General features: G+C 62.1%; 61 protein-coding genes, 1 tRNA gene and 2 pseudogenes (1 of these 64 cut by a window edge). 30 read left to right on the plus strand and 34 right to left on the minus strand.

Features of this window, described 5'->3' with window-relative positions; genetic code table 11:
• Together FJV77_RS17375 and FJV77_RS17380 are read left to right on the plus strand one after the other, a co-directional pair.
• On the plus strand, positions 1-962 hold a 962-nt coding region (locus FJV77_RS17375), incomplete at its 5' end, for a beta-ketoacyl-ACP synthase III (protein ID WP_246691295.1).
• A 103-nt stretch (positions 963-1,065) separates the two neighbouring features.
• Positions 1,066-1,389 carry an integration host factor subunit alpha gene (locus FJV77_RS17380; protein WP_006201891.1) on the plus strand — a complete coding sequence of 108 codons (324 nt, stop codon included), beginning with the start codon at positions 1,066-1,068 and terminating at the stop codon, positions 1,387-1,389.
• Positions 1,390-1,465: 76 nt separating this feature from the next.
• Here FJV77_RS17380 and FJV77_RS32420 read toward each other — a convergent pair whose 3' ends face one another.
• On the minus strand, positions 1,466-1,603 hold the full coding sequence (locus tag FJV77_RS32420) for a hypothetical protein (RefSeq protein ID WP_185970357.1): 138 nt from the start codon (positions 1,601-1,603) through the stop codon (positions 1,466-1,468).
• Here FJV77_RS32420 and FJV77_RS17385 point away from each other — a divergent pair.
• Together FJV77_RS17385 and FJV77_RS17390 are read left to right on the plus strand one after the other, a co-directional pair.
• On the plus strand, positions 1,602-2,144 hold the full coding sequence (locus tag FJV77_RS17385) for a MerR family transcriptional regulator (protein ID WP_142868005.1): 543 nt from the start codon (positions 1,602-1,604) through the stop codon (positions 2,142-2,144). The genes FJV77_RS32420 and FJV77_RS17385 overlap by 2 nt on opposite strands.
• Before the next feature lie 89 nt (positions 2,145-2,233).
• A complete protein-coding gene (locus FJV77_RS17390) occupies positions 2,234-2,536 on the plus strand; it encodes a DUF883 family protein (protein WP_142868006.1) in 303 nt (100 codons plus the stop codon).
• Between the two features lie 123 nt (positions 2,537-2,659).
• Here the strand turns inward: FJV77_RS17390 and FJV77_RS17395 are convergent, their stop codons facing one another.
• On the minus strand, positions 2,660-2,929 hold the full coding sequence (locus FJV77_RS17395; protein WP_142868007.1) for a hypothetical protein: 270 nt from the start codon (positions 2,927-2,929) through the stop codon (positions 2,660-2,662).
• Between the two features lie 419 nt (positions 2,930-3,348).
• Between FJV77_RS17395 and FJV77_RS17400 the strand changes: the two genes are divergently transcribed.
• Positions 3,349-3,552 carry a hypothetical protein gene (locus FJV77_RS17400; protein WP_142868008.1) on the plus strand — a complete coding sequence of 68 codons (204 nt, stop codon included), beginning with the start codon at positions 3,349-3,351 and terminating at the stop codon, positions 3,550-3,552.
• 229 nt (positions 3,553-3,781) lie between these two features.
• Here FJV77_RS17400 and FJV77_RS32425 read toward each other — a convergent pair whose 3' ends face one another.
• Together FJV77_RS32425 and FJV77_RS17410 are read right to left on the minus strand one after the other, a co-directional pair.
• The gene (locus tag FJV77_RS32425; RefSeq protein WP_185970358.1) at positions 3,782-3,988 is read right to left on the minus strand and encodes a hypothetical protein; all 207 of its coding nucleotides are present in this window, start codon (positions 3,986-3,988) and stop codon (positions 3,782-3,784) included.
• Positions 3,989-4,158: 170 nt separating this feature from the next.
• Complete coding sequence (locus tag FJV77_RS17410; protein ID WP_142868009.1) at positions 4,159-4,773, minus strand: hypothetical protein; 615 nt, start codon at positions 4,771-4,773, stop codon at positions 4,159-4,161.
• A gap of 297 nt (positions 4,774-5,070) precedes the next feature.
• On the opposite strand from FJV77_RS17410, the gene FJV77_RS17415 reads away from it, so the two are divergent.
• The 4 genes from FJV77_RS17415 (at position 5,071) to FJV77_RS33280 (ending at position 7,335) form a co-directional block, all read left to right on the plus strand.
• Positions 5,071-5,352, plus strand: coding sequence for a helix-turn-helix transcriptional regulator (locus FJV77_RS17415; protein WP_142868010.1), 282 nt, complete (start codon positions 5,071-5,073; stop codon positions 5,350-5,352).
• 114 nt (positions 5,353-5,466) lie between these two features.
• On the plus strand, positions 5,467-5,925 hold the full coding sequence (locus FJV77_RS17420; RefSeq protein ID WP_142868011.1) for a YbaK/EbsC family protein: 459 nt from the start codon (positions 5,467-5,469) through the stop codon (positions 5,923-5,925).
• 49 nt (positions 5,926-5,974) lie between these two features.
• Complete coding sequence (locus FJV77_RS17425) at positions 5,975-6,763, plus strand: hypothetical protein (protein WP_142868012.1); 789 nt, start codon at positions 5,975-5,977, stop codon at positions 6,761-6,763.
• Positions 6,764-6,948: 185 nt separating this feature from the next.
• Positions 6,949-7,335, plus strand: a complete 387-nt coding sequence (locus tag FJV77_RS33280) for a CatB-related O-acetyltransferase (RefSeq protein WP_246692529.1) — start codon at positions 6,949-6,951, stop codon at positions 7,333-7,335.
• Positions 7,336-7,418: 83 nt separating this feature from the next.
• On the opposite strand, the gene FJV77_RS17435 is transcribed toward FJV77_RS33280, so the two are convergent.
• Positions 7,419-7,495, minus strand: a tRNA-Pro gene (locus FJV77_RS17435).
• Between the two features lie 144 nt (positions 7,496-7,639).
• On the opposite strand from FJV77_RS17435, the gene FJV77_RS17440 reads away from it, so the two are divergent.
• On the plus strand, positions 7,640-8,608 hold the full coding sequence (locus FJV77_RS17440; protein ID WP_185970359.1) for a glycosyltransferase: 969 nt from the start codon (positions 7,640-7,642) through the stop codon (positions 8,606-8,608).
• A 48-nt stretch (positions 8,609-8,656) separates the two neighbouring features.
• Positions 8,657-9,640, plus strand: a complete 984-nt coding sequence (locus FJV77_RS17445) for a glycosyltransferase (RefSeq protein WP_348643826.1) — start codon at positions 8,657-8,659, stop codon at positions 9,638-9,640.
• Positions 9,641-9,675: 35 nt separating this feature from the next.
• Here the strand turns inward: FJV77_RS17445 and FJV77_RS17450 are convergent, their stop codons facing one another.
• From FJV77_RS17450 to FJV77_RS17465, 4 genes are all read right to left on the minus strand, one after another.
• Positions 9,676-10,923 (minus strand): O-antigen ligase family protein, encoded by a 1,248-nt coding sequence (locus FJV77_RS17450; protein WP_185970367.1) that lies wholly within the window; start codon positions 10,921-10,923, stop codon positions 9,676-9,678.
• 65 nt (positions 10,924-10,988) lie between these two features.
• Positions 10,989-12,524 (minus strand): undecaprenyl-phosphate glucose phosphotransferase, encoded by a 1,536-nt coding sequence (locus FJV77_RS17455; protein ID WP_142868015.1) that lies wholly within the window; start codon positions 12,522-12,524, stop codon positions 10,989-10,991.
• An 84-nt stretch (positions 12,525-12,608) separates the two neighbouring features.
• Positions 12,609-13,739, minus strand: coding sequence for a glycosyltransferase (locus tag FJV77_RS17460; RefSeq protein ID WP_142868016.1), 1,131 nt, complete (start codon positions 13,737-13,739; stop codon positions 12,609-12,611).
• 7 nt (positions 13,740-13,746) lie between these two features.
• Positions 13,747-14,310 carry a polysaccharide biosynthesis/export family protein gene (locus tag FJV77_RS17465; RefSeq protein WP_112561792.1) on the minus strand — a complete coding sequence of 188 codons (564 nt, stop codon included), beginning with the start codon at positions 14,308-14,310 and terminating at the stop codon, positions 13,747-13,749.
• A gap of 264 nt (positions 14,311-14,574) precedes the next feature.
• Between FJV77_RS17465 and FJV77_RS17470 the strand changes: the two genes are divergently transcribed.
• Complete coding sequence (locus FJV77_RS17470) at positions 14,575-16,794, plus strand: exopolysaccharide transport family protein (RefSeq protein WP_142868017.1); 2,220 nt, start codon at positions 14,575-14,577, stop codon at positions 16,792-16,794.
• A gap of 165 nt (positions 16,795-16,959) precedes the next feature.
• Here the strand turns inward: FJV77_RS17470 and FJV77_RS17475 are convergent, their stop codons facing one another.
• The 6 genes from FJV77_RS17475 to FJV77_RS17500 all read right to left on the minus strand — a co-directional run bounded on the left by FJV77_RS17475 (position 16,960) and on the right by FJV77_RS17500 (position 22,904).
• On the minus strand, positions 16,960-17,796 hold the full coding sequence (locus tag FJV77_RS17475) for a GNAT family N-acetyltransferase (RefSeq protein ID WP_142868018.1): 837 nt from the start codon (positions 17,794-17,796) through the stop codon (positions 16,960-16,962).
• Positions 17,797-17,799: 3 nt separating this feature from the next.
• A complete protein-coding gene (locus tag FJV77_RS17480) occupies positions 17,800-18,546 on the minus strand; it encodes an aspartate/glutamate racemase family protein (protein ID WP_185970368.1) in 747 nt (248 codons plus the stop codon).
• A gap of 2 nt (positions 18,547-18,548) precedes the next feature.
• Entirely contained in the window at positions 18,549-19,367 is an 819-nt protein-coding gene (locus FJV77_RS17485; protein ID WP_142868020.1) for an ABC transporter permease, read from the minus strand.
• Between the two features lies 1 nt (position 19,368).
• A complete protein-coding gene (locus FJV77_RS17490; RefSeq protein WP_142868021.1) occupies positions 19,369-20,280 on the minus strand; it encodes an ABC transporter permease in 912 nt (303 codons plus the stop codon).
• Positions 20,281-20,491: 211 nt separating this feature from the next.
• Positions 20,492-21,781 (minus strand): PotD/PotF family extracellular solute-binding protein, encoded by a 1,290-nt coding sequence (locus FJV77_RS17495; protein ID WP_142868022.1) that lies wholly within the window; start codon positions 21,779-21,781, stop codon positions 20,492-20,494.
• Between the two features lie 34 nt (positions 21,782-21,815).
• Positions 21,816-22,904 (minus strand): ABC transporter ATP-binding protein, encoded by a 1,089-nt coding sequence (locus FJV77_RS17500; RefSeq protein WP_142868023.1) that lies wholly within the window; start codon positions 22,902-22,904, stop codon positions 21,816-21,818.
• 264 nt (positions 22,905-23,168) lie between these two features.
• On the opposite strand from FJV77_RS17500, the gene FJV77_RS17505 reads away from it, so the two are divergent.
• A complete protein-coding gene (locus FJV77_RS17505) occupies positions 23,169-23,882 on the plus strand; it encodes a GntR family transcriptional regulator (RefSeq protein WP_142868024.1) in 714 nt (237 codons plus the stop codon).
• Positions 23,883-23,884: 2 nt separating this feature from the next.
• On the opposite strand, the gene FJV77_RS17510 is transcribed toward FJV77_RS17505, so the two are convergent.
• Positions 23,885-25,114: a GNAT family N-acetyltransferase gene (locus tag FJV77_RS17510; RefSeq protein ID WP_142868025.1), complete on the minus strand. Its 1,230-nt coding sequence runs from the start codon at positions 25,112-25,114 to the stop codon at positions 23,885-23,887.
• A 92-nt stretch (positions 25,115-25,206) separates the two neighbouring features.
• Between FJV77_RS17510 and FJV77_RS17515 the strand changes: the two genes are divergently transcribed.
• Positions 25,207-26,265 (plus strand): polysaccharide deacetylase family protein, encoded by a 1,059-nt coding sequence (locus FJV77_RS17515; protein ID WP_142868026.1) that lies wholly within the window; start codon positions 25,207-25,209, stop codon positions 26,263-26,265.
• 12 nt (positions 26,266-26,277) lie between these two features.
• On the opposite strand, the gene FJV77_RS17520 is transcribed toward FJV77_RS17515, so the two are convergent.
• The gene (locus FJV77_RS17520) at positions 26,278-26,493 is read right to left on the minus strand and encodes a DUF2842 domain-containing protein (RefSeq protein ID WP_142868027.1); all 216 of its coding nucleotides are present in this window, start codon (positions 26,491-26,493) and stop codon (positions 26,278-26,280) included.
• Between the two features lie 152 nt (positions 26,494-26,645).
• Between FJV77_RS17520 and FJV77_RS17525 the strand changes: the two genes are divergently transcribed.
• Positions 26,646-27,737, plus strand: a complete 1,092-nt coding sequence (locus FJV77_RS17525; RefSeq protein WP_142868028.1) for a COX15/CtaA family protein — start codon at positions 26,646-26,648, stop codon at positions 27,735-27,737.
• On the opposite strand, the pseudogene FJV77_RS32940 reads toward FJV77_RS17525, so the two are convergent.
• From FJV77_RS32940 to speB, 3 genes and pseudogenes are all read right to left on the minus strand, one after another.
• Positions 27,727-27,855: pseudogene (locus FJV77_RS32940) on the minus strand (3'-kinase); the annotation flags it as partial. The gene FJV77_RS17525 and the pseudogene FJV77_RS32940 overlap by 11 nt on opposite strands.
• Positions 27,856-27,945: 90 nt before the next feature.
• Positions 27,946-28,872 (minus strand): N-acetyl-gamma-glutamyl-phosphate reductase, encoded by a 927-nt coding sequence (argC, locus tag FJV77_RS17535; RefSeq protein WP_142868029.1) that lies wholly within the window; start codon positions 28,870-28,872, stop codon positions 27,946-27,948.
• A 30-nt stretch (positions 28,873-28,902) separates the two neighbouring features.
• Entirely contained in the window at positions 28,903-29,904 is a 1,002-nt protein-coding gene (gene speB, locus FJV77_RS17540) for an agmatinase (protein WP_142868030.1), read from the minus strand.
• A 277-nt stretch (positions 29,905-30,181) separates the two neighbouring features.
• Here speB and FJV77_RS17545 point away from each other — a divergent pair, with 277 nt between their 5' ends.
• Positions 30,182-31,234: a glycerophosphodiester phosphodiesterase family protein gene (locus FJV77_RS17545; RefSeq protein ID WP_142868031.1), complete on the plus strand. Its 1,053-nt coding sequence runs from the start codon at positions 30,182-30,184 to the stop codon at positions 31,232-31,234.
• 219 nt (positions 31,235-31,453) lie between these two features.
• On the opposite strand, the gene FJV77_RS17550 is transcribed toward FJV77_RS17545, so the two are convergent.
• Positions 31,454-32,326 carry an aldo/keto reductase family oxidoreductase gene (locus FJV77_RS17550; RefSeq protein WP_142868032.1) on the minus strand — a complete coding sequence of 291 codons (873 nt, stop codon included), beginning with the start codon at positions 32,324-32,326 and terminating at the stop codon, positions 31,454-31,456.
• 94 nt (positions 32,327-32,420) lie between these two features.
• Between FJV77_RS17550 and FJV77_RS17555 the strand changes: the two genes are divergently transcribed.
• A complete protein-coding gene (locus FJV77_RS17555; protein ID WP_142868033.1) occupies positions 32,421-33,380 on the plus strand; it encodes a LysR family transcriptional regulator in 960 nt (319 codons plus the stop codon).
• A 200-nt stretch (positions 33,381-33,580) separates the two neighbouring features.
• On the opposite strand, the gene rpsI is transcribed toward FJV77_RS17555, so the two are convergent.
• The 5 genes from rpsI to FJV77_RS17580 all read right to left on the minus strand — a co-directional run bounded on the left by rpsI (position 33,581) and on the right by FJV77_RS17580 (position 35,902).
• A complete protein-coding gene (gene rpsI, locus FJV77_RS17560; RefSeq protein WP_142868034.1) occupies positions 33,581-34,063 on the minus strand; it encodes a 30S ribosomal protein S9 in 483 nt (160 codons plus the stop codon).
• Position 34,064: 1 nt separating this feature from the next.
• A complete protein-coding gene (gene rplM / locus FJV77_RS17565) occupies positions 34,065-34,529 on the minus strand; it encodes a 50S ribosomal protein L13 (protein WP_142868035.1) in 465 nt (154 codons plus the stop codon).
• A 256-nt stretch (positions 34,530-34,785) separates the two neighbouring features.
• Positions 34,786-35,184 carry a type II toxin-antitoxin system HicB family antitoxin gene (locus FJV77_RS17570; protein WP_142868036.1) on the minus strand — a complete coding sequence of 133 codons (399 nt, stop codon included), beginning with the start codon at positions 35,182-35,184 and terminating at the stop codon, positions 34,786-34,788.
• Between the two features lie 20 nt (positions 35,185-35,204).
• Positions 35,205-35,396, minus strand: a complete 192-nt coding sequence (locus tag FJV77_RS17575) for a type II toxin-antitoxin system HicA family toxin (RefSeq protein ID WP_142868037.1) — start codon at positions 35,394-35,396, stop codon at positions 35,205-35,207.
• Positions 35,397-35,446: 50 nt separating this feature from the next.
• A complete protein-coding gene (locus tag FJV77_RS17580; RefSeq protein ID WP_142868038.1) occupies positions 35,447-35,902 on the minus strand; it encodes a PaaI family thioesterase in 456 nt (151 codons plus the stop codon).
• A 176-nt stretch (positions 35,903-36,078) separates the two neighbouring features.
• Between FJV77_RS17580 and FJV77_RS17585 the strand changes: the two genes are divergently transcribed.
• Positions 36,079-36,894: an enoyl-CoA hydratase gene (locus tag FJV77_RS17585; RefSeq protein WP_142868039.1), complete on the plus strand. Its 816-nt coding sequence runs from the start codon at positions 36,079-36,081 to the stop codon at positions 36,892-36,894.
• Between the two features lie 3 nt (positions 36,895-36,897).
• Positions 36,898-37,320, plus strand: a complete 423-nt coding sequence (locus FJV77_RS17590) for a VOC family protein (RefSeq protein ID WP_142868040.1) — start codon at positions 36,898-36,900, stop codon at positions 37,318-37,320.
• 27 nt (positions 37,321-37,347) lie between these two features.
• Here the strand turns inward: FJV77_RS17590 and FJV77_RS17595 are convergent.
• Both FJV77_RS17595 and FJV77_RS17600 read right to left on the minus strand, forming a co-directional pair.
• Positions 37,348-37,559, minus strand: a pseudogene (locus tag FJV77_RS17595) (IS630 family transposase); the annotation flags it as partial.
• Positions 37,560-37,580: 21 nt separating this feature from the next.
• Positions 37,581-37,889, minus strand: a complete 309-nt coding sequence (locus tag FJV77_RS17600) for a hypothetical protein (protein WP_142868041.1) — start codon at positions 37,887-37,889, stop codon at positions 37,581-37,583.
• A gap of 429 nt (positions 37,890-38,318) precedes the next feature.
• Here FJV77_RS17600 and FJV77_RS17610 point away from each other — a divergent pair, with 429 nt between their 5' ends.
• From FJV77_RS17610 to FJV77_RS17620, 3 genes are all read left to right on the plus strand, one after another.
• On the plus strand, positions 38,319-38,840 hold the full coding sequence (locus tag FJV77_RS17610; RefSeq protein WP_142868042.1) for a CoA-binding protein: 522 nt from the start codon (positions 38,319-38,321) through the stop codon (positions 38,838-38,840).
• Between the two features lie 182 nt (positions 38,841-39,022).
• Positions 39,023-40,303, plus strand: a complete 1,281-nt coding sequence (locus FJV77_RS17615; protein WP_142868043.1) for an O-acetylhomoserine aminocarboxypropyltransferase — start codon at positions 39,023-39,025, stop codon at positions 40,301-40,303.
• A 2-nt stretch (positions 40,304-40,305) separates the two neighbouring features.
• A complete protein-coding gene (locus tag FJV77_RS17620) occupies positions 40,306-40,656 on the plus strand; it encodes a cupin domain-containing protein (protein WP_142868044.1) in 351 nt (116 codons plus the stop codon).
• A 182-nt stretch (positions 40,657-40,838) separates the two neighbouring features.
• Here the strand turns inward: FJV77_RS17620 and FJV77_RS17625 are convergent, their stop codons facing one another.
• Together FJV77_RS17625 and FJV77_RS17630 are read right to left on the minus strand one after the other, a co-directional pair.
• Complete coding sequence (locus FJV77_RS17625) at positions 40,839-42,086, minus strand: cytochrome P450 (protein ID WP_142868045.1); 1,248 nt, start codon at positions 42,084-42,086, stop codon at positions 40,839-40,841.
• A gap of 107 nt (positions 42,087-42,193) precedes the next feature.
• Positions 42,194-42,784 (minus strand): hypothetical protein, encoded by a 591-nt coding sequence (locus tag FJV77_RS17630; protein ID WP_142868046.1) that lies wholly within the window; start codon positions 42,782-42,784, stop codon positions 42,194-42,196.
• Between the two features lie 316 nt (positions 42,785-43,100).
• Between FJV77_RS17630 and clpP the strand changes: the two genes are divergently transcribed.
• Together clpP and clpX are read left to right on the plus strand one after the other, a co-directional pair.
• Positions 43,101-43,730: an ATP-dependent Clp endopeptidase proteolytic subunit ClpP gene (gene clpP, locus FJV77_RS17635; RefSeq protein WP_142868047.1), complete on the plus strand. Its 630-nt coding sequence runs from the start codon at positions 43,101-43,103 to the stop codon at positions 43,728-43,730.
• A gap of 294 nt (positions 43,731-44,024) precedes the next feature.
• A complete protein-coding gene (gene clpX, locus FJV77_RS17640; protein WP_023682305.1) occupies positions 44,025-45,299 on the plus strand; it encodes an ATP-dependent Clp protease ATP-binding subunit ClpX in 1,275 nt (424 codons plus the stop codon).
• A gap of 123 nt (positions 45,300-45,422) precedes the next feature.
• Here clpX and FJV77_RS17645 read toward each other — a convergent pair whose 3' ends face one another.
• Positions 45,423-45,650 carry a hypothetical protein gene (locus tag FJV77_RS17645; protein ID WP_142868048.1) on the minus strand — a complete coding sequence of 76 codons (228 nt, stop codon included), beginning with the start codon at positions 45,648-45,650 and terminating at the stop codon, positions 45,423-45,425.
• Between the two features lie 221 nt (positions 45,651-45,871).
• Between FJV77_RS17645 and FJV77_RS17650 the strand changes: the two genes are divergently transcribed.
• The 3 genes from FJV77_RS17650 to FJV77_RS17660 all read left to right on the plus strand — a co-directional run bounded on the left by FJV77_RS17650 (position 45,872) and on the right by FJV77_RS17660 (position 49,446).
• Positions 45,872-46,315, plus strand: coding sequence for a hypothetical protein (locus tag FJV77_RS17650; protein ID WP_142868049.1), 444 nt, complete (start codon positions 45,872-45,874; stop codon positions 46,313-46,315).
• 248 nt (positions 46,316-46,563) lie between these two features.
• Positions 46,564-48,975 carry an endopeptidase La gene (gene lon, locus FJV77_RS17655; protein WP_142868050.1) on the plus strand — a complete coding sequence of 804 codons (2,412 nt, stop codon included), beginning with the start codon at positions 46,564-46,566 and terminating at the stop codon, positions 48,973-48,975.
• A gap of 198 nt (positions 48,976-49,173) precedes the next feature.
• Entirely contained in the window at positions 49,174-49,446 is a 273-nt protein-coding gene (locus FJV77_RS17660; protein WP_112392385.1) for an HU family DNA-binding protein, read from the plus strand.
• A 108-nt stretch (positions 49,447-49,554) separates the two neighbouring features.
• On the opposite strand, the gene FJV77_RS17665 is transcribed toward FJV77_RS17660, so the two are convergent.
• Complete coding sequence (locus FJV77_RS17665; RefSeq protein ID WP_142868157.1) at positions 49,555-50,577, minus strand: aldo/keto reductase; 1,023 nt, start codon at positions 50,575-50,577, stop codon at positions 49,555-49,557.
• Between the two features lie 176 nt (positions 50,578-50,753).
• Between FJV77_RS17665 and FJV77_RS17670 the strand changes: the two genes are divergently transcribed.
• The 3 genes from FJV77_RS17670 (at position 50,754) to FJV77_RS17680 (ending at position 52,621) form a co-directional block, all read left to right on the plus strand.
• Positions 50,754-51,320, plus strand: coding sequence for an SIS domain-containing protein (locus FJV77_RS17670; RefSeq protein ID WP_142868051.1), 567 nt, complete (start codon positions 50,754-50,756; stop codon positions 51,318-51,320).
• Positions 51,321-51,325: 5 nt separating this feature from the next.
• Positions 51,326-52,069 (plus strand): creatininase family protein, encoded by a 744-nt coding sequence (locus FJV77_RS17675; RefSeq protein WP_142868052.1) that lies wholly within the window; start codon positions 51,326-51,328, stop codon positions 52,067-52,069.
• Positions 52,070-52,138: 69 nt separating this feature from the next.
• A complete protein-coding gene (locus FJV77_RS17680; RefSeq protein WP_142868053.1) occupies positions 52,139-52,621 on the plus strand; it encodes a hypothetical protein in 483 nt (160 codons plus the stop codon).
• A 31-nt stretch (positions 52,622-52,652) separates the two neighbouring features.
• Here FJV77_RS17680 and FJV77_RS17685 read toward each other — a convergent pair whose 3' ends face one another.
• Together FJV77_RS17685 and FJV77_RS17690 are read right to left on the minus strand one after the other, a co-directional pair.
• Positions 52,653-53,570 (minus strand): carbohydrate ABC transporter permease, encoded by a 918-nt coding sequence (locus FJV77_RS17685; protein ID WP_142868054.1) that lies wholly within the window; start codon positions 53,568-53,570, stop codon positions 52,653-52,655.
• Between the two features lie 9 nt (positions 53,571-53,579).
• Positions 53,580-54,556: the 3' portion of a sugar ABC transporter permease gene (locus FJV77_RS17690; RefSeq protein WP_142868055.1), read on the minus strand. 139 nt of this gene lie beyond the right edge of the window; the window shows 977 of its 1,116 coding nt (coding positions 140-1,116); the start codon falls outside the window, past its right edge; it ends in the stop codon at positions 53,580-53,582.

Genomic DNA, 54,556 nt, shown 5'->3' on the forward strand with positions numbered 1-54,556 from the left:
GGCGTGGGCGGGGCCCCGGGGCCGCGCTGCCCCGCCGCATCATGAAGAATGCCGATTTCGAAGGCATGGTCGAGACCTCCGACGAGTGGATCGCCCAGCGCACCGGCATCCGCCAGCGCCATATCGCGGCTGACGACGAGACGACGGCGTCGCTGGGTGAGGCGGCCGCACGCGCCGCCCTCGACAGCGCCGGGCTGACGCCGGCCGACATCGATATCATCGTGCTGGCGACCTCGACGCCCAACAACACCTTTCCGGCAACCGCCGTCGAGATCCAGAACCGGCTCGGCATGCATCACGGCTTTGCTTTCGACATGCAGGCGGTGTGCTCGGGCTTCGTCTATGGCGTGACCACCGCCGACCTCTACATCAGAGGCGGCTTGGCGAAGCGCGTGCTGGTGATCGGCGCCGAGACGTTTTCGCGCATCCTCGACTGGAGCGACCGCTCGACCTGCGTCCTGTTCGGCGACGGCGCCGGTGCGTTGGTGCTGGAAGCGGATGAAGGCACCGGCGGCATTGCCGACCGTGGCGTGCTGGCGATGAGCCTGCGTTCCGACGGCGCCCACAAGGACAAGCTTTTCGTCGATGGCGGCCCCTCGACCACCGGCACGGTCGGCCACCTCAGGATGGAAGGCCGCGAAGTATTCAAGCATGCCGTCGGCATGATCACCGACGTCATCGAGGCGACGTTCTCGCAGGCTGGCATCACAGCCGACGATCTCGACTGGTTCGTGCCGCATCAGGCCAATAAACGCATTATTGACGCTTCGGCCAAGAAGCTCGGGATTGCCGAACAAAAGGTAGTGGTCACCGTCGATTTGCACGGTAACACCTCGGCTGCCTCCGTGCCGCTGGCGCTTTCGGTGGCCGTCGCCGACGGCCGTATCAAGAAGGGCGACCTCGTGCTCCTGGAAGCAATGGGCGGCGGCTTCACCTGGGGCGCGGTTCTCGTTCGCTGGTAAGTGCCGAACGGTCCGGTTCGGTCCTTGACCTTGCCGGATCAATTACTTAGGCTCTGCCTTTGCTTGTATCGATTTATGTTTTTAGAGCTGATGGGACGGTCGCATGGGGGGAAAGACACTTACGCGCGCCGACCTTGCCGAAGCTGTTTACCGCAAGGTCGGCTTGTCGCGCACTGAATCGGCGGAACTCGTCGAAGCGGTGCTGGACGAAATCTGCGAAGCCATCGTACGCGGCGAGACGGTAAAGCTGTCGTCCTTCGCCACCTTCCATGTTCGTTCCAAGAACGAACGCATCGGCCGCAATCCCAAGACCGGCGAGGAGGTGCCGATCCTGCCACGCCGGGTGATGACCTTCAAGTCGTCGAACGTGCTGAAGAGCCGTATCCTGCGCTCGCACCAGAACAGCAAGGCCAAGGGCGGCAAATAGGTTTCTGCAGCAATTCCAGGAAAAGTGTGAAGCGGTTTTCCCGGGAAAGCGTGTAGCGCTTCCCAAGGGAATTGCGTCAAGGACACACAAAGCTTCGGTTGAAAACGGTCGCCGGTTTGACGCCGGGCTTGAATGTTGTTTCATAAACCGCTGAAATAATACCCGATTCGGCAAACTCGGCCGGATCGCCGTCCAGCGTGAGGATTTCGCCCATGGACAAGAGCCCCGACGCTTTCCGCACCATCAGTGAGGTCGCGGAGGATCTCGATCTGCCGCAGCACGTGCTGCGCTTCTGGGAAACCCGTTTCAACCAGATCAAGCCGATGAAGCGTGGCGGCGGACGCCGCTACTACCGACCGCAGGATGTCGAACTGATCAAGGGCATCCGCCACATGCTCTATGACCAGGGTTACACGATCAAGGGCGTGCAGAAGCTGTTGCGCGAGAACGGCAACCATTTCCTGGTCGCGATCGGCAATGGCGACATGGCTGCCGTCGAGGCGATCTCGCAGCGCAAGCAGGCCGATCAGGTGCCGCTGACGCCGGCGGCGCAGCCGCGCGGCATGGATGACGAGATGCTGGTCGGCCAGCCCAAGGTAAAGCCCAGCCGCCGGTTTTTCGGCCTGGGCAAGACCGAGGAGGAAGGTCCGGTTCAGCCCGGCGCGTCGAAACTGTCGCGCGACAACCGCGCCTTGCTGCAGGAGGCGCTGTTCGACCTCCTCGAATGCAAGCGTCTGCTCGATCAGGTGCGCTAGACCTCTCGGTCAATTGCCAGAGGCAAGCAAAATCGGAACCGGCTCTGCGGCCATGCGTTTGGCCTTCTCTGAAAAGAAGGAAAACAATCATGGTATCGCTTTCGACCCTCTCCGATCTCGATCTCGAAAAGCAGGTCGCGACCCTTTCCAAGGAGCTTGCCGCCGTACGGAAAGCCATGGCCAAACGCGGCGGCGGTTACTACGAGGACGGGCGCGATGCTGCCTCCGACTACTATGCGCAGCTTGCCGACCGCATCAGCGATGCCATGCCCGCAATCAGGAAGCAGGGCAGGGCGATTGAAAAGACGGCGCGCGATCATCCGGCGACGGCGGCTGCCGTGGGTCTGGTCGTAGTCGGCCTAGTCGCCAGTCTGTTGCTCAGCCGGCGCTAAAGCAATTCCAGGAAAAGTGTGAACGGTTTTCCGTCCGGAATTGCGTAAAAACAAAGAGGCCTCGCACAAAAGAAAATGGCGGCCGTCCCGCGGACGGCCGCCATTTGCTTGATCAGGGGCCGATTACTTGGCGAGCTTGATCTTGCCCTGCGGCGAAACCTGCGCGGTCTGGCTGCACTTGCCATAGACCGTGCCATTCTTGTCAGTGGCATCGGTATAGGTGCCCTTGCACTCGATCGAGAGCACCAGGCAATGGCCGGAGCCCTTGCAAACCGCGCCGCCGTCGCCCGTGGGATGCGTGCCGTTGGCGAAAGCCGAGGTCGAAACCGAGGCTGAACCGAAAGCCGCGACGACGAAAGCCGCGGCGAGCGCGATGCGCTTGAAGTTGGTCATTTGAGCATTTCCTTCTCTGGATCGAGGATCGCCATCGTGGCGTCCTTCTGGGTTGGGATCGCCTTCTTGGCGTCCATGCCGGGTTAGTGCGGCTCCCAGAGGAAAGGTTCATGCGTGGTTCGAATTTTCTTCGTGTTTTTTCGCTAAGGTGATTTTTAGCCTTCATTAACAGCCGGCGCCTGGCGGGAACGGCCGGCATCGATCATGCATTTGGCGGGAAGCGCGCTGGCATGGACGCGCGGCATGCCATGCGAAGGTCGCACGGTGGTGTGCCGAAAATGGCCGGCCAAGACCGAGTCCGCCCCGGCTCATGTCAGGTGGCGGCAGCAGTCGTTGTCGCCATCTTGGCACCACGCTTTTTGCCCCGCCCGGCTGCGGCTATAACGCCAATCCAAAGATACCGGCGGAGGAGGCGGGGCGTGGTCGCAAATTACATCGACGAGTTCATCATGTTCTGCGTTGGGCTGTGGGCGACAGGCGTTGGCTTTGGACTGCTCCAAAGTCCTTTTCAGGCTCGGTCAGGTCAGCAGCCGTGGTTGCTGCAGGTCGCGAAGCATTTCAAATGGATGGGACCGCTGTTGATTTTGATCGCGATAGTGCTCGCATTCGCGGCGCCATCCTAGCGGGTTTTCGGCAACGCACCGAGACGCTCGCGGTGTCCTGCAGCATGCCTCGCAACCGCTGTGCTCCTCGGCCTTGTGCCTGACACCTTCGTTGGTTGCTCGCCTTCGGGCGCTTGGGCGCCATCGAATCCTGTCTTCATCTCGCCACGGCTCGCCGGCAAAAACCAATGGGAAGGCGGCCTTGGCGAGGACTCCAAAGCCAGCCTTCCCATCGGGCAAGTCAGCCGGCTCAGGCCTTCTTGGCTTCCACCTTCTTGTGGTGATGGTGATGGTGGTGATGATGGCGGTGATGCTTCTTGTGGTGCTTGTGGTGATGATGATGGTGGTGATGCTTCTTCGCCACCGGAGCTGCGTCCGCGCTGCTGGCGCCGATGATCGGCAGCGAGACAGCAAGGGCGAAAGCCAGCCCGAGAGCCGACAGGAGGGACTTCTTCATGACTTCGTTTCCTTTTCTGCGCGGGCTGAATTTGACCGCCACCAAGCAAGATCGGTGACATGAACCCCGCAGCCATGACTATCGCCTCCGAATTTTTCGACAGTTTTTCCCGACTGTAGAATCTTGTTTCTGGATTGTGTCTGGCGCCAGCGCAGGCGCAGCAACCGCTTTCACATCGGCGGAACGACGCCGTTGTTGCCGACCACGACCCGGCCGGCGGTCAGCGTGCCGTCGCTGCCACGCTCGGCGTTGACGAACACCGCGGCACCGGGCTGAAGGTCGGCCGCTGTGGCCGGCGCGAAGGTCACCACCGGTGTCGTCTGCGGGATCGCGATCTGCTTTTTCTGGCCATTGTCGTAGGTGAGCGTCACCGTCCGGCCCGCAATCTCGGTGACATCGGCAACCGTGCCGTTGGTCATCCGGCTGTTGGGCTCGAGATCCCACGGGCGGTCGCCTTCGCCGGCGCCTTTGAGCGCCGCCGGGAAGATCACCACCTCCAGCGCGCCGCTGCCGCCATCGGCCTTTGAAACCGAGGCAATTCCGAGGAAATCGCCTTGCTTGATATCCCCGGCCTCGGCCTTGGCGACGCCGGAAATCTTCCAGCCGTCAGCCAGCGCGATGGCGTCGGTGGCGCCTTCACGGGTCTTCACCGTCAGCGTCGATCCGGCAAAGGCGGCAACGGTGCCGCGAATGCGCACGGCGTCGGCGGCTTGTGCCTCGACCAGGCTGGCGCCGGCTAGGCCTGCGATCGTGGCGAGCACGATGGCCGATGTCTTCAATGTCATTGGTCTGATCCTCTTGGGGAAAGCTGGTCCGATGCGGTTGCCAGCGACATCAGGCTAACGCGCGAGTGCCCCGAAACCGCTGAACACTTCGGCGTGCGGTCCTTCAAAAGAACTTGATTAGGAGGATCGGGCGGAGATCCCATATGTGGCCGGAGCCAGCGATTTTTAACGCCGGTTCACGATGCCGTGACGGTCGGTTTGGGTCTTGGCAAATCGCCCTTGAGCGGGCATTGTCCCCGCTCTCAGGCAACACCTTTATCATTTGATCCAAAACTCTTTAGCCCCATGGAGTTGCCAATGCCCCAAAATGCAAAACACGAACCCTTCTCCAGGCTGGCGGCCGATGTTGTGCTTGAGCACCCAGGCCTCAAAGCCATCCGGGAAACAAAGGGATACAGTATTGAAGAGCTTTCCCTGACCTGCGGTCTGTCGACCAGCGAGATTGCCGACATAGAGAGCGGTAAGGACACTGACCCGTCGAAACTTCGGCGGATCGCCGCAGCATTGCAATTGCCGGAAACGGCCCTGATCGATGCCCCGGCGCCAACAGCGCCTGTAGAAAATCGGTCCGTTTCATAAACGACGCCGCCAAAGCGTCTCTCAACAAGCTCGCCATGGTTTGCCCTGGCGAGCTTTTTCATGTTCGAGTGGTAGGTGGCTGCCCGCCGGATCGAATGGAGGAGAAACACCGGAATGAGCCTTGAGACTGTGCGTGCCTTTCTGGCTGCCCGTGCGCCAGATATCGAAGTTGTAGTCACCGAAGCCAGTTCGGCTACGGTGGCGCTGGCAGCCGCAGCACATGGCGTGGAACCGGCGCAGATCGCCAAGACCATCTGCCTGCGCGTCGGAGAGCAGACCATGCTGATCGTGGCCGGCGGCATGTCGAGGCTCGACAACCGCAAATTCAAGGACCGCTTCGGCGGCAAGCCGCGCATGCTTGACGCCAATGAGGTTGTCGCCGCCACAAGCCATCCTGTCGGCGGCGTCTGTCCATTCGGCCTGCCGGCGCCGCTGCCGGTCTATGCCGACGTCTCGCTGCGTGCCTTCGATGAAGTCGTCCCCGCGGCCGGCGCCACCAACGCCGCCGTACGGCTCAGCCCGCAGCGCATGGCCGAGATCGTCAACGCCGAATGGGTCGATGTGTGCCAGTAGCGAGCTGAGCGGCTGGTAGAAGATAGGGCGACTCACTATACGTGATGGAATGAACGACGTTTTTGGTTACATCGCCTATGGTGAGAATGAGCTTTACCATCGCGGTGCGCTACTCAGCGCCCTCAAGCTTTTGCACCATTGCCCGGCCGCTAGAATAGTCGTCGCAACTGACAGGACTGAACTCTTTCGCGCTTATCCTGTTGAGACAATGCTCATAACGACTAGGCAGAAAGAGCAGTGGTCTTTCGGAGGAAGCTACCATTTCGGCATCAAGGCCGGGGCTATGCGTGAGCTTTTGCAGCGAGCAAATCGGCTCCTTTTCATGGACACCGACATGTATCCGGTGGGGGACCCATCGAAAGGCTTCCGCTCGATCTCTGCGACCCATTCCTTTATGCGCCTGTGCGAAGGGCCGCATCGCATCTATCGGAGCGCGCTGCCGGGCAAGAACATCAGCATCGGTGGCCAGATCCTGAGCGGCCAGGAACCGATGTGGAACAGCGGAATCGTAGGAATCCACCGCGACAATCTCAGTGCCATGGTGGACGCCTTCGCAGCTATCAAGGCCGTTTATGAGGTGACCGACACGTGGGCGCCGGAACAGTTCTGCCTCGGGGTAGCCCTTTCTCAAAACGGCCGAACCATCAGCCCTCACGGCCTGCCGATCCGACACTACAACACCCGAGGCAAAAAGCAGTTTGCTGAGCCGCGTGTTCATGCGTTCTTTAACGCTTATGGCAAGGTGCCAGTCGGCCAGCAGGTTGCAAAAGCCGGTCGATATCGTCTGTGGCGAACTCCTGCGGATTTCTTGCGCCAGAAGCTCAGGAGATCATCGTGACGGGTTGGCTCCGCATGAGGAATCCGTTTCGATCCAAGCTGCCCTCAAGCGTGACCGTCGGACGTCACACCTATGGGGTGAGCCGGAAGAAGGTGCTTGGAGCGTCTGACGCCACTCCGCTGACGATCGGGGCGTTCTGTTCGGTCGCCGGTAACGTCAGTTTTGAATGTTCCGGGGGAAGTCACGTGCCTTGGGCTGCAACGACTTTTCCGATCCACAGCCGCATGATGGACTCGACCGATCCCAATGCGCATGGTGGCAAACCCGTCGGCATTACCATCGCCAACGATGTCTGGATCGGCCGTCATGCGATGATCATGCCAGGCGTCCACATCGCGGATGGCGCTATTGTAGCGGCCGGCGCCGTTGTCACCAAGGACGTGCCGCCATATGCGATCGTCGGCGGGGTTCCGGCCAGGCTTATCCGCTATCGGTTTTCGCAGGACGTCATTGCGAAATTGCTGGCGATCCGGTGGTGGGAATGGAGCGACGAGAAGATCAAGCAGGAGGCTGCTTTGCTCACAGGCCCCATCGAGCCTTTCCTGGGGCGACACGCCGGCGTGACGCCGTAGGAAACGCATTTTGCGATTGGCTGTAATGCGGCTGAGAAATCGCGTGGCCACTTTGGGGGAAGCAGCTAGCCGCCTGTGTTGTTTGGTCGGAGTGGCCGGATTCGAACCGACGACCCCTTGACCCCCAGTCAAGTGCGCTACCGGGCTGCGCTACACTCCGGACCGCGCAAAGCCATATATTTTCAAGGGTTATGGTGCAAGCGCTAAAACGGCGCGTTGGACCGGAAAAGTCGCCAGGCATCCGGCCTTGTCGACGCTACGCCAAGGCGATATGGCTCGCCCATATCGATTAGAAGGATTGCGCGTGGCAAGTTCCTGTTTTTTTCTAGCGGCTGACGCCAACTATTTCCCGTATGCATGCCTGGCGGCGCGCAGAATTCTGGATGTTTCGGGAGACGCAACGCCAGGCTTCATCCTGCATGTTGGTGCACGCGATGCCGATATGCGTGTTGCTGAGCGCCTGCTGAAGAATCGCCTTCGCATAATGGACGTCTCGGCGTTGTTTGCGCAGGCCGGCCATACTTTCCGGCCAAGCAATGTCGGCACTTTTGTGCGGCTTTTCGCCGACCAACTGCCTCAGTTCGCGGACTATGATCGCATCGCCCATGTCGATTGTGATGTTCTGTTCAATCGGGATATCGGTGACCTGGTGGGCCAGACTTTGCATGCTCCGTTGTTGGCCGCCCATGACGACTATATGTATTTCCGCCCGAGCTACCGGCAGAAGTTGTCGATGCAGCCGGGAGCGCCTTACTTCAATGCCGGTATCATCGTCTTCAATATGCCGTTGGTGCGCGAACAGGGCCTCTTGCACCGCGCCAGGGACGTGGCCGTTGCCGGGCAGATGAACGATCAGAACGCGCTGAACATCGTCTTCGAGGGCAAGTGGCAGACGATGCATCCGAACTGGAATTTGATGTCCAACGATACGAAGGAATTTCGGTTCGCCCAAGCCTATGCACGGCATTTCGCCGGCGGCAAGCCGTGGGGGAACCAGGTCGACGTAGAACTCGAAGCGCTTGCCGTCTGGCGCGATCTCGCAAGGGATACGCCCTGGCTTCAGCCCTTCCGGCAGCGCATTCCCTTTGAGCGAGGCATCATGAGGCGGTTCGCCCGCAGGTTCGACGGCATCATGGGGATGCTGCCGAACAAGGATCGGTATCGGCGGCGCGCACGGTATGATGGCGGCAAGGTGCATAAGATGTATGCCGAGCATGCCCTTGCCGGTGCGATGGCCGTGCAATTTCCCGAAGTACTCGGCGGTTTCGCTTGAGATATCCGCGACTTCAATCCGTAAGGCGAAGGGCAGGAGAATTAGACTGTGTCGCAAACGTCATGCTTCTTTTTCGCCGCCGATCAAAGGTATTTTCCGTACACCTGCTTGGCAGCGCGCCGCGTGCTGGATGTCTCTGGCCCCGTCGACGGCTTTATTTTGCACACCGGTATTATCCCAGCCGAAGACCGGTCTGCCGGCGAGCGCTTGCTCGAGGGAAGGATCGGCATCATCGACGTAACGAAGTTCATGGAGGCGACGAACTTCAACCGTGGAACGCATCCCACTCTTGCGACCTACATCAGGCTGTTCGCGGATAAATTGCCTGAATTCGAGCCATATGACCGCATCGCCTATTCCGACGCCGACGTGCTCTTCAACCGATCGATAGCCGATCTCTGCAACACACCGCTCAACGCGCCGTTGCTGGCCGCTCACGACGAGCAGACCTACTTCGACGCGAAGTACAGGCAACATCTGCCGATGCAGCCCGGTGCGCCGAAATTCAATGCTGGCGTTCTTCTCTTCAACATGCCGCTGCTCAGGGCTGAGGGGCTCCTGGAGCGTACGCGGCAGCTGGCGTCGGAACATGTCTACGGGATGGATCAAGGCGCGTTGAACGTGGCCTTCGAAGGCCGGTGGCAGACGATGCATCCGTTCTGGAACGTGATGACCAACTACTCCAGTCAAATCCCTTTCAGGAGATCCTACGCCCGCCACTTCGCCTGGGGCAAACCTTGGGAGCCTCGCCCGGTCGGTGTCGAGGTCGACGCCATGGCGATCTACCGCGATCTGGCGAAAGGCACGCCCTGGGCCGGCCGCTTCAGCCGCAGCTGGCCGATCAAGCGAGGCATCATGAAGAACCTCGGACGCAAGTTCGACGCCATCAGCGGCATTTTGCTGAACGACGAGAAGCGCAAACGCAGGGCGAGGTTCGACGCGGAAAAGGTCAGTGCAATCTTTGCCAGCCATGCCGACAATTCGATGCTGGCCGTGCAATACCCCGAACGGGTCGCCGGTATCGCGAGATAGGTGAAATATCTCTGCAATCCGTCAGCAGGGCGGAGTCATCCGAACTCGGCGGTTTTCCCACCGCTTCGGATTGTCTCCGCCCTCAATTCCCTCTGATGCCGGTATTCCAGCGCAATCGCGCCCCAGATCAGGCCGAGCAGCAGGTAGACGTGGCGCCAGTGGTCGATGTCGATGAAGGTGCCGAGCCCGATATTGCCGATGAAGGCGACATAGGCGCAAAGCAGATAGGGTTGCCAGGGCCGGTCGCGCAAAAGGATGCGGAAGCCGGCCGCGATCGTCCACAGCGTCAGCGTCAGGAACGAGACGAAGCCGAGCCAGCCATAGTCCATCAGCGTCTTCAGCCAGATGTCGTGCGTGTCTTCGCCAAAAATGGTGCCGAACACCAGCGGGCCGATGCCGAGCGGATGCTCGAGCGCCATCTGGAAGCCGATCGTGTAGCGGGCGAAACGGCCAAGCCGAGCCGTGTCATAGCTCTGTTCCAGCTGGGCGCGGCTGGAAAACATTTCGCTGACACCCGGCAGCTGCAGGATGACGATCATGGCGACCACCAGCAGCGCGACGGCGGCAATGGTCATGATGACGACGCGCAGCCGGAACTTGCCGCTGTTGCTTTGCAGGAACAGGGCGCCGGTGAGCAGGATCGCCGAAACGGCGAACATCCCCCAGGCGCCGCGCGAAAACGAAAAGAAGATACCGGCGGTGATGATCAGCAACGGCACCGCCAGCAGCGGCATGCGCGCGATCGACCCGGTCAGAAGCAGATAGAGGAGATAGATGCCGGGCAGCACCAGGAACGGTCCGAACACGTTCGGATCCTGGAAGGCGCCCTGGGCGCGGTCGTATCTGGTGAAGATGTCGGCGCCGGGGAAGGCGTGGAAATAGCCGGCAATACCAAGCAGCGCTGTCGCCACGGCGGAGAAGACGTAGGCGATGAAGATCAGCCGGTAGAGACCAGGCTGCACTGCCGTCACCGAAGAGAAGAACACCGCGGTGAAGGCGAGGAACAGCGAGACGGCGAGATAGAGCGGCGTGTTGGCGAGATCGGCCATCTGCGTCATGGCCATCATGCCGCCGATGTTCATCGTGATCAGCAGCACCAGCAGCGGCACGGCAGCGCGCGATATGCGCAGGCCAAACAGCGCCCACACCCCGATCAGCCCGACCATGAAGAGATCGTAAGGCGCCGGTTCGTCGATGACGAAGCCCGAGAGGAAGACGCCAAAAAACACCGCGCCTGAGGATATCAGCGCGATCAGCTTGGCGTTGACCACCGAAGGCGGCAACGTGTTGACCGCGGCCCGCGACAACGTGTTGACCGCAGCCCGCGGCACCTCATGGGAAATCGCGCTCAATAGGCGTTTTCCGTATTGAGCAGCCGCAGCGGTGTCAGGCACAGGATGCGCAAGTCGAACAGCATCGACCAGTTTTCGATGTAGTAGAGGTCGTACTCCGTGCGCATGCGGATCTTCTCATTGGTATCCATCTCGCCACGCCAGCCATTGATCTGCGCCCAGCCGGTGACGCCTGGCTTGACCTTGTGGCGGGCAAAATAGCCGTCGACCACCTCGTTGTAGAGCAGGTTGTGCGACTGTGCGGCGATCGCATGCGGGCGCGGACCGACCAGCGACAGCGAGCCGAACAGCGAGTTGAAGAACTGCGGCAGTTCGTCGATCGAGCTCTTGCGGATGAAGCGGCCGACGCGGGTGACGCGCGGATCGTTCTTGGTCACCGTCTGCTTGGCGCTCGGGTCCGAGCGGTCGGTGTACATGGAACGGAATTTATAGACCTCGACGATTTCGTTGTTGAAGCCGTGCCGCTTCTGCTTGAACAGCACCGGCCCCTTGCTGTCGAGCTTGATGGCAAGGGCCGTCACCAGCATCACCGGTGAAAACAGGATGATGCCGATCAGCGAAAAGACGATATCGAAAGCGCGCTTGGCGACCGAATCCCAGTCGTTGATCGGCCTGTCGAAGATATCGAGCATCGGCACCGAGCCGATGTAGGAATAGGCGCGCGGGCGAAACTGCAGCGCATTCGAATGCGCAGAGAGCCGGATGTCGACCGGCAGCACCCAGAGTTTTTTCAACAGCTGCAGCACCCGCGTTTCGGCGGTCAGCGGCAGTGACACGATCAGCATGTCGATGCGCGCGATGCGGGCGAATTCCATCAGCTCCGAGATGGTGCCGAGCTTGGGGTAGCCGGCCACGATCGGCGGCGAGCGCTTGTCGCCGCGATCGTCGAAGATGCCGCAGATGCGGATGTCGTTGTAGGGCTGTTTTTCGACCGAGCGGATCAGCATCTCGGCCGCCTTGCCGCCGCCGACGATGACGGCGCGGCGTTCCATGCGGCCGTCGCGCGCCCAGCGCCGGATCAGCTTCGACATCACCAGGCGCAGGCCAAACAGCAGAAGCAGGCCGATGACGAACCATGTGCCGAACAGCAGGCGCGAATAATCCTCCGACATCTTCATGATGAAGGCCGTCAGCGCCATCAGCGCGAAGGTGCCGGCCCAGACCGCCAGCACGCGGCCGAGGTTGGAGATCGGCCGCATCAAGGCGGAGATCTGGTAGCAATCGCTGACGTCGAGCAAGACGACGGCCAGGAACGAGGCCGCGGCGATGGTCAGCGGATATTGCCAGGCGAGGTAAGTGAAGAAGCCGACAAAATGAAAGTAGAGCACGAGTCCCGACAGGAACAGCAAGGCGAATTCGACGATGCGCAGCACGCCGCTGACCATGACCGGCGACATCGTATCGCGCCGGTATTGCGAGGCGACCTGGCGGGCAACACTGTTCATGCCGCCGGGCGTGGGGCTCTCGGCAGGACCGTCGAATTTGCGCACCGCATCGGCCGAAAAGCGGCGCGTGGGGTCGGTCTCGTTCATCGGGTTTCCCACAAGCTTCCGCCATGACCATAGCAGAAGAGAGCTAAAAAAACCTTGAGACAACCTGTGGTTTTGGCAAGTAGCCTATTTGCTGAGCGCGGCGAAATAGGCTTTTTCGATTTCGGCAGCCATCACATCGGCGCCGAAGCGCGCCTTGAGGCTGGCGGTGTCGGGCATAGCGCGCCGATAGGCGTCGAGATCGCCTAGTGCCTCGCCCATCTTGTCACCGAGGTCGCGCGAATCGGGACGGATCAGGGCAGGGGATCCCTCACCGAAGATTTCGGGTATGCCGCCGACTGCGGTGGCGATCATCGGCCTGACGGCGGCCAGCGTCTCGAGTACGATATAAGGCATGGCTTCCGCGCGCGACGGCACGACCACGAGGTCGGCCAGCGCAAAGGCGTCCCTGGCTGGCATTGGCGGCAGGAAGCGAACCTGTTTTTCGAGCCCCAGCCGTTTCACCTGCGTGTGGTAGCGTGGCAGGTCGTCGCCGTCGCCAACCATGACTGCGGTCAAGCGACGCTCGAGCTGCGTGCCGGCCAACGCCAGCGCGTCGATGAAGATGTCCGGGCCTTTGAGGTCACGCATCATGCCGATGTAGAGCAGGTCAGCGGCATCAGGCACGGTTACAACCGGCTCGAACTCAGCAGCGCGCAGGCCGTTGTAGACCAGCGTGTTCGGGATTGGCGGCTCGCCGACCTTCCGTCGGTAGGTGCGCCGCTCATAGTCGGAGACGAACAGCAGGCAGTCGGTGAAGCGCGCCATGAAGCGCTCCAGCGCGAAGAACAGCTTCCCGGTCGTCGTCGTTTCGTCATAGTGGAGGGAGCCACCATGCGGCGAATAAAGGCGGGCTACGCGAGACCTTGATACCCGCAACAATGAGCCGAACAGACGGGCATAGGCGCCACCTTTGGCGCCGTGCCCGTGCAACACGTCCGGCCGCAATTCCTTGATGATTCGATAGGTACGCCAGGCCGAGGCGAGGTCGCCCGGTCCGACATGGCGCTGCATTGGCGTGCGATGGATACCAAGCGCCAGGCTGTCCTTCATCTGGTCGAACAGGTGTTCCTCGTATTCGCCGCCTGTGGTCGAATCACAGACGATGCCGACAACGTGCCCGGCGGCGAGTTGTGCCTCCGTCAGGTCGCGCACATGCCGGAAGATCCCGCCGACGGGTGAGCGAAAGCAGTGGACGATCCTGAGCTGGTCCGCCACGTTGATGTCAGAACAGGCGTTCGCGAACGTAAACGGTATCGCCAGGCAGCAAGGGGTCGGAGGTAACCACCCTGCCGGTCATCACCTTGCCGTTGATGTCGCGGGTGATGTCGACGCTTTCCTGGTTGGCGCGCGGCGAGAAGCCGCCGGCAATCGCAATCGCCTTCTGCACGGTAAGCCCCGGCACATAGGAATACTGGCCGGCCGCGCCCACTTCGCCCATGACGAAGATCGGCCGGTAGCGGTCGATTTCGACCGACACATCGGGGTCGCGCAGATAGCCCTGGCGCAGTTTGTCGGCGATCTCTTTTTCCAGCTGCTGGGCCGTGTGGCCACGTGCCGGCACGGCGCCGACCAGCGGGAAGGACATGTAGCCGGACTGGTCGACGCTGTAGGTATTGGTCAGCCCGTCCTGCTCGAACACGGTGACGCGGACACGGTCGCCCGCGCCGAGCCGGTAGGGCTGGTCGAGCACTTCGTGGAAGGCCGCCGGCGTCGGCCGGTAGCTGGAGCAGCCGGCGAGCATCGACACGGCCAGCAGAGCGCGAAACAGACCAGCAGCGCTTTTCATGATCGGACACACACCTTCGTCGCTGTGGCCGCCATGACGCGGCGGCAAACCTTAGGGATCTGGGTTTGTTATCATCCTGTTAGGGTTAATGGCCGGTAAAGGGACGCAGCCGATTTGGCGGCAATCGACAAAAGCCGAGTAGTTTCGCGGCCTTTGTTTGCCCGCTGTCAGCAAACCCTAACGGGTGCTTACCGCGATCTTAACGGCTGGGTTACCATAGTTGTTTACGGTAACATCTAGACTCATGTTCCGGAGCAGGAATGCATGTCCGTTCAGTCCGCGGCCGCAGATGTCGATGTCGACCTGAGACAGCTCTTCGCCAGCCTGGCGAGGAACTGGCTGCGCATCCTTGTGGTCACGCTCATCGTCACCGGTCTCGCCTTCGCCTTCGCCTGGCTTGCCACGCCGCATTACAAGGCGACGACGCAGCTGAAAATCCAGCTGAACGAATCGGCCTATACGCGGCCTGCCGGAAACAATGAAGACGACAGACCTGTGCTCGATGCGGAAGGTGTAGCGACCGAGGTTCAGGTCATTTCCTCGTCCGACATTCTCAACAAGGTGGCTCGCGATCTGAATCTGGGCGAAAAGCCCGAGTTCAACGATGCGCTCGACATGTCGCCGGTAAGCTGGCTTCTGGTCACTGCTGGCCTGAAAAGCGATCCGGCAGAGATTCCGCTCGATGAGCGTGTACTGCAGAAGATGCGCGACAAGCTCAATGTCTATGGCGTGGAAAAGACGCGTGCCATCGCCGTCGAATTTTCCTCGGAAGATCCCGAGCTTGCCGCCAAAATCCCGAATGAGATCGCCAGGGCCTACCTGGCCTATCAGGCGGATGCAAAGACCAAGTCGAACGCTGCCGCGACCGCCTTCCTGGGGCCGGAGATAGACGAGTTGCAGAAGCAGGTCAGGGATGCCGAGGCCAAGGTCGCGGCCTTCCGTTCCGCGCAGTCGGACCTGTTGATGGGCGGCAACAATTCGGTGCTGGCGACACAGCAATTGTCCGAACTGTCGACCGAACTGTCGCGTGTGCGCGCCAACCGTGCCTCGGCCGAGGCAACGGCCGAAAGGGTGCGCCAGGCCTTGCAGGCCGGTGGCTCGCTGGACGCTGTACCCGAAGTGCTGTCTTCCGATCTGATCCAGCGGCTGCGTGAGCGTCAGATCGAGCTCAGAACCAACATTGCCGATCTCTCCACCACCTTGCTCGACAACCATCCGCGCCTGCGGGCGATGAGATCGCAGCTTGCCGACCTCGACGGCCAGATACGCAACGAGGCGCAAAAGGTTATGCGAGGGTTGCTGACCCAGGCTCAGACCGCCCAGGCGCGCGAAAACCAGCTCATGTCGGACGTCAACAAGCTGAAGGCGGCGTCGTCGCGCGCCGGCGAGGAGCAGGTCCAACTGGATGCGCTGCAGCGCGAGGCGAATGTCCGGCGCCAGCAGCTTGAATCCTATATGGCGAGTTTCCGCGAAGTGTCCTCGCGCAAGAACTATCTGCCGGTCGATGCCAGCGTGTTTTCCGAGGCGCGCGTGCCATCGGAACCCTATTTCCCCAAACTCGTCCCGATCGTCGGCGCCGCTTTCGTCGGCTCGCTGCTGCTGATGTCGATCATCACGCTTCTGCAGGAGCTGTTTTCGGGCCGCGCCATGCGTCCGGCCCCCGGCGCCCGATTCGAGCGTATCGAACAGGTCGCAATGCCAGTCGCGTCGGCGCCGGTCGTCGAGCCGGAACCGGTGGCAGCTAAGACCGAGGAGGCGGAAGACCGGCCGGCGGATATGGAGCATGAACTGGAGCCGAAGGCGGTTCCCGAGTCGGCCCCCGCAGCGCTGGAAGAAGCAGCGGCCGCAGCCGCAGACGCGGAACCCGAACCGGTGCGCTCCAGCCTCGGCGAGATCGACGTCGAGAAAGCGGCGGAAAAGCTGATCGCCAGCGGTGCTGCGCGCGCCATCTTCGTCTCGCCTGAAGGCGACGAGGCCGCGGCCTCGGCGGTGCTGGTGGCGCGCGAAGTCTCCGACGCCGGCCTGCGCGTGCTGCTGCTCGACCTGACCGCATCGGGTGCAGCCTCGCGGCCGATGCTGGACAGCGGACTGTTCCCCGGCATCACCAATCTGCTGGCTTCGGAAGCGCAGTTCAGCGACGTCATCCACGCCGACCTCTATTCAGACTGCCATGTCATTCCCGTCGGCACCGCCGACCCGGTTCGCGCCATGCGCGCCGCCGACCGGCTGCCGATCATCATGCAGTCGCTGACCACCGCCTATGATCTGGTCATCGTCGAATGCGGACCGGCCGACGCGCACAGCATCAGCCGACTGGTTGGCGACAGCACCGAGGTCTTTCTCTCCATGCTGCAAGCGGACGATGAGGTGGCGCAGGCCGCCGTCAAGCTGATCGCAAGCGGCTATCCCGACCTCACTCTGGTGACGCCGATTGGCCATGAGACGCCGGGAAACCCCGTGCCGGGACGACGTAGCGCCGCCTGAGACATCAGACAATTCTACTTAGGCGGCGCCCACCAGTTTCTTGCCCCACCAGTTTCTTGCAGAGTCGATCGTCCATAGCGCGCCGGTTCCCAAAACCAAAGCCGCCAGCTGCGCGGCGCGAAGAAACGCAAGCGCCTCGCCAAGCCTGTCGGACTGCGCCCGGATCTACCCTAACTCCAGGGTCGTCACGCCAAATATTCGGCGCGAGTCGACCTTCGGAGGCGTGCCTTTGTACATGCGGGTGGTGGTGAAGGTCGGCCTGAAACCAATCGCTGCAAGCGCCGTAGTGAAATCGATATTGTCGGCTGGAACGTCGATATGCAGGTCGCCGCCTTCGCATGCACAAGCCAGACCGCCCAACAGTTGCATCGCGGTCTCGGTGTCGTCGGCAAACAGCGGGCCGATCTTGTAACCCGAACGGCAGCGACGAGCCACGGCGTAACCAATAGTACCGAGTGAACTGATCGCGGCGAACCCGACATGCGGTGGCTGCGACCAACGGTGCAGGAAGGCTCGCCGAGGTGCGGGGAAGCAGTGGGCGTCATAGGCGATGATGTCGGGCACGAGTTGCGTGGTTATCATGCGCACCCCTTCGCTTCGGACGGGCGGGGTTGCGGTACGGCCGCTGAAGCGAATGGTTTCGTAAGCTGGCCTGAATCCCTTACGCCGATAGTTGGCCAACTGTGCTGCGACGCCGTCGAGGCCGACTGTTCGGCCGGCCAGCCTGGCCATGCCGACGCTCCACACCGCTTTGCCGTGGCCTTGGCCGCGCATATCTGGTCGGCAGATGTAGAGACCGATGAAACCGAAATTGCCGCCATAGGCGACAGCCGAGATGGCTGCGACCAACTCGTTGCCGACAAAGGCGCCGATGAAGCCTTCAGGGTCGGTTGGCTGAAACGCGGCGGCATCGTCGAGGCCGGGGTTCCAGCCTTCGGCGGCCGCCCAGTCGATTAGAACGGCCAGTTCTTGCAGCGACAGCGCACGGATGGTCGGCTTCATGGCTCACTCCGCGGCGATAGTTCCGGGCGAGAAGGATTTCAGCACGCCGCGATAGGACTTGGCCAGCGGGCTGGCATAGGCACCGCGCTTCGAGGTCGACAGCCCCAATGCGATCAGCGCCTCGGCCTGCTTGACCGCCGCGCCGACGCCGTCGATGACCGGCAGGTCGAACTCCTCCTGCAACTGGTGGGCCAGGTCGGCCATGCCGGCGCAGCCGAGCACGATGGCTTCGGCCCGGTCTTCGTCGATAGCGCGGGCGATCTCGGCGCGCAGTTTCTCGACGGCGCCGGATGTAGTGTCTTCAAGGGAAAGCACGGGAATGTCAGCGGCGCGCACGCGGGCACGCCCGGCCATGCCGTAGCGTTGCACCAGGCCCTCGACAGGTACACGCGAGCGTTCGGTGGTCGTTACGACGGTGAAGCGCTGGGCAATGTAGGAGGCGACACTGAGTGCGGCCTCACAGATGCCGATGATCGGAATGGAGGCCATGGCGCGTGCCGCGTCCAGGCCGGTATCGTCGAAGCAGGCGATGATGGCGGCCTGCGCCCCGGCACGTTCGCCGGCGGCGATCTCCATCAAAAGGCCGGGCACGGCCAATGCCTCGTCATAATAGCCCTCGATCGAGGCCGGACCCATGGCGGAGGTGACAGCGATCACCTCGGTCCAGGCGCCGGCGACGGCTCGCGCCGCTACTGCGATCGTGTGGGTCATGCTCGCCGTCGTGTTGGGGTTCACCACCAGTATCTGCACGATCACGTTCTCGCCCGGCGGCGGCCGACATAGAGGATGGCGCCCAGCGTCGCTAAGATCACCAGGAAGGAGAACACGGTGGTCACCGTGCCAAGCGCGTAGAGCACCGGCGTCGTGACATTGGTGGTCATGCCGTAGATTTCGAGCGGCAGCGTGTTGAAGGTGCCCGACGTCATCAGCGTGCGGGCGAACTCGTCATAGGACAGCGTGAAGCCGAACAGGCCGACGCCGATCAGGCTCGGCGCGATCATCGGCAGCACGACATGGGCGAAGGTCTGCCAGGAGGTGGCGCCCAGGTCGCGCGCGGCTTCCTCGTAGGCCGGCGAGAAGCGGTTGAAGACGGCAAACATGATGAGCACGCCGAAGGGCAAGGTCCAGGTCAGGTGCGCGCCGAAGGCTGATGTGTACCAGGCCGGGCGGAAGCCGACCTGCTGGAAGACGACGCCGATGCCCAACGAAATGATGATCGAGGGAACGACGAGGCTGGCGACCGCCAGGTAGAACAGCGCGGTGGCGCCGCGAAATTTTTGCCGGAAAGCGAGTCCCGCCAACAACGACACCACGACGGTGACGATCATTACCATCAGGCCGAGCACGAGCGAGCGCTTGAAGCTGCCGCCGAAATCGCCGACCGCCTGGCGCTCGAACAGATTGGCGAACCAGTGCAGCGACACGCCATTGAGCGGGAAGGTGAGGCCGCCGGTCTCGCCCTGGAAGGAGAGGATCAGGATCGCCGACAGTGGGCCATAGAGGAACAGGACGAACAGAGTGAAGAAAGCTGCCAGCACGTAAAATTCGAGGGTGCGTTTTTCGTGGCTCACCTCAAAGCTCCCGGCGGATATCGACGATGCGCAGGATGCCGGCGACCATCAAAAGCACCAACACCAGCAGAACCACCGCATTGGCGGCGGCGGCCGGATATTGCAGCAGCGACATCTGGTTCTTCATCATCAGCGCCACCGAAGCGCTCTGTCCGCCCGACATCACCTGCACAGTGGAGAAATCAGCCATCACCAGTGTGACGACGAAGATGGTGCCGATCGCCATGCCGGGCTTGGCCAGCGGGATGACGACGTTCCACAACACCTGCCAGCCGGACGCGCCGGCATCCCGCGCGGCCTCGAACAGCGAACGATCGATCCGCATCAGGGTGTTGAAGATCGGCGTCACCATGAACAGCGTGTAGAGATGCACCATGGCCAGCACGACGGCGAATTCGGAATAGAGCAGCCATTCGATCGGCTTCGGCACCAGCCCCATATGCACCAGCGTCGAATTGATCAGGCCGTTGCGGCCAAGAACCGGGATCCACGAGATCATGCGGATGATGTTGGAGGTCAGGAACGGTACGGTGCAAACCAGGAACAGCACCATCTGCATGGCCGTGGTGCGGATGTGGAAGGCAAGGAAATAAGCCACCCAGAAGCCGATGAACAAGGTCAGCGCCCACACGATGGCAGCGAATTTGATGGTGTTGAGATAAGTCTTCCAGGTCACCCAGGAGCCAAGCACGTCGGAATAGTTCGTCGTCAGGAAATCCGGATACATGGCGGCGAAGTCGTAATCCCAGAAGGATACGACGACGATCATGATGATGGGCAAAAGCAGGAACGCACCGAGGATGAGCGCCAGCGGTGCCGACTGCAGATAGGGCGTGACGGCACTGAGTGACAAACGGCCGCGCTTGCTGGGTGCGGCGGCGGCGATGGCGGGGCGTTCGAGCGCGACTGTCATCAATGCTCCCGGTGCAGGTTCGCGGTGGGGCGGGACGGCCTTTCCTTCTCCCCTTGTGGGAGAAGGTGGCCTCACGAAGTGAGGTCGGATGAGGGGTGTTCCAGGGAAAGCCAACGTCTCACTCCGCTGGAACACCCCTCATCCGTCTCGGCGCTGCGCGCCGATCCACCTTCTCCCACAAGGGGAGAAGGCGGCGGCGCGGGCTGTTCCCTTACGCCGCAATAAACTCGTTCCAGCGCTTCACCATGTAGCGGTCCTCGTCCATGACCGAGTTCCAGCAGGCGACCTTGCCCATGCGTTCCTCGAAGGAGCCGCCGTCGCGCACGGCGCCGGCCTTTTCCATGACGGTGCCGTCGGGCGCCTTGATCTCGCCCTTGGCCGGCTTGCCCTCGATCCAGTAGCCCCATTCGTCGTCGGACATGAACTTCTTGGCCGAGACCATGTTGGCGGAATAGTAGCCCTGGCGGTTGAGATAGCCGCCGACCCAGCCCGACGTGTACCAGTTGATGTATTCGTAGGCCGCGTCGAGCTCGGCGCCTTTGAGATGGGCGGCAAGGCCAAGGCCGCCGCCCCAGGAGCGGTAGCCTTCCTTGAGCGGCTGGAAGCGGCAGGCGATGCCCTTGGAGCGCACGGCAGCGACGGCCGGTGACCACATGGACTGGATGACCACTTCGCCCGATGCCATCAGGTTGACACTCTCGTCGAACGACTTCCAGAAGGCGCGGAACTGGCCGGCCTGCTTGGCTTTGATCAGGAAGTCGATCGTCTTGTCGATCTCTTCCTTGGTCATGTTGCCCTTGTCGGCATATTTGATGTTGCCGGTGGCCTCCATGATCATGGCCGCATCCATGATGCCGATGGACGGGATGTTGAGGATCGCGGTCTTGCCCTTGAACGCCGGGTCCATGATGTCGGCCCAGGTGGTGATGTCGCGGCCGACGAGGTCAGGGCGGATGCCCAGCGTGTCGGCGTTATAGATCGTCGGCACCATGGTGAACCAGTTGGTGGGGGCCTTGGCGAAGGTCTTTGAGTCCTGCGCCTCCACATAGCCGACCGTGTGCGGCGCGGTGCCCTGGGCAATGACGCTGTCGGGGGTCAGTTTGCCGGTTTTGAACAGCGGCACCAGCTCGTCGTAATATTTCAGCTTGCTGACATCCATCGGCTGCAGCACGCCGCTCGGGAACACCTTCTTGCAGATCCAGTATTCGATGTCGGCTATGTCGTAGCTGTCGGGTTGGGTCACGGCGCGCTGGGCGGCGGCGTCCGAATCGGTCGCCGTCATCTCAAGCGTGATGCCGAGGTCGGCCTTGCACTTGTCGGCGATGGCGTTGAGGTTCGAGACGCCGGTGCCGAACTGGCGCAGCGTGATGTTGGACTGCGCCCAGATGGTCGGGAAGCCGGTGATGACGCCGGAGCCGGCGGCAAGGCCGACGGCGGCGGCGCCCGTCTTGAGCAGCGAGCGGCGCGAAATGCCAGTCTTGGTTTGCGGTGTGTTTGTCATGCTTATTCCCCTGTTTTGTTTTGCTTCGTTGAATTCATGAATGAAGGCGCCCGAGGACGATGGCGTCTTCGGAATCCCAGGCGAGCGGTACGGCGTCGCCAATGGCGACGGGTTTGGCGAAGAAGTCGGAATCGTCGACGATGACCGTGAAATCGTCGATGCCGGCGCCGGCCACCGACAGCTTCACCGTGGCGCCGCGATATTCGATGTTGGAGACGATGCCGGTGAAGCCGAGGCCGGGCGAGGGTGACTCGCCGATGCGCACATGGTCGGTGCGGATCGCGATTTCGATCGAGGCTCCCGCTTCCTGGCCTTGTCCGCAGGCAGCGAGCGAGCCGCCGCCATTGACGTCGAAAACGACCATGCCGTCGCGTGCGCCGGTGACCCGGCCGGATATGACATTGTGGTCGCCCATGAAGCGCGCGACGAAGGCGGTGGCCGGGCGTTCGAACACATCGCGTGGGGGTGCCGCCTGTTCGATGCGGCCGTCATTCATCACCACGATCAGGTCCGCCAAGGCCATGGCCTCCTCCTGGCTGTGGGTGACGTGGACGAAAGTGATGCCGAGCGAGGTCTGCAATTTCTTCAGTTCGGCGCGCATGCGTATCTTCAGGAACGGGTCGAGCGCCGACAGCGGCTCGTCGAGCAGCAGCGCCTCAGGGTCGGTGATCAGTGCGCGGGCGAGTGCGACGCGCTGTTGCTGGCCGCCGGAAAGCTGCGCGGGGCGGCGCGTCGCATAGGCCTCCATCTGCATCAGCTTGAGCATGTCGAGCGCCTTGGCGCGGCGCCTTTCCTTGTCGACCCCCTTCATCTTCAGGCTGAAGGCGACATTGTCGATGAGGTCGAGATGCGGGAATAGCGCATAGGACTGGAACATCATCGCCGTGCCCCGCTTGGCGGGCGGCAGATCGGTGACGACTGTGTTGCCAAGCCGGACATCGCCCGACGAAATGCTCTCGTGGCCGGCGATCATACGCAGCGTCGAGGTCTTGCCGCAGCCCGAGGGGCCCAGCAGGCAGCAATAGGTGCCCGCCGGTATTTTCAGGCTGATGGCCTCGACGGCAGTCGTCATTCCGTAGACTTTCGAAACGGACACGATGTCGATCTCGGCGGCTTTGGACATTCAGACTTCCCTGTTTGGTCGCATTAACCAAAGCATCATGCGTGCCAATTTCGCGGTTAACCGCCAAGCGGTTGAATTGTCTGAAAAATCAGGCTTCGGCAGCGCTGCCTATCCGGCGAGCTTCCTTGTGCATTGCACAAATTTTGGGCGATTGTGCGCGATTTGCACAAGAATCGTATGCAATCTTTTTTAGCTTCGTGTCCACATTGCCTCTCGTGCGCAGACGACGAGTCGCGCTAGAAGGGGGCGGGAACCATCATCGCCATGAACATTGCCGACCAGATCTATTCCGCAGCCGACAGCGCCAATCAGGATCGCGCCCAGGCGATCCGCGACAATCTGCGCGACGCCATCGTCGACCGGCGGCTGGCGCCAGGTACCAAGCTGTCGGAAGGCGAGGTCGGCACGCTGTTCGACGTCTCGCGCACCGTCGCGCGCGCGGCGCTGCAGATGCTGTCCTTCGAGGGGTTGGTGCGTACCGAGCGCAACCGTGGCGCCTTCGTTGCCAACCCGTCGCCCGAGGAAGCACGCCAGGTGTTCGCCTCGCGCCGGCTGATCGAGCCGGGCATCGCGATCGCTGCTTGCGGGCGGGTCACAGCCGCCGATGTCGCCGCGTTCCGTGCGCAACTCGACGAGGAAGGCCGCTTCATCGCCGAGCGCGGCCCGACCGCGAGGCGGTCCGAAATCAAGGCATCGGGCGATTTCCATCTGCTGCTCGCCTCAGTCGCCGGCAATGCCATCCTGCAGCGCTTCATGGAGGAACTGGTGGCGCGTTCGTCCCTGGTCATCGCCCTTTACGGACGGTCTGGCGTTTCGGCCTGCGGGCATAGCGAGCATACGGAAATTGTCGGCGCGCTGGAGAGGAGCGACTCCGGCTTGGCAAGCCGACTGATGCTGCACCATATCGACCACATAGAAGCAGATCTCGACCTGCGAGTCAGGGCCGGTCCCGCGCTCCGCGAAGCTCTCAATTTTTGACGCTAGTTTTCGTCGTCCGTGGAAGTGGGCGCTGCCTGTCCGGCCGCCTTGCGGCGTAGCATCTTGGTCAACTTCCAGATCGTCGGGCTGTTCTTGATGAAGGCTTTCGCCCGCGCGCCTTCCCGCAGCCCCGACGCGAGGGCGCGTCCCCTCAGTGTCAAGGGCGCCAGCACCTCGAAATGCTGGGTCTCGATATCGCACCAGAGGCGCTTGTAGGGCTCGTCGCCGACCGAGAAATCATAGACTTCGAAACCCGTCTCGCAGGCTTCCTGGATGTTGTCGAAGAACAGGAAGTCGCCGGGGCTGGTGTGGCCGAGATCGTCCTCGGCAATGGCTCCGAATTCGCAGATCAGGCGTTTTCCCGAACGGCTCGAGCCGGTGATGGCGCGCAGCTTGCCGGCGACCTCAAGCCCATGCAGCACGAAGGCCGGTTTCTCCTCGGCCAGCGCGCCGGCGAACAGGGTGCGGAAGAAAGCACGCACCTCCGGTTCGCCGAAGACATTGGCGATGCCCATCTTGGCGAAGCGGAACTCCTTCATCTCGAAGAAAGCAGCGAGCAGCCTGTCCACCTCATCCGGTGTCCGCGCTTCGATGCGGCGATGACTGCCGACAGCCTCGAACTTGCGCGTTTGCGAACGGTGCTTCTTGCGCTTGCGCTTGCCGCTCGCGCGGGAGAGCAAAGCATCGAAACCACCATCGAGGTCGACGGCGAGCGACAAATTGGGGCTGGGGAAATGCGCGAATGCCGCCAACGGATTGGCAATGCCATCGAGGTCGGGCAGCAGCCTTTCCAGCGCAATGAGGTCGATGTCGGGACGCGCCTTGCCGATCGCCGTCACCAGCCTGCGGATCGCCCCGGCATCAGTCTTTGCCAGCCAGGCTTCATCGGCGGCGGCGAAATTGCCGTTGGCATGACGTCCGCCCATGAAGCGGGCGACGCGGAATGGACCAGTTCGCGTGATTTCCAGTGCCAGCGAGAAGACCGGCCGGTCCTCGATTTTCAGCGTGGCGACGACGGCATCCGGATTGGCTTGCGCTGTCCATGCACGGGCCCAGGCGACGCTCTGCGCCGGCGCAAACAGCGCGGAACGGCAGAATTCGCCGTAAGAGGCGAGCGCGGCAGCGTCGGCGACCGACACCGACAGGCTGGTCCGGTCGGCAGCCATTGCGCGCGCGGACGCCTTGCTTGCGGCGAGCCGATTGCCGTCAAATGACGCGGTGGCGTCAACCATACCTCAATCCTTAAGGCGTATTCGTCGCGATCAGGGAGTTCGCGTCGGTGCGTTCCGTGCTTGGATTGAGCCTAGGCGCAAAAGGTGAATGAATGATCGACGGCGGGGAGGCAGTTCGGAAACTGGCGCTTAACATCGCCCGCTTTACCGGCCTTGCACCGCTGGCCAAGCCTTTCGTCGGCGGCATCGGCGCCATCCTGATGCTGCACCGGGTCACCGCCACGCCGGAGAAGCCCGACGGCGTCAACCGTCATCTCAACATCGCCCCGCGTTTCCTCGACGCTCTCGTCGCCGACATGAAGGCGAGGGGCTATGCCTTCGTCACGCTCGACGAGGCGATCGAGCGCATCAAGGCCGGCGGCAAGGACGGCCAGTTCGCCACCATCACCGCCGATGACGCCTATCGCGACAACATGACCGAAGCGCTGCCGGTGCTGGAAAAGCACGACGCGCCGATCACCATCTATGTCGCGCCGGGCCTGATCGACGGCAGCGCCGATTTGTGGTGGGACGTGGTCGAGGACATCGTCAACGCACGCGACCGGCTGACGCTGGCGACGCCGAAGGGTCCGGTTTCGATCGACTGCTCGACCCACGGCAAGAAGCTCCAGGCCAATGCGCGCCTGCACGCTTACCTGACGCTTGAGGTGCGCGAGGAGGATCAGCGCGCCGCGCTGCGCGATCTCGCGCGCTCGAACGGCATCGAACTCGATGGCCTGCGCTCAAGCACGCTGATGAATTGGGACGATATACGCGCCATGGCCGGGCACAGGCTGGTGACGATCGGCGCGCATACGGTCAACCATCGCAATCTGAAGCGGCTCGACGAAGCCGATGCGCGCCATGAGATCGGCGACGTCAGGCGCCAGCTGCAGGCGCAGCTGGGCGAAGAGCCGCGCCATCTCGCTTATCCCTATGGCTACGCCAGCGCTGTCGGCTGCCGCGAAGTGGGCTTTGCCCGCGACGCCGGCTACGCCTCGGCGGTGACCACTCGACATGGCGTACTGCATGCCGAGCATGCCGGCTTCCTGCACGCGCTGCCGCGCATTTCGGTGAATGGCCGCTACCAGAGCGTCGCCCACATCCGCACCATGTTGTCGGGCGTAACGACGCCGCTGGCCAATGCCGGCAAAATGGTCGTGACAATTTAGCCTGGGCGCTTTTCAGCCTTTCGGCCGCGGCTCCAGGATCAGCCATTTGATGATGCCCATCGCCGGCAGCACCCAGAACAGGCCGCTGAACAGGAAGAACAGGAAATGCACCAGCGGGCCGGATTCCGATAGCTGCGCCACCGCTATGATCGACGCGACCAGCGCATAGATGATGACCAGCGCGACCAGCAGGAAGGTTCCGATCAGCTTTTTCAGGCGGATGGGCATGAGGCGTTCTCGTTGATCGCCTTCGCTTAGGCCCAACCGGGCGCCTGTGCAACCCGCCAGTTGCGGCGCGACGGCGTGCCGCGCCGTCCGGTCTTGTCAGCCGGGTTGGGATGGTTCACCAATCCGCCACTTGCAACTGCCGGGACCAGCCCATGGCCGCCATCTCAGCCGCCACGCCTTCTATGGATCGCGACCGCGATCTCTCCAACCGGGCGCTGGTGCGCGGCTGGCTCTATGTCGTGCTTTTGGTGCTGTTTGCGCTGGTGCTGGTCGGCGGCGCCACAAGGCTCACCGAGTCCGGCCTATCGATCACCGAATGGAAGCCGCTCCACGGTGTGATACCGCCGCTCAACGACGCCGAGTGGCAGGAGGAATTCCAGCTCTACCAGAAGATCCCGCAATATGCCGAGCTCAACAACGGCATGAGCCTCGACGCCTTCAAGTCGATCTTCTGGTGGGAATGGGCGCATCGCATCCTCGCCCGCAGCGTCGGACTCGTCTTTGGCTTGCCGCTGCTGGTTTTCTGGGCGACGCGCCGCATCGAGCGCGGCCTTGGGCCAAAACTGCTCGGCATTCTGCTGCTCGGTGGTCTGCAAGGCGCCATCGGCTGGTGGATGGTGGCCTCCGGCCTGGTCGACCGCGTTTCCGTCAGCCAATACCGGCTGGCAACGCATCTGACGCTTGCGGCCCTGATCTTCACCGCCACCATGGTCGTCGCGCGCGGCCTGGCGCCGCATTCGGAGCCTGCCGCCGATCGGTCGACGCAGCGGCTCGCCGGCTTCATCGTGCTGTTGGCGCTGGTGCAGATCTATCTCGGCGGTCTGGTCGCCGGCCTCGATGCCGGCCTGAGCTACAACACCTGGCCGATGATGGACGGCAAGATTGTCCCCAGCGACCTGCTTCTGCTCGAACCGGTCTGGCGCAATTTCTTCGAGAACCCGAAGACGGTGCAGTTCGTCCATCGGCTGGGGGCCTACACGGTCTTTGCCGTCGCGCTTTGGCATATGATCGCGACACGCCGGCGGCTGCCAGGCACGACGCATGCGCGGCGCGCGACGCTGCTGTTCCTGCTGGTATTGGTCCAGGCCTCGATCGGCATCGGTACGCTGTTGATGCAGGTGCCGCTGCACATGGCGCTGACGCATCAGGCTTTCGCGCTTGTCCTGCTGGGTTTTGCCGCCGCGCACTGGCGCGGCACCAAGGGCGCCTATCCGTTGCCGCACGAGATATCAGTCAGAAGCTGAGCCGTACCTTCCGCACCGCCTCTGCGACCGCCAGCTCGCGAGTTTCGTCGACTCTATTGCCGTCTTCATGATGCCATGCGGCCGACAGGCAACCCCAGGCGATTGCGTGGTCCAGAATTCCAGAAAAAGTGTGAGCGGTTTTTCGTCCGGAATTGCTCCAAACAAAGCGATTGAGCGGTCCGCGGTTTCCACGAAACGGTGAAACGCTCTAGAGGCCGAGCATCAGGTCCATGTTCTGCACAGCCGCACCTGAAGCGCCCTTGCCGAGATTGTCATAGACGGCAATCAGCAGCGCCTGCGCCCTATCGTCATTGGCAAAGACATAGACCTTCATGCGGTTGGTGCCGTTATAGACCTCCGGATTGATCTCCGGCATGCGCTCCATATGCGCATAGGGCGCCACTTCGACCACGCCGCCCTTGATGGCGGCGAAATGGTCGGCGATAGCGGCGTGCAGTTCGGCCCCGGTCGGCACATGGTCGAGGCCGCCGAGCTGCAGCGGCACCACCGTGATCATGCCTTGGGCGAAATTGCCGACCGCCGGCTGCATGATCGGATCGTGCGACAGCTTCGCATAGGTCCTGAGCTCCGGCACATGCTTGTGCTGCAGGGTCAACCCATAGGGCAGGAATTCCGAGGCATCCTCGCCCTGGGCGACATACTCCTCGATCATCGGCCGGCCGCCGCCCGAATAGCCCGAAATGCCATTGACCGTCACCGGGAAGTCCGGCGGCAGCAGGCCTGCCGCCACCAGCGGCCGCAATGTTGCGATCGGTCCTTGCGGCCAGCAGCCGGGATTGGCGACGCGCTTCGCTGTGGCGATGGTCTTGGCTTGTCCCCGGTCCAGTTCGGCAAAACCGTATTCCCAGCCCTCGGCGACGCGATGCGCGGTCGAGGCGTCGATCACCTTGGTGGTGTCGTTGGCAATCAGCGACACGCTTTCCTTGGCGGCCGCATCCGGCAGGCACAAGATCGCGACATCGGCGGCATTGAGGAATTCGGCGCGTGCCGCCGTTTCCTTGCGGCGCTCGGTCGGGATCGAGATGATCTCGAGATCGCCGCGCTCGGCCAGCAGCGCCCGGATCTGCAGGCCGGTGGTGCCGTGTTCGCCGTCGATGAAGATTTTCGGTTTCATGGTCCTGCCAAATTCCGTTCTAATTCAAACCTAGATGCCCTGGCCGTGGTTCGCCGCGCCATGGTTGCCGTTGTTCAGCTCTTCGGCCCTGGCCTTTCGTTCGGCCACCAGGCCGAGATAGTGCATGGCCACCATCGAACCGGCGATCGCCGTTATATCGGCGTGATCGTAGGCCGGCGCAACCTCCACGACGTCGGCGCCGACGATATCGACCTGGCCGAGCTGGCGCAGCGTCGACAATATCTTGGCCGAGGACGGTCCGCCAGCGACAGGCGTGCCGGTGCCGGGAGCGAAGGCCGGGTCGAGGCAGTCGATGTCGAAGGTCAGGTAGGTCTTCCTGCCGCCGGTGCGGTCGACGATGGCGTAGGCGATATCGGACGCCCGCATTTCCTCGATCTCGTGGCCGTAGAGAATTTTGATGCCGAATGTATCGGGGGCATGCGTGCGGATGCCGATCTGGATCGAACGGTCTGGATCGATGATGCCCTCATTGACGGCGCGGCCGACGAACGAGCCATGGTCGATGCGCTTGCCGTCGTCCGGCCAGGTGTCCTGGTGGGCGTCGAACTGCACCAGCGCCAGCGGCCCGTGGATGGCGGCATGCGCCTTGAGCAGCGGCCAGGTGACGAAATGGTCGCCGCCGAGCGAGAGCAGGAAAGCGCCCGATTTCAGGATCTTCGCCGCTTCGCGCTCGATCGTGCCGGGCGTCTTCTGGTGATTGCCCGAATCGAGCAGGCAGTCGCCACAGTCTACGACAGCCAGATGCTCGAACAGGTCGCGTGAGAACGGATATTGCGGATCGTTGTCGAGGATCGCCGAAGCGCGGCGGATCGCCTGCGGCCCGAAGCGAGCGCCCGGCCGGTTGGTGACGGCGGCGTCGAAGGGAATGCCCCATACGACCGCGTCCGCGCCCTTTACATCCTTGGTGTATTTGCGCCGCATGAACGACAGCGCGCCGGCATAGGTCGGCTCGAAGGATGGCCCCGTCTTGGAGCGGGCGGTGAAGGCGTTGTCGATGGTCTGGTTCGCCATTACGGGTCCTCTTTGTTCATCGGGCTGCCACAACTACAGAACCGGCACGCAAGATGCCAGTCACAGCTTGGCGAAACGACGTGGCGCTCTCCCGGGGCGACACAGGATTTTGTCGCCAAGGCGCAAGGCCCTTCTCGATCCTGCTCTGGCGCGCTGCTGGCATGGTTTCAGCACGACTTTGTTGCAGCGGCGCGACAATCCACTAGCCGGCTTCGTTCACCGGCCTGTCACTGACGTCGCCTATCCCCGGGGTCGATCCGGCAAGGAGCGATTCTCGATGCGGACCATCTGCCTTCTGTTTTGCGCAGCACTTGCCGCCTTCACTGGCCAGGCCTCGGCAAGCGAAACCCGCGCCAGGCAAATCCTCGACCGCTTCGAGCACGCCAACCAGTGGCGCGACCATGTCATGGTCGCCGCGCACCGCGCCGGCAGCATGCAGGCCGGCAAGACGCTCTATGCTGAAAATTCGCTCGCCGCCGTCGAAGGCGCCATCGCCATCGGCGCCGAGATCGTCGAGGTCGACATCAGGCGTTCGAAGGATGGCGAGTTCGTCGTCATGCATGACAGCTGGCTCGACCGCACAACCACTTGCAAGGGCGAGGTGGTCAATTACACGCTGGCTGAGCTCAAGCGCTGCAGGCTGGTGGTCGAAGGCACCGGTGCCGTCACCAATGAGGCGGTTTCCACGCTGCGCGAAATGCTGCTGGCGACCAGGGATCGGATCCTGATCAACCTCGACAACAAGCTCGATGTCCAGGCGCTGCCAGGCATGATCGCCATTGCCCGCGATCTCGGCATGGCCGAACAGGTGATCGTCAAGGAGAACCTGTGGAACCGGCAGCGGATCGACGTCGTCAAGGGGACGCTCGATGCTGCCGGCGGCGGCTTCCAGTTCATGCCGATCATCGCCGACGACGCGGTGCATGACGCTGCCTTTGCCGAGCAGGTCGGCAAGGCTTTTGCGCCGGGCGCCATCGAACTGATCAACTGGCGGGCAGGGGCGCAAACGCTAACTGAGACCGGCGGCCCGCTGTTCAGCACTCGCATGCGGGCGGTGTCGGTGCGGGGCGGCTGGCACATCTGGGCCGACACCTACGCCATCGTCAACAAGCCGGGCGGCTTCCTCTCCGGCGGCCGCGGCGACGAACTGGCGGTCGCGGCCAGCCTGCCGGCCGAGACGTACGGTTTCTGGGCCGAACGCGGCGCCACCATCATCCAGACCGATGAGCCGAAGGTTGCGATTGGCTGGCTGGTGGCAAATGGGTTTCGTGTGCGTTACGCGGATGATCCGCGGCCGGCCGAGCCGGCGAATACGGCGAGTATCAACTAGAAATTCAACGCCGGCGCTGCACCCCCACCCGGCGCTACGCGCCGACCTCCCCATCGAGGGGAGGTAGGAGTCGCGGCAATTCTGCGCTCGACTTTGCTTTGTCGAATTATCGAAGAATCGGAGCATCGGCTGAATGTAAAGCGCGACCTCCTACCTCCCCTCGATGGGGAGGTCGCGCCGAAGGCGCGGGTGGGGTGACAGCGCTGCCCGCAAAAAGCCTCACGCCGCTTTCGCCACCCCATCCAGCTCCCGCAAAACCTCATCCGACAGCTCCAGTTCCGCCGCCGCCAGGTTCTCCCTCAAATGCCCGACTGACGATGTCCCCGGGATCAGCAGAATGTTCGACGAGCGCTTGAGCAGCCAGGCGAGCGCAACCTGTAACGGCGTGGCGCCGAGCCGCACCGCGACGTCCGACAAAGTCGACGACTGCAATGGGCTGAAACCGCCGAGCGGGAAGAACGGCGTGTAGGCGATACCGTCGCGTGCCAATTCGTCGATCAATCCGTCGTCATCCCGATGCGCCAGATTGTACTGGTTCTGCACGCAGACGATCTTGGCGATCCGGCGGCCTTCCTCGACTTGCGCGCGGGTGACGTTGCTCAAGCCGATATGACGCACGAGGCCCTTGCGCTGCAGCTCGGCGAGCGCTGTCAGTTGCGCCTCGATCGAGCCCTCGGCCGGGCCCATCGGGCTGAACATGATGCGCAGATTGACGACGTCCAGAACCTCAAGTCCAAGGTTCCTGAGATTGTCGTGCACGGCTTGCTCAAGCTCCTTGGGCGAATAGGCAGGCAGCCAGGAGGCATCGTTGCCGCGCCGCGCGCCGATCTTGGTGACGATGACGAGGTTTTGGCGGTAGGGCGCCAGCGCTTCGCGGATCAGCAGGTTGGTGACGTGTGGGCCATAATAGTCGGAGGTGTCGACGTGGTTGACCCCCGACGCCGCCGCCTCGCGCAACACCGCTATGGCCGCGTCATGATCCCTAGGCGGACCGAACACGTGAGGGCCGGCAAGTTGCATGGCGCCATAGCCGAGACGCTTCACGGTGTAGCTGCCGAGGGTGAATGTGCCGGATTTGTCTAGACTGGACATGTGCTTCTCCTTCGCTGTCGGCGAGTGAGATAGGACATTGCCGCTGTCCTGATAACCGGGTATAATCGGCACGACCTGTGCGGAAATAAAAACAATGGCGACTGATCTCAACGATCTCCAGGCATTTATGGCCGTGGCACGCGCCGGCGGCTTTCGCGAAGCGGCTCGCGTGACGGCAGGCAGCGCGTCAGTGCTCAGCGAAGCCATCCGTCGTCTGGAAACCCAACTTGGTGTGCGGCTCTTCAATCGTACCACGCGCAGTGTCGCCCTGACCGAGGCAGGCGCCAGCCTGCTGGCGCGTCTTGGGCCCGCGCTGGGTGAGGTGGAGGCCTCGCTCGACGTCGTGAACGGCTTTCGCGACAGACCAGCCGGGACCTTGCGCCTCAATGTGCCAATCAGCGCCTCGCGGCTGGTCCTGCCAAAAATCGTTCCGGGATTTCTCGCGGCCTATCCGGCCATCCGGCTGGAGGTGATTGCGGAGGAGAACTTTGTCGATTTGCTAACGGCCAGTTGCGATGCCGGCATCCGCTACGACGAGCGGCTGGAGCAGGATATGATCGCCGTGCCGATCGGCCCCCGTGTCCAGCGCTTCACCACCTCCGCCTCTCCGGCCTATCTTGATCGGCACGGCCGGCCGCAACACCCGCGTGACCTGCTTGGCCATGCGTGCGTGCGTGGTCGCTTTCCCAGCGGGGTCATGACGCCTTGGGAATTCGAGCGCGACGGCGAGGTGGTGCGGGTCGATCCCACCGGACCGTTGGTCGTCAGCATCGGTGGCGGTGTCGATCTCGCCGTCGATGCGGCAATCGCTGGCGTCGGAATTCTGTGGCTCTTCGAGGACTGGGTGCGTCCGCATTTCGAGAGCGGTGCGCTAGAACCCGTGCTGGAGCCGTGGTGGCAGGAGTTTTCAGGCCCGTTCCTCTACTATCCCGGGCGCCGTCTGGTGCCAGCGCCGCTGCGCGCCTTTATCGATTACATCAAGTCGGCCACACCACGGTCGGCGCCGTCACCCGACCCGGCGCTTCGCGCCGACCTCCCCATCGAGGGGAGGTAGGAGGTTGCGCCAGCGCCGCGGTAGAACAATCCGTCCTGATCAGCTTAAACCAGGCCAATCGTCCGGCTATTGAAGCGCGGCGCCCTACCTCCCCTCGACGATGGGAAGGTCGCGCCGAAGGCGCGGGCGGGGTGACTGCCGAGACCCAAAACAAAAAGGCCGCCCGGAGGCGGCCTTTTCGACATGGAAATTCGTAGCGCTTAGCGCTTCGAGAACTGGAAGCTGCGGCGGGCCTTCGCCTTGCCGTACTTCTTGCGCTCGACGACGCGGCTGTCGCGGGTCAGGAAGCCGCCCTTCTTGAGCACGGCGCGCAGCGTCGGCTCGTAATAGGTCAGCGCCTTGGAGATGCCGTGACGAACCGCACCGGCCTGGCCGGACAGACCGCCACCGACAACGGTGGCGACGATGTCGTACTGGCCGGCGCGGTTAGAGGCGATGATCGGCTGGTTGAGGATCATCTGCAGGACCGGACGCGCGAAATAGGTCGCGAATTCCTTGTCGTTGACGATGATCTTGCCGGAACCCGGCTTCACCCAGACGCGCGCAATGGCGTTCTTGCGCTTGCCGGTGGCATAGGCGCGGCCCGACTTGTCGAGCTTCTGGACATGGACGGGAGCAGCCGGCTGCGTGTTGGTGTTGCCGGTAGCCGTTCCGAGTTCTGCGAGCGAGGAAAGCTCAGCCATCTTACGAAGCCTTCTTGTTCTTGGCGTTCAGCTTGGCCACGTCGAGGGTGACGGGCTGCTGGGCGACATGCGGATGTTCCGTGCCTGCATAGACGCGGAGGTTCTTCATCTGGCGACGGCCGAGGGGGCCGCGCGGGATCATGCGTTCGACGGCCTTCTCGACGACACGCTCGGGGAAACGGCCCTCGAGCAGCTGGCGCGCGGTACGCTCCTTGATGCCGCCGGGGTGACCGGTGTGCCAGTAATAGACCTTGTCGGTGAACTTCTTGCCGGTGAACACCACCTTGTCGGCATTGATGACGATGACGTTGTCGCCGTCGTCGACATGCGGGGTGAAGGTGGGCTTGTGCTTGCCGCGAAGATGATTGGCGATGACAGTGGCGAGACGGCCGACGACGAGACCCTCGGCGTCGATCAGCACCCACTTCTTCACCACATCCGCAGGCTTCTGCGAAAAGGTTGCCATGGTTTTCTGCTTTCGGTTAGGACCTGCCCCAATGATGGAGAAGGCGTTTCTTGTTGCTTGGATTGGCAAAAGGCACTTGCCCGCCGCCAATAACAAAACGGCGGCCTTTGCGGCCGCTGCTTCGAGAAGGCTTATAGGCGAGGGGACTTTTCGCGTCAAGGCACAGGAAAAGTCTGTTTGCGCGTAAAATATAGCAAAAACAAAGGCTTAAATAAAAGGTATTATTTTACCACATCAGGCCGGCGGTTCGACAAGGCTAATGCTTGGCTTCGATTTCTTTTCGCGCTGCGCTGGAGAGGAATGCCGACCGTGTTATGCCGCGCTCGCGTGCCGCAGCGTCGATCGCTCGCAACACGCCACGCTCGAAGGTCACATTGGCTCTGACGACGGCGCTGTCATTGTCGATAAGCGGCACCGAAACCAGATAGCCGCCTTCTGCGAGCGCGTTGCGGATATCTGGAAGCGCGAGGATCGCTTCGTGGCTCGACGGCTCAGGAACGGCCATATCTTCCGCCCACAATTGAAGAGCCTCAACAGCATTTGGCACGATATCTTCCGCTTCATCCGCAGCTGAAAAGCAGCCGGGGATATCGGGAAAGCGGATGCCGAATGCACTGTCGGGGTCTTTGTCGACCAATGCGAAGTAGTTCTTCATGGCGGTCTCTCCGGTACGCTTCAACCCGTTCTTATCCAGCCTGCCTGCTTGGCGATTGCACGAGCGGTACCGATTGGCAGATCCTTCTCGGGATGAGGAACAATCAATACAATCGGACCCTTGCGGAATTTGTGATGCGAGCCTCGCACAGAGATCAGTTCGAAACCCTCATCCTTGAGGCGCTTTACGATCTTGCGGCTGTCGCGTTCCAACAAACGTCACCTATGCGCATATATATACACATCGAATGAAAATTCAATCGTCAGGATGGTGCCCGCTTCGGCGGGATCGAATAGGTGCCAGTGGCATGAGCCACCGTGTGCCCGTCCGGTCCGGCGACGATGTCGATATCGAACACCATCAGGCTCTTGCCCAGCTTCAGGATGCGGCAATGGCCGTCGATCGGCCCCGCCTCGGCCTTGCGGACAAAGTTGATATTGAGGTTGGTGGTCACCGATAGGGCATCCGGTCCGGCGTGGCTGAGCACGCAGACATAGCCGCCAATGTCGGCCAGCGTGAACAGCGACGGACCCGACACCGTGCCACCGGGCCGCAAATGCCGCTCGTCGGCATTGAGCCGCACCGTGCAGCCGCCCGGGAACACATCCAGCGCTTCATAGAAGGTGAACTCGTCGTTGAGCTGCGGGTAGACGCTGGCCATCACCGCATTGACTTCAGCCGCCGTCAGCACCGGTTTGAGATTGTCCTGGGCGGGCATGTCGGTTTCCCCTTGGCATCTGCGCCTGTATGAACGTGGTCCGGTGCCTGTTGCAACCGTCGCCGATGGCGTCAGATCGGTGCGTCGCTTGTGCCAGCATCGGTTTCAAGGTGTTGGACGATCGGAGATCGCATACTAGATTGTAGTCATCCAACTCGACTGGGGAGAAGCGGCCCATGGCCGAAATCGTCGCGATCAAGCCGCCCGAAGGTCCGGTCGTGGCCCGGCTGGACAAGGGCGTGCTGCGCCTGACACTCGCCAATCCGCCGGCCAATGCCTTGTCGCTGTCCGTCATGGCGGCGCTAAGCGCCGAACTCGAGCGCGCCAAGACCAACAAATTCATCCGCGTCGTCGTCCTGGCGGCGTCCGGAAAAGTGTTCTGCGCAGGCCACGACCTCAAGGAAATGACCGCGCGCCGCGCTGACCCGGACAAGGGCAGGGGGTTCTTCGAGCAGACATTTTCGGCTTGTGCTGCCCTGATGCAGGCGATCGTGCGCCATCCCCTGCCGATAATCGCTGAAGTCGATGGTCTCGCCACCGCCGCCGGGCTGCAGCTGGTTGCCAGCTGCGACCTCGCCATTGCCTCGCACGAGGCCACCTTCTGCACGCCGGGCGTCAATATCGGCCTGTTCTGCTCGACGCCGATGGTGGCTTTGTCGCGCAACGTCTCGCGCAAGCACGCCATGGAGATGCTTCTGACCGGCGAGACCATCGACGCGGCAACCGCCAAGGAGTTCGGCTTGGTCAACCGCGTCGTGCCGCGCGAATACCTGAATCAGATCGTCACCAAATACGCGCAAACCATTGCTTCCAAATCATCTTTGGTGATCAAGACCGGCAAGGAAGCCTTTTACGCGCAGGCCGAAATGGGCTTGGCCGACTCCTATGCCTATACCGGACGCGTCATGGTCGAGAACATGCTGGCGCGCGACGCCGAGGAGGGCATCGGCGCCTTCATCGGCAAGCGCAAGCCGGAATGGCCGGAAGACTAAAACATGGAACCGCGCATCTCGATCATCACCATCGCCACCGACGATCTCGACCGCGCCGTGCGCTTTTACGAGGCGATGGGCCTGAAGCGTCACGCCGGCATTACCGACGGTGTCGCTTTCTTCCAGATGGGGGGCGTCATTCTCGGTCTGTTTCCACGCCAAAGCGCCGAAGAAGATTCAGGCGTCACCTTCGCCAAGGCGCCGTCGGCGGTCTACCTCGCCTACAACACCCGCTCCGACGCCGAAGTCGACGAGGTACTCGCCATGGCGGAAAAAGCCGGCGGCAGGATCGTCAAGCCGGCGGGGCGCGCCTTCTGGGGCGGCTGGTATGGCTATTTCGCCGATGCCGACGGCCATGTCTGGGAAGTCGCGCACAATCCGGCCTTTCCGATCGCGGAGGACGGCACTATCTCGCTGCCGGACTGACGGTTCGACGTGGCCACCCGTCAGCAGCTAGTGGATGGAATCTAACACTTGGTGCCGCGCTTATGACGGCTGCGATGATCTCGTCAGAGTCGGCGGTCCATGCGAACTGTTTTGCTTTTTTTGGCGGTTGATGGCGGCATGGAGGTCGACGACGGAGTTGAAGACGCCACACTGAGACGGCGCCTCGACAGCTTGGCGAAGAAGCCCCCGACGGCGTGGAGCCACGAGCATGAAGTCGGCGTGCGGTCGAGGGCCTGGATCTACACGCTTCCGTAGGCTTCAAAGTGCTCTACCGAGGACGATTCAATCATCTCCTGCTCGTCACCATGATAGACAAGCGTGGCCTGCCAGTTCGGGCCGAAGGCCCTCTCGACAGCCTCGATGTTCTCCCACACCATGAACATGCAGAACGTCCGTTGGCCGCTGCCTGGCATCGGCCTACCGGGGTGGTGTGCGACCAAGCCTGGCTGCGCCATCAGCCATGGTAACGAAAGACGCTCGACCCGATCTTGCCAGTCGCTTTCGCGGCCGGCCAGGACCGTGCCCCGAAATATCCGAATGATCGGCATGCTTCCTCCTCCTCTAACTGATGCTTCTCTCGCCATAGGTTATGCTCTTTTTGCCGGAATCATAATCTTTCTGTCGGGATTCGAATCTCTTCTCCGCTGCTAACCATAAACAAAATCAACCGTTTACAAGAAAGGCCGCTACCATCATCCACACTGGCAGCCGGCAATGGCGTAGCCGCACCACGTGCTGTCATTCCGGGCCTTCGAACGCCACCGCCAACACAGGAGCGGCAGGCCGCGAGGGCCTTCTCCAGACTTTCTACGCGGGTACCAAGCGTCAGGGCTTCGCCACTAGCGCGTGGCTGTTCCGCACCAGCCGCTTCGGCCTCGATCCGATCGATCTTCAAGACACCGACCATTTTGCATGATGCGCGATTTCTGCGGCGATCCGGATGGCTTTCTCGCCGAAGCGCTGTATGAGGACGAGGCATGAACCACGACGCCTACGACAATGCCTATATCGGCGGCATCCTCAATTCGGTGAAGACCATAGCCATGGTTGGTGCGTCGGCCAACGACGTCCGGCCGAGCTTTTTCGTGCTGAAATATCTGCTGGCCAAGGGCTTTTCGGTGTTTCCGATCAATCCGGGGCAGGCCGGCAAGGAAATCCTCGGCCGCATGACCTATGCCAGCATTGCCGATCTCCCTGAACCGGTCGACATGGTCGACATTTTTCGCGCCTCGCCGGCGGTGCCCGGCATTGTCGATGAGGTGCTTAAGCTCGATCCCTTGCCGAAAGTGATCTGGATGCAGCTTGGCGTGCGCGATGACGAAGCGGCTGCGCGTGCCGAGGCGGCGGGGATGAAGGTGGTGATGAACCGCTGCCCCAAGATCGAATATGGCAAGCTGTCCGGCGAGATCGGCTGGACCGGCGTCAACTCCGGCGTCCTGTCGTCCAAGAAGCCGCTGATGCGGTCGGGATTCCAGAGTTTCGGCGTGCGCCAGAAGTGATGTGCGAGAACGCCGGCGGACGCATTGCGGCTCAGGCAGAATATTATTCCGGGAAGAATTGGATTTTCCTGCGCGTTCATCGCAGATGATCCGCCGAAAGGTATTTTCTTCTTTGCATTCGTGACCGCGCTTCGCCAAGAATGCCCGGCGATTTTCAGAGGATTCAGGAGAGGGAGGTTTCGATGACCCGTACGCCCGGTTTCAACACGCTCGCCGTCCATGCCGGCGCCAAGCCAGACCCGGCGACGGGAGCGCGCGCAACGCCGATCTACCAGACGACCTCTTTCGTCTTCGACGATGCCGACCATGCCGCCTCGCTGTTCGGGCTGAAGGCCTTCGGCAACATCTACACCCGCATCATGAACCCGACCCAGGCGGTGCTGGAGGAGCGGATCGCGGCGCTCGAAGGCGGCACGGCCGCACTTGCCGTCGCTTCCGGCCATGCCGCGCAGGTGATCGTGTTCCACAATCTCATGCGGCCCGGTGACAATTTCGTCGCCGCAACAAGGCTTTACGGCGGCTCCATCAACCAGTTCGGCCACGCCTTCAAGAACTATGGCTGGGAGGTACGCTGGGCCGACACCAACGACATCTCGACCTTCGAGAGCCAGATCGACGACAAGACCAAGGCGATCTACATCGAGAGCCTGGCCAATCCGGGCGGCGTCTTCGTCGACATCGAAAAGATCGGCGAAATTGCCCGCAAGCACGGCCTGCCGCTGATCGTCGACAACACGCTGGCCTCGCCGTATCTGGTGCGGCCGATCGAGCATGGCGCCGACATCGTCGTCCATTCGCTGACCAAATTCATCGGCGGTCACGGCAATTCGATCGGCGGCGCCATTGTCGACGGCGGCACCTTCGACTGGTCGAAATCGGGCAAGTATCCGATGCTGTCGGAGCCGCGCCCCGAATATGGCGGCCTCGTCCTGCACGAAACCTTCGGCAATTTCGCCTTCGCCATCGCCGCGCGCGTGCTCGGCCTGCGCGACCTTGGCCCGGCGATCTCGCCCTTCAACGCCTTCCTGATCCTGACCGGCCTGGAAACCTTGCCGCTCCGGATGCAGCGCCACTGCGACAATGCCGTCACCGTCGCCGGCTGGCTGTCCAACCATTCCAAGGTCGCTTGGGTGAACTATCCCGGTCTGCCCGGCGACAAGAACAACGCGCTGCAGAAGAAATACTCGCCGCAGGGAGCGGGCGCCGTGTTCACCTTCGGCCTGAAGGGTGGCTATGAGGCTGGCGTCAAATTCGTCGAGGCGCTGGAACTGTTCTCGCATCTGGCCAATGTCGGCGACACCAAGTCCCTGGTCATTCACCCGGCCTCGACCACGCACCGCCAGCTTTCCGACGAGCAGAAGGTCAAGGCCGGTGCTGGGCCGGACACGGTCCGGCTTTCCATCGGCATCGAGGATGTCAACGACATCGTCGCCGATCTGGAACAGGCGCTGGCCAAGGTCTGATCATGGCTGAACCGAAATTCGTGTCCATCGGCCTCGACAGTGTCGACGCCGAACATGGCGCCCCGGCGCCGGATCGCCTGATTGCGGGCGATCCGAAATTCCGTACCTGGAATGTCGAGGAGCGTGATGGCGGCCTCTACGCCGGCATCTGGGAAGCGACGCCCGGCAAATGGCGCATCGTCTATGACGAGTGGGAGTTCTGCCACATCCTGTCCGGCGTTTCGGTGGTTGCCGAGGACGGTGGCGAGGCGCGCACGGTGCGCGCCGGCGACAGTTTCGTGCTCAGGCCGGGCTTCAAGGGCACCTGGGAAGTGCTTGAAACGACTCGCAAGGAGTATGTGCTCAAGCTCTGAAGGAACTGGTTTGGCGGTCAAGCAGGCCGACCGCCATTGGCAAAGGCCATGCTGTTTTGCCACTGTATGTTGTCGGTTTGCTGTTGGGCGGACGCGGTTGCGATGCAGGCGCACAGCAAGGCGAGGGCGAATGCTATCGCCCGGGTCGAAAACAGTCTCATTTTAGCACCCCGGCCCTCGCGTCAGAACCCGACGGCGAGCCTTTCCAGCCCATGGAAGTGGTAAGTGTCGCGGAAGCGCGGCTCCTCCGCAAGATGGAGTTGCGGCTGCCGCTCGAACAGGGTTTTCAGCGACACCTGCAATTCCAGCCGAGCCAACGGCGCGCCGATGCAAAAATGGATGCCGGCGCCGAACGAGACGTTTTTCTGGTCGGCGCGGCCGGGCCGGAAGACCTCGGATTCGGCAAAGGCAAGCGGGTCGTGATTGGCCATGCCGAGCAGCAGGCCGATAGTCTCGCCCGGTTGTACGATAACCCCTGATGTCGCCTCGATCTCATGATAGGCATAGCGGGTGAACATGTGCAGCGGCGCGTCGAAGCGCAGGCATTCCTCGACGGTGGCCGCGGTAGCCTCCGGCGAGGTGAAGAAGCGGCCGGGGTCGCCGCCTTGTGCCAGCAGCGTGCGCACGGCATTGCCGGTCTGGTGGACCGTCGCCTCGTGACCGGCATTGAGCAACAGGATGGCGGACGAGACCAGCTCATCCTCGGAGAGTTTCTGGCCATCTTGCTGCGCCGCGATCAGCAGCGACAACAAATCGTCGCCGGGCTTTTTGCGCCGCTCGGCGACGTAGCCGCGCAAAAAGTCGGAAAAATCGTGCGCGGCGCGATTGGCCGTTTCCTCTGTCTCGCGGGTGCGGCCATGCATGTACATGGCGACCATCTGGTGCGACCAGTCGAGCAGTTGCGGCCCCATCTCGACCGGCACGCCGAGCATTTCGGCAATGATGGTGATCGGCAAGGGCGCGGCGAAAGACGGCAGCAGGTCGACCTGGCCCGGCTCGAACCGGTCGATCAGCTCATTGGCCAGTGCTTCGACGCGCGGCCGCAGCCGCTCGACCTGCCGCGAGACGAAGGCGCGGTTGACCAGGGTCCGCAGCCTGGTGTGCACCGGCGGCTCCAGCTCCAGCATCGAATTCACCTCGATGCCGTCGAAGGCGGCGAGATGCGAGCGATCCTCGCCGATGCCGCGGCTGTCGGGAATGCCGGCCGGATTCTGGCGGCCGAAACGGCGGTCGCGCAGCAGCCGGTTGACGTCGTCGAAGCCGCCAAAACACCAGAAGCCGAATTCTTCCCAGAAAAAGGCGTTCGATCGGCCATGCAGGAAGGCATAGGCATCGTAAGGGTTCTGGAAAAACGCCGGCTCGTGCGGGTCGAGCCGCAGGCGGCGCGCGGCTGAATCAAAGGAGAGGTAGGGCGGCATGGATTTGGTCATGCCAGACCATTAGCGCGGCTTGCCAGCTTGGTGCCAGACCGTATGTTGGCTGCCGACGGGCCTATAGATTGAACCAACCGAGACGGCCCTCGACGACGTGCCGAACTCTAATCCTGGCAGTGCCTCGCAATATGCACGCGGCGCCAGCTGGTCGAGCCGTCCTGCACCACCACCCGGCGCGCAATCCTCCGGTATGACGGCGCAATCTCGGTGACGTGCCGCCGCTCTGGCCGCACCAGCACTTCATGGGCAGCGCTCTCATATTCGGCCGGCAGCACAACCCGACGGGTGCGTTCTGGTTCAACTACCACCGTTTCGGCGACACGCGCATAGCGGGCCTTGCGCCAGACCTTGCACAGCACCCGGCGTCCGTGGATGACGCGCCATTCCCAGGCATAGCCCCCATCGTCGACCTTGACCGTGTGATAGACGGTGCGGGTGATGGCCGGCACGACCTCATAGGTGACGCGGGGCGGCGCGATCTGCTCGACGCGCTCCATCGTGCCATAGATCGGCGGATCGTAATCAACCAGCTGCCCGCCGGGGCTGACCATGACGTCTTCATAGACGGTGTCATAGAGCGCCGGCCTGTGCACCGGCTCGTAGCATTCGACGGCGCGGCCACCGCCGACCGCTTCGGACACCATGCCGAGACCGGCCAGGCCGGAAATGGCGAGGCAAGCAGTTTTCCTGATCATGGCACTCCCCTGTGTGAACTCGAAAAACGCAGGTTCAACGTTGAATTGTAGGGGATGGTTCTTCTGGGGAAAGCGGTTTCGCCGCATTTCGTTAAGCGATGCGGTTAAGGAATTGCTACACCGAAAGCGCGACCGGCCACATTCGGGCTTCCCCTTGCGCGGAAACCTTGATTCAACTTAACCAGATGGCTAGGAGAAGGCGGCCTTGCGCTAGGGTGAGCCGGCATCCTATTTACATCCTAACCGTCCAGAACCGATTCTGCCCGATTGCTAATGTTTCCGGCGCCGGAATCCCCATCTCCAAAAGGGATAGTCCATGAAGAACCCCGTCGAAACCTACATGAACCTCGTTCCGATGGTGGTCGAGCAGACCAATCGCGGCGAGCGGGCTTACGACATTTTCTCGCGCCTCTTGAAGGAGCGCATCATTTTCATCACCGGCCCGGTCGAAGACGGCATGGCCACGCTGGTTTGTGCACAGCTTTTGTTCCTCGAGGCCGAGAACCCGAAGAAAGAAATCAACCTCTACATCAACTCGCCGGGTGGCGTGGTGACCTCGGGCATGGCGATCTACGACACCATGCAGTTCATCAAGCCGGCGGTGTCGACGCTGTGCATCGGCCAGGCGGCTTCGATGGGCTCGCTGCTTCTGACCGCCGGCCAGAAGGATATGCGTTTTGCCACGCCGAACGCCCGCATCATGGTTCACCAGCCTTCCGGCGGCTTCCAGGGCCAGGCTTCCGACATCGAGCGCCACGCCCAGGACATCATCAAGCTGAAGCGCCGCCTCAACGAGGTCTATGTCAAGCACACCGGCAAGAGCTACGAAGAGATCGAAAAGACGCTTGACCGCGACCATTTCATGACCGCCGACGAAGCCAGGGATTTCGGCCTCATCGACAAGGTCATTTCGTCGCGCGAGCCGGTCGAAGGCGCTGCCGCATAAGGCTGCATGGCAGTTGAATGGCGGGATAACGCGCTTTTGCTGGAATTTGCGGCATTTCGGCCACAATTGGCTGTTCCCTCGGCGGATGGGATTGCCTACGTTAATGCTATGTTGATTTTCGACGGCTTAGCTTTGTGCGGGGTTGGCGCGAATCATTGCTACGTTTTCTGATTTGTGTTTCGTACGGATTGCGTTGCGGGAGCCGGGACACTGGCGGCGGCGAATTCCCGCGATAGATAGAATATGCGCCGTTTCAGCCAGACGATCGGCGGGCGGCGATGAAAGGACAGGAAAATGAGCAAGGTCGGCAACAACAGCGGTGATTCCAAGAACACGCTTTATTGCTCGTTTTGCGGCAAAAGCCAGCACGAGGTGCGCAAGCTGATCGCCGGCCCGACGGTGTTCATCTGCGACGAGTGCGTCGAGCTCTGCATGGACATCATCCGCGAGGAGAACAAAACCTCGATGGTGAAGTCGCGCGAGGGCGTGCCGACCCCGCAGGAGATCCTCAAGGTCCTCGACGACTATGTCATCGGCCAGCCCTACGCCAAGCGCGTGCTGTCGGTGGCCGTGCACAACCACTACAAGCGCCTGGCGCATGCCGGCAAGAACAACGATGTCGAACTGGCGAAGTCCAACATCTTGCTGATCGGCCCGACCGGCTGCGGCAAGACGCTGCTGGCCCAGACCCTGGCCCGTATCATCGACGTGCCCTTCACCATGGCCGACGCCACGACCCTGACCGAAGCCGGTTATGTCGGTGAGGACGTCGAAAACATCATCCTGAAACTCTTGCAGTCGGCGGACTACAATGTCGAGCGCGCCCAGCGCGGCATCGTCTACATCGACGAAATCGACAAGATTTCGCGGAAGTCCGACAACCCCTCGATCACCCGCGACGTGTCGGGCGAGGGCGTGCAGCAGGCGCTGTTGAAGATCATGGAAGGCACGGTCGCCTCCGTGCCGCCGCAGGGCGGCAGGAAGCATCCGCAGCAGGAATTCCTGCAGGTCGACACCGCCAACATCCTGTTCATCTGCGGCGGTGCCTTCGCCGGGCTGGACAAGATCATCTCGGATCGCGGCCGGAAGACTTCGATCGGCTTCGGCGCCATCGTCGCTTCGCCCGAGGATCGCCGCACCGGTGACGTGTTCCGCCTGGTCGAGCCCGAGGATCTCCTGAAGTTCGGCCTCATTCCCGAGTTTGTCGGCCGTCTGCCGGTCCTGGCGACGCTTGAGGACCTCGACGAGCCGGCGCTGATCCAGATCCTGACCGAGCCGAAGAACGCCCTGGTCAAGCAGTATCAGCGGCTGTTCGAGATGGAGAGTGTCGACCTGACCTTCCACGAGAATGCGCTGTCGGCGATCGCCAAGCGCGCCATCGAGCGCAAGACAGGCGCCCGCGGCCTGCGCTCGATCATGGAAGCGATCCTGCTCGACACCATGTTCGAACTCCCCGCGCTGGAAGGCGTGCGCGAAGTGGTGATTTCGGAAGAAGTGGTGACCGGCAGCGCCCGGCCGCTCTACATCTATTCCGAACAGAAGGAAAAGAAGGGCAACGTCAGCGCGTAAGCTGTTGACGATCAAAGCCTTTGATCTTGAACGGCGCCTGCGGGCGCCGTTTCCTTTTGCGGATTGAAAAGGCGCCGGGGCTGCAACGTTAGGTCGCATTTGAAGCAAGAACTTTGTCGGATGTTATCCTGATGCCGCTAGGCTTTTGGCGGCATGGGGTGGCGAATGGCAGTCGTCGACGTTGAGCCGGTTGCGGCCGACCGAACAGTAATGCTCGATATAAAGCAGATCTGGGCCGAAGCCGAAGCGCGGGCCGGTTCGCTCGATGACATGGCTTTGCGCGCCGCCTCCTATCACGAACTCTACACGAGCGGCGGCCGCAGCTTTCCCTTTGCGTTGATCGCCGCGCATGGCGCCTTGTGGGCGCGCTGGTACCTTAAGATCGCCGACGCCGCGGCGAGGGTGCTCTCGGTGATCGATGTCACCACCTCCTTGTCCCGCGCCGAATGCATCGCCTCCTACGACAGGTTCGTCGACAAGTTCCGCGACATCAATCGCGTGGTGTTCAGGGAGACCTGGGTGACGCTGCATTTGCTGCGGCTCGATCCCGACCTCCGCATCTGGCCGGTCGTATGCCGGGGCCGCTGCGGCACGCGATCGCCAATGCCGAGAAACAGGCCATGGCAGGCGTGCAACCGAACGACGACGACAAGCGCCGCCTCTACCAGGATTATTTCAGGTGGGAGCAGGTCGTGGTCGTCGGGCCCTTGGTTCAGGCCGCTATCGACGAGTTTCACTGGGAGCTGGCGCGATGGTTCTGCCGCCGTCCCTGGGTGTGGTTCTCCTATTTCCGGGTTGGCAAGGCACTGGTGTTCCGGGATTTCACGGATGCCGAGGAACGCACGGAAAAAGGTTTGGCGGCTTTCGATTGGGCAGCGCGCAAGGGCTGGGACAAGATCGAGGCCAACCTTCTGAGCAATCCGCTTTTTCCGAAGTCGGCTCAGGCTCCCGTCTTTGGTGGACAAATCCAGCCTTCAGCGGCCGAATTTTCGCCCGACGCCGCAACGCTGCCTTGATGTTGCGCCTCTCTAGCTGTTGTGGGCTGGCCGCCTTGCCGCGATCCGGCCGCAATAGCCGAGGAACTGCCGGTGTTAACCCTTGATCTTTGCCCCTCGTGCATCCAACTAACACTGGAAGGCCGTGGTGCCGAATTCTGTGCTGTAAAACTCCCGTCACAAACGGTGGTAGGCGGAACGACCCACGGTCGTTAATATGAGATTCGCGGTTGGCTAAAATAAGCGGCCGCGACATGAAAGGTTGGACAATGGCCAAAATATCCAAGGCTCCCAGCGACGGCGTCTTCGCAGTCCTCCCACTGCGCGACATCGTGGTGTTCCCGCACATGATCGTTCCGCTCTTTGTGGGGCGTGAAAAATCGATCAAGGCGCTGGAAGAGGTTATGGGTCAGGAAAAGCAGATCCTGCTTGCCACCCAGATGAATGCCGCCGATGACGATCCCGAGCCCGATGCGATTTTCGACATCGGCACGCTCGCCAATGTGCTGCAATTGCTGAAGCTGCCCGACGGCACCGTCAAGGTGCTGGTGGAAGGCGCTTCGCGTGCCAAAATCGTCTCGTTCACCGACCGTCCGGACTTCCACGAAGCCCGCGCCGCCGCGCTGGTCGAGCCGGAGGAGGAAGAGGTCGAGGTCGAGGCGCTCGCCCGTTCGGTCGTCACCGACTTCGAAAACTACGTCAAGCTGAACAAGAAGATCTCGCCCGAAGTGGTGGGCGCCGCCAGCCAGATCGACGACTATTCCAAGCTCGCCGATACGGTTGCGTCGCACCTCGCCATCAAGATCCCTGAAAAGCAGGAGATGCTGGCCACGCTTTCCGTTAAGGAACGGCTGGAAAAGGCCATGGGCTTCATGGAAGCCGAAATCTCCGTCCTGCAGGTGGAGAAGCGCATCCGCTCGCGCGTCAAGCGCCAGATGGAGAAGACGCAGCGCGAATACTACCTCAACGAGCAGATGAAGGCGATCCAGAAGGAGCTCGGCGAAGGCGAGGACGGCCGCGACGAGGCCGCCGAGATCGAGGCGCGCATCAAGAAGACCAAGCTTTCCAAGGAGGCCCGCGAAAAGGCGGAAGCCGAACTGAAGAAGCTGCGGACGATGTCGCCGATGTCGGCTGAATCGACCGTCGTGCGCAACTATCTCGACTGGATCCTGTCGATCCCGTGGGGCAAGAACTCCAAGGTCAAGCAGGACCTGGCGTTCGCGCAGAACGTGCTCGATACCGATCATTTCGGGCTCGACAAGGTCAAGGACCGCATCGTCGAGTATCTCGCCGTGCAAAGCCGCCAGAAGAAGCTGAAGGGGCCGATCCTGTGCCTCGTCGGCCCTCCCGGCGTCGGCAAGACCTCGCTCGGCAAGTCGATCGCCAAGGCGACCGGCCGCGAGTTCATCCGCATGGCGCTCGGCGGCGTACGTGACGAGGCGGAGATCCGTGGTCACCGCCGCACCTATATCGGTTCGATGCCCGGTAAGGTCATCCAGTCGATGAAGAAGGCCAAGAGGTCCAACCCGCTCTTCCTGCTCGACGAGATCGACAAGATGGGCCAGGACTTCCGCGGTGATCCGTCATCGGCCTTGCTCGAGGTGCTCGATCCCGAGCAGAACTCGACGTTCATGGACCATTACCTCGAGGTCGAATACGACCTGTCGAGCGTGATGTTCGTGACGACGGCGAACACGCTGAACATCCCTGCGCCCTTGATGGACCGCATGGAGATCATCCGTATCGCCGGCTACACCGAAGACGAGAAGATCGAGATCGCCAAGCGTCACCTGATGCCCAAGGTGGTTCGCGACCACGCGCTGCAGCCGAAGGAATTTTCGGTCAGCGAGGACGCGATCCGCGGCATCATCCAGACCTATACCCGTGAAGCGGGTGTCAGAAGCCTGGAGCGCGAGCTGATGAAGCTCGGGCGCAAGGCGGTGACCGAGATCCTGAAGACCAAGAAGAAGACGGTGAGCATCACGGCGGCGAACCTCGCCGACTACCTCGGTGTTCAGCGCTTCCGCTTCGGTCAGGTCGAGGCTGACGATCAGGTCGGTGTCGTCACCGGTCTTGCCTGGACGGAAGTCGGCGGCGAGCTGCTGACGGTCGAAGGCGTCATGATGCCCGGCAAGGGCCGTATGACGGTGACCGGCAATTTGCGCGACGTGATGAAGGAATCGATTTCGGCGGCGGCCTCTTATGTCCGCTCAAGAGCTGTCGATTTCGGCATCGAGCCGCCGCTGTTCGACAAGCGCGATATCCACGTGCACTTGCCGGAGGGTGCCACGCCGAAGGACGGACCGTCCGCAGGTGCCGCCATGGCGACAGCCATTGTGTCGATACTGACGGGTATTCCGGTTCGGGCCGATGTGGCGATGACTGGCGAGATAACGCTTCGCGGCCGCATCTTGCCGATCGGCGGCCTCAAGGAAAAGCTGCTTGCCGCACTGCGCGGCGGCATCAAGAAGGTGCTGATCCCGGAAGACAACGCCAAGGATCTGGCGGAGATTCCGGACAACGTGAAGAACGGCATGGAGATCATTCCGGTCTCACGCGTCGGCGAGGTTCTGAGGCACGCGCTGGTGCGCATGCCGGAGCCGATCGAGTGGGTCGAGCCGGTCAATCCGCCGGCCACGACCGACAGCGCCGACGATGCTGGAAAGTCGCTTGCACATTAGAAAATACTAAAGGTGCAGTGCACAAAGAGAGAGCCGGGCCTTGAGCCCGGCTTTTTCATGTGAAAAACCCACCTTTTCCGGGCTTTTTCGAACTTTTTCCGCGCTTTTCGACTTGGTTGCGAGAACGCTTCTTTCTAAAGTCCGTTTCCTGCCGGATGAGTCGAAGAGTTCCGGTTTTTCTCATGGAAGGGAATTTTTATGAACAAGAACGAACTGGTTTCCGCTGTCGCTGAATCCGCTAGCATTTCGAAGGGTGACGCACAGTCGGCGGTCGATGCGGTGTTCTCCGTCATCACTGGCGAACTGAAGAAGGGCGGCGATGTACGGCTCGTCGGCTTCGGAAATTTCACCGTATCCAAGCGTGCGGCGTCGACTGGCCGCAATCCGCAGACCGGCGCGGAAGTGAAGATTCCGGCGCGTACCGTGCCGAAGTTCTCGGCCGGCAAAGGCCTCAAGGACGCGGTCAACTAAGACCATTTTTTCTTTTCAGAGAATCTTGAAAAGCCGGGTTCGCCCGGCTTTTCTTTTGCCTCGATGGCAACGCGACGCGGCAGGCCGTCAGCCCGCTGAGGCGAGCCTTCAGCCCACCGGCGCGTCGGCCCTCATCAGGCCTTCCCGCTTGAGATCGACCCAAAGTGCCGCGGGCAGCTTGGCGTCAAGCAGTGCGCGGTTGCTTTCAACCTCGGCCGGCCGCTGGCCGCCGGGGATGACCGACACCACGGACGGGTGCAGATGCGGGAACTGCAGCGCTGCCTCGATCAGCCTGATGCCGTGGCGCTTGCAGACGGCTTCGATGCGCCCGACGCGATCCATGATGTCCTGAGGCGCCTCGGAGTAATTGTAATAGGCGCCTGGCTTCGGCCCGGTCGCCAGTATGCCGGAATTGTAGGGGCCACCGAGCACGATGCCGATGCCGCGCTTCTCACAGAGCGGCAGGAAGGTGGCAAGCGCTTCCTGCTCCAGCAGCGTGTAGCGCCCGGCCAGCAGGAACAGGTCGAAATCGCCGCGCTCGGCCAGCGTTTGGCAAACCTCCCATTCGTTGATGCCGCCGCCGAACGCCTTGATCACACCCTGGTCGCGCAGCGCCAGCAGGCCGTAATAGCCCGAGGCCATGAACTCCTCGATGCGCTGGTCGGACGCTTCCTTGCTGCCATGGGTGAAGATGTCGAGGTCATGGACGAAAAGGATGTCGATGCGGTCGACGCCGAGCCGTTCCAGCGATGCCTCGAACGAGCGCATGACGCCGTCATAGCTGTAGTCGTAGATTTCGCGGCGCGTCGGCGTGTCGAAGAACTTGCCGATGGCGGTGCGCTCTTCCGGCGGGCAGACACGCAGCAGGCGGCCGACCTTGCTCGACAGCACATAGTCATCGCGCTTCCTGCCGCGCAGGAAGGCATTGAGCCGGGTTTCGGCGAGACCTAAGCCATAGAGCGGCGCGGTGTCGTAGTAGCGGCAGCCGGTCGCCCAGGCCGCCTCCAGCGTCGCATTGGCATCCGCATCGGGGACGGCGCGGTAGAGGTTGCCGAGCGGCGCGCTGCCGAAGCCAAGTTCGGTGAAGTCGATGCCGCCATTGCCGATGCGGTCGAAATGCCGTGTCTTCATGTCGCTTGAGATTTCCTGGATTGATTTGTCTGACATGACACTATCACGCCGGTGGCGCAGCAAAAGCCGCGGCGGCTGTTGGACACGCATTTTCGCGGTGATAGCATGAACAAAAACAAGCCTTTCCCCGCAAATTCGCAACCGGAAATCCCGGCCACAACCTTGGCGGAACCCTGATGACGAATGCCGGCTCGGATATGTTCGCGACCGCCCTGCAAGAGCTGGGCGCCGTGCTGGCGCGCATCGACGAAGCCGGCATCGACACTGCTTGCGCAACGCTCGCACGCGCGCAGAAGATCGTCGTCTATGGCTGCGGCCGCGAGGCCTTGCAGCTCAAAGGCCTCGCCATGCGGCTCTATCACCTTGGGCTCGACGTGTCGGTGGTCGGCGACATGAACACGCCACCTCTTGGCCCGGGCGATGTGTTCCTGGTCAGTTCAGGCCCGGGCGAGACCACGACGGTGCTTACCCTGATGCAGGTTGCCCGACAGGCAGGCGCGACAGTGCTGCTGCTCACTGCCGAGGCTGGCGGCAGTGCGGCGGCTCTTGCAGACTACACCCTGCTTATCCCGGCGCAGACCATGGCGCGCGACCAAGGGCCGCAAAAGACATCGCTGCTGCCGATGGGCTCGGTCTTCGAAGGCGCACTGTTCCTGCTGTTCGAGGTGATGGTGCTGAAGCTCAAGGGGCTGACCGGCCAGTCGTCGGAGGCCATGCGCGCCCGCCACACCAACATGGAGTAGGCGCGATGCGCTACGAATTGATGCTGCCGCACCAGATCCGCAAGGCGATCGCCGAGAACTGGCCGGTCGCCCTCCCGCTTGGCGTGCTCGAATATCACGGCGAACACATGGCCGTCGGCATGGACACGCTGGCCGTTATCAAGACGCTGGAGCTCTACGAAAAGGGGAGCGACATCGTCATCCTGCCGCCTTTCTATTACGGCGCGGCGAGCTATGCGGTGGCAGCGCCCGAAGGCAGCGGCTCGGTGCAGGTCGGCGGCAATCAGCTGGCGCCGTTCGGCGAAGAGCTGTTCTACAGCCTGCTGCGCGTCGGCTTTCGCAACATCCACGCCATCATCCACCACCAGACCGAGAATTTCGCGGCGGGGATGCCGACCGATCTCGCCTTCAAGACCGCCGGCCGCCAGGCGATCTTCCGCTTCCTCGAGAAGCAGCGCGGCGAGGGCTGGTGGGGCGCGAACGAGATGGCCGACTATTATGCCGGGCACGCCGCGGGAGAAAATTTCTTCAACTGGGTGCAGGTGCATCCGCTGATGTCGGCCGCCATGAACGGCAAGTACCCGTTCGACCATGCCGGCATCGGCGAGACCTCCCTGATGCTGGCGCTGTGCCCGGAAGCAGTCGATGCCGGACATTTCGCAGACAACACAAGCTGGTACACGGCAAGCGCGCCGGAGGCGTCCGCCGAACTCGGGCAAAAGGGTGTCGCCATGATCCTCGATCACCTGCGCGCCATTTTGAAGCCCTGATCATCGGCCGCCTTTTGGACGTTACGGCTTTTTCACCTTCCGCCGCCATCGTCGGCTTGGAGGCTTGGCATGGACGAGATCAGCAGGGACGGGCGGTTGCGGCACGACATTCCGATGCATGTCGCCACGCGCCTCTTTCTCGGACTTGCCGGCCTGTTCTGCATTGTCATGCCGACATGGGAGCTCTATCGCGGCGTCTGGCCGTTGAGCGTCGCCAGCCCGTTCTTTCTCTTCATTATTTTCGGCGCCTATGCCGTCGGCATCCCGTTTGTATATGCGGCCATCTTCAGCCCGGCGGTGCGCTGGATCGTCCGCCGCGGGCGCATCGACATCGTGCTGCGCAACCCGATCTTTCTGCGCCGGCATCATGTGCTGCCGGAAGACATAGCCGACTTCAGCCTGAGGAAAATCGAGTGGGACAGTGGAGGTCCGACCTACACGGTCGTCCTGACGACGGTGAAGGGCGAACGGTTTGAGACGCGCGACTTCAGCACCGCCAAGACCGCGGAGAAGTTCCGCGACCGGATAAAATCGGTGCTCATGGGGGCATAAGCGGCCTTGCCGCGCTGCCCTGTATTGGATCCTACTTTATCGCCCCAGCCGTCATGCCCATGATAAGATACCGCTCCAGCGCAATTCCGATCACCGCCAGCGGCGCGATCGCGGCGGTGGCGAGCGCCGCCATCGACCACCAGTTAATGCCTTGTGAGCCGGTCTGGCTGGCCACCATGACCGGAATGGTCTTGGCATCGGTCGAGGTCAGCAGCGCGGCGAAAAAGTACTCGTTCCAGCACAGCACCATTGCCAGGATGAAGGCGGCGACCATGCCGGGGAGCGCAATCGGCATGACTATGCGGAAAAAGGCGCCCCAGATCGACAGCCCATCGACCAAGGCGGCCTCCTCGAGCTCGACGGGGATCGAGTTGAACTGGTCGCGCATGATCCAGATGACGATCGGCAGCACCATCAGCGTGTAGAGCAGGATCAGCCCGATGCGGGTGTCGAGCAGGCCGACTTCGCGGTAGAGCACCAGGAAGGGCAGGGCCAGCACCACCGGCGGCAGTATCAGCTGCGACAGGAAGAAGAACGAGATGTCCTCGTTCTTAAACCAGGCGAACTGGTAGCGATAGCGGGTCAGCCCGTAGGCGGCGAGGCTGCCGATGACGATCGCAAGGCTCGATGCACCGACCGAGGTGATGACCGAATTCATGAAGCGCTTGAAGAATTCCTCGCGCACCGTCGAGGTCTGGAAGATCGAATCCGGCGACAGGCCGAGCGAGCGCCAGCCCTTCCAGTCCGGTTGGAAGTCGACAAAGGGGATGAGGTGGCCCTGGGTGACGTCGACGGCCGTCTTGAACGAGGTGGTGATCGTCCAGTAGATCGGGAACAGGCAGATGAAGGCCCAGAACGCCAACGCGCCATAAATGAACGCGCGATTGGCCAAAAAGCCCACCGGCGATCGGATTTCGGAAGCGACATAGTCGGTGGTCTGGACGCTCATGCTTCCCCGTCAGTTCACGTTGCGCACGAAGCGGTTGGCGAATTTCAACAGCCAGGTCACGAACACGACGATGATGACGAGATAGGCCATCGCCAGCATGGTGCCGTAGCCGACATTCGAACGGTCGCGGTATTCGCGGTAGATGAAGCTCGAGACCGAGTCCGTGGCACCGCCGGGGCCGCCGGAGGTGACGGTGATGATAATGTCGGCAAGCTTCAGCTTGAAGATGATGCGCAGGATCACCGCCGTCACCGATACCGGCAGCATCAGCGGGAAGGTGACCTGCCAGAAGGTTTGCCAGGTCGTGGCGCCATCGACGCGTGCCGCTTCCAGCACGTCGCGAGACATCGCCTGCAGGCCGGCCAGCAGCATGATCATCATGAACGGGATGAAGGTCCAGGCGTCGAGCACCATAATCGAGATGCGGGCGGTGATCGGGTTGGAGAAGAAGGCGGGGTTTTCCCAGCCGAGATGACGCGCCAGCGTCGCCGCCGGCCCGAAGCGGTACTCCATCAGCGATTTGCCGATCATCCACGACACCGCCACCGGCGACAGCATCAGCGGCATCAGGAAGACGACGCGGAAGAATTTGCGCGCCCGGATCTGCGCGTTGAGCAGCAGCGCCAGGCCGAAGGCGATGACGTACTCGACCAGCACGGCGAGCACATAGAGCACCATGTTGAACAGCGCATTGCGGTAGTAGGGGTCAGCCAGCATCTGCCAGAAATTGTCGAGCCCGTTGAACTTGCGGCCGGCGAAGGACGACAAGTTCCAGTCGGTCAGCGCGATGTAGAAGCCGAACAGGGTCGGGAAGATCACCATGGCGATGGTGAACAAAAGCGCGGGCAGCAGGAACAGCGCGCGCTGGCCGTCCTCGCCGCGCGTCAGCACCTGGCCGACGCCAAGCGCCACGCCCCACAGAATGTAGGCGTAGACGATGGGGCGCCAGGTCTCGAAACCGAGCGTGGTGACTTCGCTCTTGTAGA

This window comes from Mesorhizobium sp. WSM4306 (assembly GCF_007003975.1).
Classification (GTDB): domain Bacteria; phylum Pseudomonadota; class Alphaproteobacteria; order Rhizobiales; family Rhizobiaceae; genus Mesorhizobium.

Coding starts and splice junctions, on each gene's coding strand:
- FJV77_RS17395 (WP_142868007.1), bottom strand. CDS start 2,929: ATGACCAACTTCAAGCGCATCGCGCTCGCCGCGGCTTTCGTCGTCGCG.
- FJV77_RS17685 (WP_142868054.1), bottom strand. CDS start 53,570: ATGAGCGTCCAGACCACCGACTATGTCGCTTCCGAAATCCGATCGCCG.
- FJV77_RS17555 (WP_142868033.1), top strand. CDS start 32,421: ATGGCGACTGATCTCAACGATCTCCAGGCATTTATGGCCGTGGCACGC.
- FJV77_RS17525 (WP_142868028.1), top strand. CDS start 26,646: ATGGCCGCCATCTCAGCCGCCACGCCTTCTATGGATCGCGACCGCGAT.
- FJV77_RS17390 (WP_142868006.1), top strand. CDS start 2,234: ATGGTATCGCTTTCGACCCTCTCCGATCTCGATCTCGAAAAGCAGGTC.
- clpX (WP_023682305.1), top strand. CDS start 44,025: ATGAGCAAGGTCGGCAACAACAGCGGTGATTCCAAGAACACGCTTTAT.
- FJV77_RS17570 (WP_142868036.1), bottom strand. CDS start 35,184: ATGAAGAACTACTTCGCATTGGTCGACAAAGACCCCGACAGTGCATTC.
- FJV77_RS17585 (WP_142868039.1), top strand. CDS start 36,079: ATGGCCGAAATCGTCGCGATCAAGCCGCCCGAAGGTCCGGTCGTGGCC.
- FJV77_RS17465 (WP_112561792.1), bottom strand. CDS start 14,310: ATGAAAAGCGCTGCTGGTCTGTTTCGCGCTCTGCTGGCCGTGTCGATG.
- FJV77_RS17620 (WP_142868044.1), top strand. CDS start 40,306: ATGGCTGAACCGAAATTCGTGTCCATCGGCCTCGACAGTGTCGACGCC.
- lon (WP_142868050.1), top strand. CDS start 46,564: ATGGCCAAAATATCCAAGGCTCCCAGCGACGGCGTCTTCGCAGTCCTC.
- FJV77_RS17490 (WP_142868021.1), bottom strand. CDS start 20,280: ATGACAGTCGCGCTCGAACGCCCCGCCATCGCCGCCGCCGCACCCAGC.
- FJV77_RS17645 (WP_142868048.1), bottom strand. CDS start 45,650: ATGCGCGGCGATCAACGCAAAGGGAAAGCTGCGGCCGCCGCTCGTGTA.
- FJV77_RS17410 (WP_142868009.1), bottom strand. CDS start 4,773: ATGACATTGAAGACATCGGCCATCGTGCTCGCCACGATCGCAGGCCTA.
- FJV77_RS17520 (WP_142868027.1), bottom strand. CDS start 26,493: ATGCCCATCCGCCTGAAAAAGCTGATCGGAACCTTCCTGCTGGTCGCG.
- FJV77_RS17615 (WP_142868043.1), top strand. CDS start 39,023: ATGACCCGTACGCCCGGTTTCAACACGCTCGCCGTCCATGCCGGCGCC.
- rplM (WP_142868035.1), bottom strand. CDS start 34,529: ATGGCAACCTTTTCGCAGAAGCCTGCGGATGTGGTGAAGAAGTGGGTG.
- FJV77_RS32425 (WP_185970358.1), bottom strand. CDS start 3,988: ATGAAGAAGTCCCTCCTGTCGGCTCTCGGGCTGGCTTTCGCCCTTGCT.
- FJV77_RS17665 (WP_142868157.1), bottom strand. CDS start 50,577: ATGAAGACACGGCATTTCGACCGCATCGGCAATGGCGGCATCGACTTC.
- FJV77_RS17455 (WP_142868015.1), bottom strand. CDS start 12,524: ATGAACGAGACCGACCCCACGCGCCGCTTTTCGGCCGATGCGGTGCGC.
- FJV77_RS17495 (WP_142868022.1), bottom strand. CDS start 21,781: ATGACAAACACACCGCAAACCAAGACTGGCATTTCGCGCCGCTCGCTG.
- FJV77_RS17680 (WP_142868053.1), top strand. CDS start 52,139: ATGGACGAGATCAGCAGGGACGGGCGGTTGCGGCACGACATTCCGATG.
- FJV77_RS17650 (WP_142868049.1), top strand. CDS start 45,872: ATGCCGGGGCCGCTGCGGCACGCGATCGCCAATGCCGAGAAACAGGCC.
- FJV77_RS17500 (WP_142868023.1), bottom strand. CDS start 22,904: ATGTCCAAAGCCGCCGAGATCGACATCGTGTCCGTTTCGAAAGTCTAC.
- FJV77_RS17505 (WP_142868024.1), top strand. CDS start 23,169: ATGAACATTGCCGACCAGATCTATTCCGCAGCCGACAGCGCCAATCAG.
- FJV77_RS17660 (WP_112392385.1), top strand. CDS start 49,174: ATGAACAAGAACGAACTGGTTTCCGCTGTCGCTGAATCCGCTAGCATT.
- FJV77_RS17550 (WP_142868032.1), bottom strand. CDS start 32,326: ATGTCCAGTCTAGACAAATCCGGCACATTCACCCTCGGCAGCTACACC.
- clpP (WP_142868047.1), top strand. CDS start 43,101: ATGAAGAACCCCGTCGAAACCTACATGAACCTCGTTCCGATGGTGGTC.
- FJV77_RS17670 (WP_142868051.1), top strand. CDS start 50,754: ATGACGAATGCCGGCTCGGATATGTTCGCGACCGCCCTGCAAGAGCTG.
- FJV77_RS17625 (WP_142868045.1), bottom strand. CDS start 42,086: ATGACCAAATCCATGCCGCCCTACCTCTCCTTTGATTCAGCCGCGCGC.
- rpsI (WP_142868034.1), bottom strand. CDS start 34,063: ATGGCTGAGCTTTCCTCGCTCGCAGAACTCGGAACGGCTACCGGCAAC.
- FJV77_RS17510 (WP_142868025.1), bottom strand. CDS start 25,114: ATGGTTGACGCCACCGCGTCATTTGACGGCAATCGGCTCGCCGCAAGC.
- FJV77_RS17385 (WP_142868005.1), top strand. CDS start 1,602: ATGGACAAGAGCCCCGACGCTTTCCGCACCATCAGTGAGGTCGCGGAG.
- speB (WP_142868030.1), bottom strand. CDS start 29,904: ATGGCGAACCAGACCATCGACAACGCCTTCACCGCCCGCTCCAAGACG.
- FJV77_RS17630 (WP_142868046.1), bottom strand. CDS start 42,784: ATGATCAGGAAAACTGCTTGCCTCGCCATTTCCGGCCTGGCCGGTCTC.
- FJV77_RS17380 (WP_006201891.1), top strand. CDS start 1,066: ATGGGGGGAAAGACACTTACGCGCGCCGACCTTGCCGAAGCTGTTTAC.
- FJV77_RS17475 (WP_142868018.1), bottom strand. CDS start 17,796: ATGAAGCCGACCATCCGTGCGCTGTCGCTGCAAGAACTGGCCGTTCTA.
- FJV77_RS17420 (WP_142868011.1), top strand. CDS start 5,467: ATGAGCCTTGAGACTGTGCGTGCCTTTCTGGCTGCCCGTGCGCCAGAT.
- FJV77_RS17415 (WP_142868010.1), top strand. CDS start 5,071: ATGCCCCAAAATGCAAAACACGAACCCTTCTCCAGGCTGGCGGCCGAT.
- FJV77_RS17590 (WP_142868040.1), top strand. CDS start 36,898: ATGGAACCGCGCATCTCGATCATCACCATCGCCACCGACGATCTCGAC.
- FJV77_RS17515 (WP_142868026.1), top strand. CDS start 25,207: ATGATCGACGGCGGGGAGGCAGTTCGGAAACTGGCGCTTAACATCGCC.
- argC (WP_142868029.1), bottom strand. CDS start 28,872: ATGAAACCGAAAATCTTCATCGACGGCGAACACGGCACCACCGGCCTG.
- FJV77_RS17600 (WP_142868041.1), bottom strand. CDS start 37,889: ATGCCGATCATTCGGATATTTCGGGGCACGGTCCTGGCCGGCCGCGAA.
- FJV77_RS17580 (WP_142868038.1), bottom strand. CDS start 35,902: ATGCCCGCCCAGGACAATCTCAAACCGGTGCTGACGGCGGCTGAAGTC.
- FJV77_RS17545 (WP_142868031.1), top strand. CDS start 30,182: ATGCGGACCATCTGCCTTCTGTTTTGCGCAGCACTTGCCGCCTTCACT.
- FJV77_RS32420 (WP_185970357.1), bottom strand. CDS start 1,603: ATGGGCGAAATCCTCACGCTGGACGGCGATCCGGCCGAGTTTGCCGAA.
- FJV77_RS17675 (WP_142868052.1), top strand. CDS start 51,326: ATGCGCTACGAATTGATGCTGCCGCACCAGATCCGCAAGGCGATCGCC.
- FJV77_RS17470 (WP_142868017.1), top strand. CDS start 14,575: ATGTCCGTTCAGTCCGCGGCCGCAGATGTCGATGTCGACCTGAGACAG.
- FJV77_RS17425 (WP_142868012.1), top strand. CDS start 5,975: ATGAACGACGTTTTTGGTTACATCGCCTATGGTGAGAATGAGCTTTAC.
- FJV77_RS17610 (WP_142868042.1), top strand. CDS start 38,319: ATGAACCACGACGCCTACGACAATGCCTATATCGGCGGCATCCTCAAT.